We start from the raw sequence: 56449 nt of genomic DNA, 5'->3' as shown, positions 1-56449 counted from the left end.
GAGAAGACGCTGCTGGCCGCGCGCGGTGACGGCAAGAAGATCATCCTCGCGCTGGACACCGTGAAGTCCCTGGCGGACGAGGAGATGAAGGTCGTCGTGGACCCCGAGAAGGGCGTCCAGAAGATCACCAAGCTGATGGACCCCGCCGAGGCCACGGGCGAGTACATCGGCGTCACCCTCATCGAGGGCGACGCGGCCGAGGAGCTGGCCGACGCCCTGCGCGCCACCTTCGAGCGCGACCCGCAGCTCTACTACGAGGACGGTTACCAGGAGCTGGTCAACCGCGGCTTCCGCATCGACGTCCAGCCCATCGGCGACGTCTCCTGGGTCGAGATCGACAACCACGACGACCTCGCCAAGGGACGGAAGATCGCGTGCCAGTACTGACGAGGCTCATCCCCTCGCCGGTCGTCGTGGACATCCGCCCGGGTGCCCTCGCCGACCTGGCCACCGTGCTCGCCGACGAACGCATCTCGCACTCCGGCCGCCTCGCCGTCGCCGTCAGCGGCGGCTCGGGCGCCCGGCTGCGCGAGCGGGTCGCCCCGCAGTTGCCGGGCGCGACCTGGTACGAGGTCGGCGGCGGCACGCTCGACGACGCCGTGCGCCTCGCCGACGACATCCGCGCCGGGCACTTCGACGCGCTCGTCGGCCTCGGCGGCGGCAAGATCATCGACTGCGCCAAGTACGCCGCCGCGCGGGTCGGCCTGCCCCTGGTCGCCGTGCCGACGAACCTCGCGCACGACGGCCTGTGCTCGCCGGTCGCCACCCTGGACAACGACGCGGGCCGGGGCTCCTACGGTGTACCCAACCCGATCGCCGTCCTGATCGACCTGGACGTCATCCGGGCCGCCCCGGCGCGCTTCGTGCGCGCGGGCATCGGCGACGCGGTGTCCAACGTGTCCGCCATCGCGGACTGGGAGCTGGCCAACCGGGTCAACGGCGAGAAGATCGACGGTCTCGCCGCCGCCATGGCCCGCCAGGCGGGCGAGGCGGTGCTCCGGCATCCCGGCGGGATCGAGGACAACGACTTCCTCCAGGTCCTCGCCGAGGCGCTGGTGCTGTCCGGCATCGCGATGTCGGTCTCCGGCGACTCGCGACCGTCCTCGGGCGCCTGCCACGAGATCAACCACGCCTTCGACCTGCTCTTCCCGCAGCGCGCCGCCAGCCACGGCGAGCAGTGCGGCCTCGGTGCCGCCTTCGCCATGTACCTGCGCGGGGCGCACGAGGCGTCGGCGCACATGGCCGGCGTACTGCGCCGCCACGGGCTGCCGGTACTGGCCGAGGACATCGGCTTCACCGCGGACGAGTTCGCCCGCGTCGTGGAGTTCGCCCCGGAGACCCGGCCCGGCCGCTACACGATCCTCGAACACCTCGACCTCAAGACTGACCAGATCAAGGACATCTACGCCGACTATGTCAAGGCCATCGGTAGCTGAACTCCGTCCGGTCGTCCACCCCGCGGGGGTGAAGGACCGGCGCAGCGGTGAGCACTGGGCGGGACGCCTCTACATGCGCGAGGTGTCCCTGCGCATCGACCGCTACCTGGTGAACACCAGGATCACGCCCAACCAGCTCACGTACCTGATGACCGTCTGCGGTGTGCTCGCGGCCCCGGCCCTGCTGGTGCCGGGGATCACGGGCGCCGTGCTCGGCATCGTCGCCACCCAGCTCTATCTGCTGCTGGACTGCGTCGACGGCGAGATCGCCCGCTGGCGCAAGCAGTACTCGCTGGGCGGGGTCTACCTCGACCGGGTCGGCGCCTACCTGACCGACGCCGCCGTGCTGGTGGGCCTCGGGCTGCGTGCCGCCGACCTGTTCGGCAGCGGCCGTATCGACTGGCTGTGGGCGTTCCTCGGCACGCTGGCCGCGCTCGGCGCGATCCTGATCAAGGCGGAGACCGACCTCGTGGGGGTCGCCCGGCACCAGACCGGGCTGCCGCCGGTGAAGGAATCGGCCGCCGAGCCGCGTTCCTCCGGGATGGCGCTGGCCCGGCGCGCCGCCGCGGCGCTCAAGTTCCACCGGCTGATCCTCGGTATCGAGGCGTCGCTGCTGATCCTGGTGCTGGCCATCGTGGACCAGATCCGTGGCGACCTGTTCTTCACCCGGCTCGGCACCGCCGTGCTGGCGGGCATCGCGCTGCTCCAGACGCTGCTGCACCTGGTGTCCATTCTCGCGTCGAGTAGGCTGAGGTGAACGGCATGAAGGTCGGCGCGGTCATCATCACCATGGGCAACCGCCCCGAGGAGCTGCGGGCGCTCATCGACTCCGTCGCCAAGCAGGACGGTGACAAGGTCTCCGTGGTCGTCGTCGGCAACGGCTCGCCCGTACCCGACGTGCCCGAGGGCGTGCGCACCGTCGAGCTGCCCGAGAACCTCGGCATCCCCGGCGGCCGCAACGTCGGCATCGAGGCGTTCGGCCCCGGTGGCAGCGACGTCGACATCCTGCTGTTCCTGGACGACGACGGTCTGCTCGCCCGGCAGGACACCGCCGAGCTGTGCCGGGCCGCGTTCGCCGCGGACCCGGAGCTGGGCATCATCAGCTTCCGCATCGCGGACCCCGAGACCGGCGAGACCCAGCGCCGGCACGTGCCCCGGCTGCGCGCCTCGGACCCGATGCGCTCCTCCCGCGTCACCACCTTCCTCGGCGGCGCCAACGCCGTCCGGACGAAGGTGCTCGGCGAGGTCGGCGGGCTGCCGGACGAATTCTTCTACGCCCACGAGGAGACCGACCTGGCCTGGCGTGCGCTGGACGCCGGCTGGATGATCGACTACCGGGCGGACATGGTGCTGTACCACCCGACGACCGCGCCCTCGCGGCACGCGGTGTACCACCGCATGGTGGCCCGGAACCGCGTCTGGCTGGCCCGGCGCAACCTTCCCGTGCCGCTCGTCCCGGTCTACCTTGGCGTCTGGCTGCTGCTCACGCTGGCCCGCCGCCCCTCCGGACCGGCGCTGAAGGCGTGGTTCGGCGGCTTCAAGGAGGGCTGGGCCACCCCCTGCGGTCCCCGCCGCCCGATGCGCTGGCGTACGGTGTGGCGGCTGACCCGGCTGGGCCGTCCCCCGGTGATCTGAGAAGCTCGACGGGGCGGGAAGCCGCCCCGCGCAGGTGCACCAGACGACGTACTCGAAGACGAAAGTTTCCCCTGTGAGTGAGAGAACCCATGACGGCGGTGTCGCGGTGACCGCGGCCCCGTCGCCCGACGAGAGCCTGCCGGCGGCAGACCTCGCCGCCAAGTACGGGCTCGCGGTGAGCGGTGCCCGCCCCTCGCTCGTCGAGTACGTCCGGCAGCTCTGGAGCCGTCGCCACTTCATCCTCGCCTTCTCCCAGGCGAAGCTGACGGCCCAGTACAGCCAGGCCAAGCTGGGCCAGCTCTGGCAGGTGGCCACCCCGCTGCTGAACGCGGCCGTGTACTACGCGATCTTCGGCCTGATCCTCAAGGCCAGCCGGGGCATGTCGCACGACATCTATGTGCCCTTCCTGGTCACCGGCGTGTTCGTGTTCACCTTCACGCAGAGCTCGCTGATGTCGGGCGTCCGCGCGATCTCCGGCAACCTCGGCCTGGTGCGCGCCCTGCACTTCCCGCGCGCCGCACTGCCGATCTCGTTCTCCCTCCAGCAGCTCCAGCAACTGCTGTTCTCGATGATCGTCGTGTTCCTGGTGGCGATCGGGTTCGGCAACTATCCGCGGCTGTCCTGGCTGCTGATCCTCCCGGCGCTGGTGCTGCAGTTCCTGTTCAACACCGGGCTGGCGATGATCGTGGCCCGCATGGGCGCCAAGACGCCGGACCTCGCCCAGTTGATGCCGTTCATGCTGCGGACCTGGATGTACGCGTCCGGCGTGATGTTCTCCATCAACCACATGCTGGCGGGCAAGCCCGAGTGGATCGTCCGGGTGCTCCAGGCGAACCCGGCGGCCGTCTACATGGACCTGATGCGCTACGCCCTGATCGACGGCTACGGCGCCTCGAACCTGCCCCCGCACGTGTGGGCCCTCGCCCTGGGCTGGGCCGTGGTCGTCTTCTGCGGCGGCTTCGTGTACTTCTGGAAGGCTGAGGAGCGGTACGGCCGTGGCTGAGCAGAACACCGGCGAGCGCCGGCCGACCGTCATCGCGGACGAGCTGCACATCGTCTACCGGGTCAACGGGGCCAAGACCGGCAAGGGCAGCGCCACCGCCGCCCTGAGCCGCATCATCAAGCGGGGCGAGCCGCGCGGTGTGCGCAAGGTGCACGCCGTGCGCGGGGTGTCCTTCACCGCCTACCGGGGCGAGGCCATCGGCCTGATCGGCTCCAACGGTTCCGGCAAGTCCACCCTGCTGCGGGCCATCGCCGGCCTGCTCCCGGCGGAGAAGGGCAAGGTCTACACCGACGGCCAGCCCTCGCTGCTGGGTGTCAACGCGGCGCTGATGAGCGACCTGACCGGTGAGCGCAACGTCATCCTGGGCGGTCTCGCCATGGGCATGTCCCGCGAGCAGATCAAGGAGCGCTACCAGCGGATCGTCGACTTCTCGGGCATCAACGACAAGGGCGACTTCATCACGCTGCCGATGCGCACGTACTCCTCCGGCATGGCGGCCCGGCTGCGGTTCTCCATCGCCGCCGCCAAGGACCACGACGTCCTCATGATCGACGAGGCGCTGGCCACCGGCGACCGTGCCTTCCAGAAGCGTTCCGAGGAACGCATCCGGGAACTGCGCAAGGAGGCCGGCACGGTCTTCCTGGTGAGCCACAACAACAAGTCCATCCGCGACACCTGCGACCGCGTCCTGTGGCTGGAACGCGGCGAACTCCGCATGGACGGGCCCACCGAAGAGGTCCTCAAGGAGTACGAGAAGTTCACGGGCAAGTAGCCCGTATGTCCGTCAGGGCCCTGCCGGACATTCCTCCGGCGGGGCCCGGCGTCTGCAAAGGATGCGTCAACTCCGGTGGCGCGTAGGAATCTTGGCATCCATCGGTGTGTTGTTGTGATGCGCCGGACACCCCGGGGGACCCTGTCGCGTTGTACAACGTAAGCTGTACCGGTGCCGGAAACCGGCAATCGGGGCGATATTGCGCGACACCCTCCGCCGGGAACGCCCCCCGGAGGGTCGGCGGCGTGTCCGAAATAGTGTGTATCGGGTCGGCAGTGTAGAACGGGAGATGTGACGGCAATGGCTACGGAAACTCCCCAGCTCACCGCGAGCCGCGCCGTCCTTGCACCGGGCAGCGCGCAGTGACGGGAACCGACACGGCGACGGCACTGGAACGCGCCACGCTGGACAAGGCCGCGCGCGAGAACTTCCCCGTGGCCCCCTTCTTCCTGCCCCGCGCCTGGCGCACCGACCTCATGGCCGTCTACGGCTTCGCCCGCCTGGTCGACGACATCGGCGACGGCGACCTGGCCCCCGGCGGCGCCGACGCCCGCGCCCTCGGCGTCCCCGTGGAACGGGCCGACGACCGCCTCGCCCTGCTCGACGCCTTCGAGACCGACCTCGGCCGCGTCTTCGACGGCACCCCGCACCACCCCCTGCTGCGCCGCCTCCAGCCCACCGTGCGCCGCCGCGGCCTCACCCCCGAGCCCTTCCTCGGCCTGATCGCCGCCAACCGCCAGGACCAGCTCGTCACCCGGTACGAGACCTACGACGACCTGCTGGCCTACTGCGAGCTCTCCGCCAACCCGGTCGGCCGCCTGGTGCTCGCCGTCACCGGGACCGCGACCCCCGAGCGCGTCCGCCGCTCCGACGCCGTGTGCACCGCCCTCCAGATCGTCGAGCACCTCCAGGACGTCGCCGAGGACCTCGGCCGCGACCGCATCTACCTGCCCGCCCAGGACATGAAGCGTTTCCATGTCCAGGAGAGCGACCTCGCCGCCCCGAGCGCCGGCGCGTCCGTACGCGCCCTGGTCGCGTTCGAAGCCCGACGCGCAGGCGATCTGCTGAATGAAGGCGCCCCCCTCGTGGGTAGCGTCCACGGCAGACTGAAGCTGCTGCTCGCGGGGTTCGTGGCGGGAGGAAAGGCGGCGGTCCGGGCGATCGCCGCCGCCGATCACGACGTACTTCCCGGCCCGCCCAAGCCCGGCAAGCTCCAGTTGCTGCGCGAGGCGGGCACGACCCTGCGAGGAGAGGGGTGATCCGGGCAGTGGAGGCTTCGCAAGCCGTGTCCGCACCGGTACTCGCCGCCTATCGCTACTGCGAGACGGTCACCGGCCAGCAGGCCCGCAACTTCGCCTACGGCATCCGGCTGCTGCCGACGCCCGAGCGCCGCGCCATGTCGGCGCTCTACGCCTTCTCACGGCGCGTCGACGACATCGGCGACGGCGAGCTGCCCGGCGCGGTGAAGGTGGAGCGCCTGGAGGACACCCGGGCGCTGCTCGGCCGGGTCCGGGCGGGCGCGGTCGAGGAGGACGACACCGACCCGGTGGCCGTCGCCCTCGCCCATGCCGCCGGGGTCTTCCCGATCCCGCTCGGCGGCCTGGACGAGCTGATCGACGGCGTCCAGATGGACGTGCGCGGCGCGACCTACGAGACCTGGGACGACCTCAAGGTCTACTGCCGCTGCGTGGCCGGTGCCATCGGACGCCTCTCGCTGGGCATCTTCGGCACCGAACCCGGCGCACGCGGCGTCGAGCGCGCCGCCGAGTACGCCGACACGCTGGGCCTCGCCCTCCAGCTCACCAACATCCTGCGCGACGTGCGCGAGGACGCCGAGGGCGGGCGCACCTACCTGCCCGCCGACGACCTGGCCAAGTTCGGCTGCTCGGCCGGGTTCGCCGGACCCACCCCGCCCGAGGGCTCCGACTTCGCGGGCCTCGTCCACTTCGAGGTCCGCCGCGCCCGCGCCCTGTTCGCCGAGGGTTACCGGCTGCTGCCCATGCTGGACCGCCGCAGCGGCGCCTGCGTCGCCGCCATGGCCGGCATCTACCGCCGTCTGCTCGACCGCATCGAGCGCGACCCGGAGGCCGTGCTGCGCGGCCGCGTCTCGCTGCCCGGCCGCGAGAAGGCGTACGTCGCCGTGCGCGGCCTGTCCGGCTTCGACACCCGGCACGTCTCGCGGCACACGCTCAGGGGACGCGCCTGATGACGGCCGAGGCTCAGGAGGCGGCTCCGGTGGCCCGGCCGCCGCGGGCAACCCTCGCCCGCGGCGTGGCGTCCCTGACTGCGACGGCCGGACGTGCACGGTTCAACCAGCACGCGCGGCACGCACGGAAGGACGCGTAGATGAGCGAGGCCCCACGCCCGGCACGGGCGCACACCGGCGGCACCGGCCGGGACGCCGTCGTGGTCGGCGGCGGACTCGCCGGGGTCACCGCGGCCCTCGCGCTCGCCGACGCGGGCGTGCGCGTCACCCTGCTCGAAGGCAGGCCCCGGCTCGGCGGCCTCGCCTTCTCCTTCCAGCGCGGCGACCTGACCGTGGACAACGGCCAGCACGTCTACCTGCGCTGCTGCACCGCCTACCGCTGGTTCCTCGACCGGATCGAGGGCACCGCGCTGGCCCCGCTGCAGAACCGGCTCGACGTACCCGTGGTCGACGTCGACAAGCCCGAGGGGCGGCGGCTCGGCCGGCTGCGGCGCGACCCGCTGCCCGTACCCCTGCACCTGGGGCGGAGCCTGGCCGCGTACCCGCACCTCTCGCTCGCCGAGCGCGCGTCCGTGGGGCGGGCCGCGCTCGCGCTCAAGGGGCTCGACCCCACCGACCCGGCGCTGGACGACCAGGACTTCGGTACCTGGCTGGCCCGGCACGGCCAGTCCGCGCGTGCCATCGAGGCGCTCTGGGACCTGGTCGGGGTCGCCACGCTCAACGCGGTCGCGGGCGACGCCTCGCTCGGACTCGCCGCCATGGTGTTCAAGACCGGTCTGCTGTCCGAGCCGGGCGCGGCCGACATCGGCTGGGCACACGTCCCGCTGGGCGAACTGCACGACCGTCTTGCCCGCAAGGCGCTCGAGTCCGCGGGCGTCCGCACCGAGGTCCGGGCACGCGTCACCTCCCTCGCCCAGAACGCGGACGGGCGCTGGAGCGTGCAGATTCCCGGCGAGACGATCGACACCGACGCCGTCGTCCTCGCCGTACCCCAGCGCGAGACCCACGACCTGCTGCCGCCCGGCGCGCTCGACGACCCCGGGCGGCTGCTGCGCATCGGCACCGCGCCGATCCTCAACGTGCATGTCGTGTACGACCGTCCGGTGCTCGCCCGGCCCTTCCTCACCGCGCTCGGCACGCCTGTGCAGTGGGTCTTCGACCGTACCGCCGCCTCCGGTCTGCGCGAGGGGCAGTACCTGGCGCTGTCCCAGTCGGCCGCCCACGACGACATCGACGCCCCCGTCGCCGACCTCCGTGAGCGCTACCTGCCCGAGCTGGAACGGCTGATCCCCGGCGCCCGCACGGCGCGGGTGCGGGACTTCTTCGTCACCCGCGAGCGCACCGCGACGTTCGCCCCCACCCCCGGCGTCGGGCGGCTGCGCCCCGGCGCCCGTACCAAGGCTCCCGGCCTCTACCTGGCCGGCGCGTGGACCGCCACCGGCTGGCCCGCGACCATGGAGAGTGCGGTCCGCAGCGGCGTGAGCGCGGCCGACGCCGCGCTGGGCGCCCTGGGCCGGCCCCGCCCCCGCCACCTCTTCCAGTTCGAGGAGGCGGCCTGATGCTCGATCAGCACAGCCCGGAGGGGCCCCGCACCCCCGGTACCGCAACAAGAGGAGAGACTGTGCCCACTGTGCCGCCCCCGGCCTCGACAGCCGCCGACGCGGTGGACGTGACCGCACTGCTGGAGCGCGGCCGGACCCTGGCCACCCCGGTCCTGCGCGCCGCCGTCGACCGGCTGGCGCCCCCCATGGACACCGTCGCCGCCTACCACTTCGGCTGGATCGACGCCGCCGGGAACCCGGCCGCCGGTGACGGCGGCAAGGCCGTACGCCCCGCCCTCGCCGTGCTCTCCGCCGAGGTCACCGGCGCCGCCCCCGAGGTGGGCGTGCCCGGCGCGGTCGCCGTCGAGCTGGTGCACAACTTCTCGCTGCTGCACGACGACCTGATGGACGGCGACGAGCAGCGCCGCCACCGCGACACCGTCTGGAAGGTGCACGGCCCCGCCCAGGCCATCCTGGTCGGCGACGCCCTGTTCGCCCTCGGCAACGAGGTCCTGCTGGAGCTGGGCACCGTCGAGGCCGGCCGCGCCACCCGCCGGCTGACCGCCGCCACCCGCGCCCTGATCGACGGCCAGGCCCAGGACATCTCCTACGAGCACCGCGACCGCGTCAGCGTCGAGGAGTGCCTGGAGATGGAGGGCAACAAGACCGGCGCCCTGCTGGCCTGCGCCTCCTCCATCGGCGCGGTCCTCGGCGGCGCCGACGACCGCACGGCCGACGCGCTGGAACGCTACGGCTACCACCTCGGCCTGGCCTTCCAGGCCGTCGACGACCTCCTCGGCATCTGGGGCGACCCGGTGTCCACCGGCAAGCAGACCTGGAGCGACCTGCGCCAGCGCAAGAAGTCCCTGCCCGTGGTGGCGGCCCTGGCCGCCGGGGGCCCCGCCTCCGAGCGGCTCGGCGAGATCCTCGCCGCCGACGCCAAGAGCAGCGACTTCGCCGCCTTCTCCGAGGAGGAGTTCGCGGCCCGCGCCGCCCTCATCGAGGAGGCCGGCGGCCGCGAGTGGACGGCGGACGAGGCGCGGCGCCAGCACACCGTCGCCATCGAGGCCCTGCACGCCGTCGACATGCCCGACCGGGTGCGGGACGCCTTCACGGCGCTCGCCGACTTCGTCGTCGTCAGGAAGAGATGATCACTATCGGCCGAATAACCCTCGCGTAGTCGCCGGCCGGTGCGACGCGATCTGCGGCACACCGGCCGACGGCGGACCCACAGCAGCACGACTCGAACGACTGCACAAAGGGGAAGCCATGACAGCGACGACCGACGGAAGCACCGGGGCCACCATCCCGCCCCGCGCTGCCGCGGCCAGCGACACCGACAGCACCGACCCCCTGGCGGCCGGGGTACCCGAGGCCGCCGAACGCGCCGCCGCGCGCGCCACCGAGTTCCTGCTGGCCCGGCAGGACCCCGAGGGCTGGTGGAAGGGCGACCTGGAGACCAACGTCACCATGGACGCCGAGGACCTTCTGCTGCGCCAGTTCCTCGGCATCCGCGACGAGGCGACCACCCGCGCCGCCGCCCTGTTCATCCGGGGCGAGCAGCGCGAGGACGGCGCCTGGGCCACCTTCTACGGCGGCCCCGGCGACCTGTCCGCCACCGTCGAGGCTTACGTCGCGCTGCGGCTGGCCGGTGACGCCCCGGACGCCCCGCACATGGCGCGTGCCTCGGCCTGGGTGCGCGAACGGGGCGGCATCGCCTCCGCCCGCGTCTTCACCCGGATCTGGCTCGCCCTGTTCGGCTGGTGGAAGTGGGAGGACCTGCCCGAACTCCCCCCGGAACTCGTCTGGTTCCCCACCTGGATGCCGCTCAACATCTATGACTTCGGCTGCTGGGCCCGGCAGACCATCGTGCCGCTGACCATCGTCTCGGCCAAGCGTCCGGTCCGCCCGGCGCCCTTCCCGCTCGACGAGCTGCACACCGACCCGGCGAACCCCAACCCGCCCAAGCCGCTTGCCCCGCTGGCCAGTTGGGACGGCGCCTTCGAGCGGCTCGACCGGGTGGTGCACCGGCTGCGCGGGGCCGTACCGCGCCGGTTGCGCCGGGCCGCGATGAACGCCGCCGCCCGCTGGATCGTCGAACGCCAGGAGAACGACGGCTGCTGGGGCGGCATCCAGCCCCCGGCCGTGTACTCGGTCATCGCGCTGCACCTGATGGGCTACGACCTTCAGCACCCGGTGATGCGGGCGGGGTTGGAGTCGCTGGACCGGTTCGCCGTCTGGCGCGAGGACGGGTCCCGGATGATCGAGGCGTGTCAGTCCCCGGTGTGGGACACCTGCCTCGCCGTCATCGCGCTGGCCGATGCCGGACTCCCCGCCGATCACCCCCAGTTGCTCAAGGCGGCCGACTGGATGCTGGCCGAGGAGATCCGCCGTCCCGGCGACTGGTCCGTCAAGCGTCCCCAACTTCCGCCGGGTGGCTGGGCGTTCGAGTTCCACAACGACAACTACCCCGACATCGACGACACCGCCGAGGTCGCCCTCGCACTGCGCCGGGTCAGCCACCCCCAGCCCGACCGGGTGGACGGGGCGATCGCGCGGGCGGTGCGCTGGAACTTCGGGATGCAGTCGAAGAACGGCGCCTGGGGCGCCTTCGACGTGGACAACACCAGCCCGTTCCCCAACCGGCTGCCGTTCTGCGACTTCGGCGAGGTCATCGACCCGCCGTCCGCCGACGTCACCGCGCACGTCGTGGAGATGATGGCGGCCGAGGGGCTCGCCCACGATCCGCGCACCCGGCGCGGCGTCACCTGGCTGCTCGCCGAACAGGAGGCGGACGGCTCCTGGTTCGGCCGCTGGGGGGTCAACTACGTCTACGGCACCGGCTCGGTGGTGCCCGCGCTGACCGCGGCCGGACTGCCCGCCTCCCACCCCGCGATCCGCCGCGCGGTGCACTGGCTGGAGCGGGTGCAGAACGACGACGGCGGCTGGGGCGAGGACCTGCGCTCCTACAAGTACGTCAAGGAGTGGAGCGGCCGCGGTGCCTCCACCGCCTCCCAGACCGCCTGGGCGCTGATGGCGTTGCTCGCGGCGGGAGAGCGGGACTCCGAGGCCGTCGAGCGCGGCGTGCGCTGGCTGGCCGACACCCAGCGGGACGACGGCTCCTGGGACGAGCCGTACTTCACCGGCACCGGCTTCCCCTGGGACTTCTCCATCAACTACCACCTCTACCGGCAGGTGTTCCCGCTCACCGCGCTCGGCCGGTACCTGCACGGGGACCCCTTCGACAAGGCGCCCCTGGCCGCCCGCAGCGGCGTCCGCGCCACGGCCGGAGGGAGCTGAATGAGATCCCGGCCCGCCTCGGCACCGCTGCTGATCGTCTGCGCGCTCGGCATCGAGCACCTCGCCCTGCGCACCGGCGACCGCGGCGGGGCCGGGGGGCGGTTCGGCGTCCTGCGTACCGGCATGGGCCCTCGGGCGGCGGAGCGGTCCGTCGCCGAGCGGCTCGCCGGTCCGGGGATGGCGGATGCCGCCGTGCTGGCCACCGGCTTCTGCGCCGGGCTGGCACCGGGCATGCACCCCGGCGACCTGGTGGTCGCCGAGGAGACCCACGATGCGCGGGGGACCGTCCCCTGCGTGGGCACCGAACTGCTGGTGAAGGAGCTGAGGCGCGCCGTCCCCGGCCGCACCGTCCACACTGGCCCCCTGACCGGCTCCGACCACGTGGTCCGGGGCCCGGAACGTTCCGATCTGCTGGCGACCGGCGCGATCGCGGTCGACATGGAGTCGGCGGCCACCCTGCGCACCGCCGTCGGCACGGGCGACCGCCCGGTTGCGGCCGTACGGGTGGTCGTGGACGCTCCTGAACATGAACTTGTCCGGATCGGAACGGTACGCGGTGGAATATCGGCCTTCCGCGTTCTTCGTTCCGTCCTTCCCGCATTCTTCGAATGGCACCGTTCCTTGCCGCTCCCCCGGAGGTGAGCCAGATGGCCATGCCGTTGCGTCAGTCCATCAAGGTCGCTACATACCTGGCCGAACAGAAGCTCCGCAAGCGGGACAAGTTCCCGCTGATCGTCGAGCTGGAACCGCTGTTCGCCTGCAACCTCAAGTGCGAGGGCTGCGGGAAGATCCAGCACCCGGCCGGCGTGCTCAAGCAGCGGATGCCGGTCGCCCAGGCGGTGGGCGCGGTGCTGGAGTCCGGCGCGCCGATGGTGTCCATCGCCGGCGGTGAGCCGCTGATGCACCCGCAGATCGACGAGATCGTGCGCCAGCTCGTCGCCAAGCGCAAATACGTCTTCCTGTGCACCAACGCCATGCTGCTGCGCAAGAAGATGGACAAGTTCACCCCGTCCCCGTACTTCGCGTTCGCGGTGCACATCGACGGGCTGCGTGAGCGGCACGACGAGTCCGTGGCCAAGGAAGGCGTGTTCGACGAGGCGGTGGCGGCGATCAAGGAGGCCAAGCAGCGCGGCTTCCGGGTCACCACCAACTCGACCTTCTTCAACACCGACACCCCGCAGACCATCGTCGAGGTGCTGAACTTCCTCAACGACGACCTGAAGGTGGACGAGATGATGATCTCGCCCGCCTACGCCTACGAGAAGGCGCCCGACCAGGAGCACTTCCTCGGCGTGGAGCAGACCCGCGAGCTGTTCAAGAAGGCGTTCTCCGGCGGCAACCGCAGGCGGTGGCGGCTCAACCACTCCCCACTGTTCCTGGACTTCCTCGAGGGCAAGGTCGACTTCCCCTGCACCGCCTGGGCCATCCCGAACTACTCCCTGTTCGGCTGGCAGCGCCCCTGCTACCTGATGAGCGACGGCTATGTGCCGACCTACCGCGAGCTGGTCGAGGACACCGACTGGGACAAGTACGGCCGGGGCAAGGACCCGCGCTGCGCCAACTGCATGGCGCACTGCGGCTACGAGCCGACCGCCGTCCTCGCCACCATGGGCTCCCTGAAGGAGTCGCTGCGGGCCATGCGCGAGACCGTCTCCGGAAACCGGGAGTGAGGCCGTGAGCGCCGTCTCCCTGGGCGTCCCCGAGGTACCGGCCCGCCCTGTCGCCACCCGCAGGGTGTCGCGGCAGATCCAGGTGGGGCCGGTGGCGGTCGGGGGCGGGGCGCCCGTGTCGGTGCAGTCGATGACCACGACCCGTACCTCGGACATCGGGTCGACGCTGCAGCAGATCGCGGAGCTGACGGCGTCGGGTTGCCAGATCGTGCGGGTGGCGTGTCCGACGCAGGACGACGCGGACGCGCTGGCGACGATCGCGCGGAAGTCGCAGATTCCGGTGATCGCGGACATCCACTTCCAGCCGAAGTACGTGTTCGCCGCGATCGAGGCGGGCTGTGCGGCGGTGCGGGTGAATCCGGGCAACATCAAGCAGTTCGACGACAAGGTCCGTGAGATCGCCAAGGCGGCCAAGGATCACGGCACGCCGATCCGGATCGGTGTGAACGCCGGGTCGCTGGACCGTCGTCTGCTGCAGAAGTACGGCAAGGCCACCCCGGAGGCGCTGGTGGAGTCGGCGCTGTGGGAGGCGTCGCTGTTCGAGGAGCACGACTTCCGGGACATCAAGATCTCGGTGAAGCACAACGACCCGGTCGTGATGATCGAGGCGTACCGCCAGCTCGCCGCCCAGTGCGACTACCCGCTCCACCTCGGTGTGACGGAGGCGGGTCCGGCGTTCCAGGGCACGATCAAGTCGGCGGTGGCCTTCGGTGCGCTGCTTTCGGAGGGTATCGGCGACACCATCCGCGTCTCCCTGTCGGCTCCGCCGGCGGAGGAGGTCAAGGTGGGTCTGCAGATCCTGGAGTCGTTGAACCTCAAGCAGCGTGGCCTGGAGATCGTGTCGTGTCCGTCCTGTGGGCGGGCGCAGGTGGATGTCTACAAGCTGGCCGAGGAGGTCACGGCGGGGCTGACCGGCATGGAGGTTCCGCTGCGGGTGGCGGTCATGGGGTGCGTGGTGAACGGCCCCGGTGAGGCCCGCGAGGCAGATCTCGGCGTCGCCTCGGGCAACGGCAAGGGTCAGATCTTCGTCAAGGGCGAGGTCATCAAGACCGTCCCGGAGTCGAAGATCGTGGAGACCCTCATCGAGGAGGCCATGCGGCTGGCCGAGGAGACCGGTGCCGCGGATCAGGTGAGTTGAGGCAGAGCACGGCACGGACCGAGAGGGGGCCGGCGTGACGATTCTGGAGAGCATCCGGGGACCGCGCGACCTGAAGGCGCTGTCGCAGGACGACTTGAGCGAACTGTCCGGTGAGGTGCGCGAGTTCCTGGTGGAGGCGGTGGCGAGGACCGGGGGGCACCTCGGCCCCAACCTGGGCGTGGTGGAGCTGACCATCGCCCTGCACCGGGTCTTCGAGTCACCGGTCGACCGGATCGTGTGGGACACCGGGCACCAGAGCTATGTGCACAAGCTGCTGACGGGCCGTCAGGACTTCTCCAAGCTGCGTGGCAAGGGTGGCCTGTCCGGCTATCCCTCGCGCGAGGAGTCCGAGCACGACATCGTGGAGAACAGTCACGCCTCCACCTCCCTCGGCTGGGCCGACGGCCTCGCCAAGGCGCACCAGGTGCTGGGGGAGCGCGGGCACGTCGTCGCGGTCATCGGGGACGGCGCGCTGACCGGCGGCATGGCGTGGGAGGCGCTGAACAACATCGCGGCCGCCAAGGACCGCCCGCTGATCATCGTCGTCAACGACAACGAGCGCTCCTACGCGCCCACGATCGGCGGCCTCGCCAACCACCTCGCCACGCTGCGCACCACCGACGGCTACGAGCAGGTCCTCGCCTGGGGCAAGGAGGCGCTCCAGCGCACCCCGGTCGTCGGCGGCCTGCTGTACGAGGCCGCGCACGGCGCCAAGAAGGGGTTCAAGGACGCCTTCGCCCCGCAGGGCATGTTCGAGGACCTGGGGCTTAAATACGTGGGCCCCATCGACGGGCACGACATCGGAGCCGTCGAGTCCGCGCTGCGCCGGGCCAAGCGGTTCCACGGGCCGGTGCTGGTGCACTGCCTCACCGAGAAGGGGCGCGGGTATCCGCCGGCCCTGGCGCACGAGGAGGACCACTTCCACACCGTGGGCATGATGGACCCGCTGACCTGCGCCCCGCTCATTCCCTCCGGCGGCCCCTCGTGGACCTCGGTGTTCGGCGAGGAGATCGTCCGGATCGGGGAGGAGCGCGAGGACGTCGTCGCCATAACGGCGGCCATGCTGCACCCGGTGGGGCTCGGCCCGTTCGCCGCGCGGTTCCCCGACCGGGTCTGGGACGTCGGGATCGCCGAGCAGCACGCGGCCGTCTCCGCGGCGGGTCTGGCCACGGGGGGTGTCCACCCGGTCGTCGCCGTCTACGCCACCTTCCTCAACCGCGCCTTCGACCAACTGCTGATGGACGTGGCCCTGCACCGCTGCGGGGTGACATTCGTGCTGGACCGCGCCGGGGTCACCGGCGTCGACGGCGCCTCGCACAACGGCATGTGGGACATGTCGATCCTCCAGGTCGTGCCCGGTCTGAGGATCGCCGCCCCGCGCGACGCGGCCCAGCTCCGTGCCCAGTTGCGCGAGGCGGTCGCCGTGGACGACGCGCCCACCCTGGTCCGCTTCCCCAAGGAGTCCGTCGGCCCCGAGATCCCGGCCCTGGGTCACGTCGGCGGCATGGACGTCCTCCATCGGGACGACGAGCCCGACGTACTCCTCGTCGCCGTCGGCGTGATGGCACCGGTCTGCCTCCAGGTCGCCTCGCTGCTCGGGGCGCGGGGGGTCAACTGCACGGTGGTGGACCCACGTTGGGTCAAGCCTGTCGACCCCGCCCTGCCCGACCTCGCCGCCGCGCACCGGCTGGTGGCCGTGGTCGAGGACAACAGCCGGGCGGCGGGCGTGGGTTCGGCCGTGGCGCTGGCCTTGGGGGACGCCGATGTGGACGTGCCCGTACGGCGGTTCGGCATCCCGGACCAGTTCCTCGCGCACGCCAAACGGAGCGAGGTGCTGGCCGACATCGGTCTCACGCCGGTGGAGATCGCCGGGCGGATCAGCGCGAGTTTCGCCGTCAAGGACATCGGCGGCCGGCAGAACCAGGAGAGTTGAATGAGCACGGAGTTCGACCTCGAAGCCCTCCTCGCCGCGCGCGGAGCCGAGCGCTACGACCTGCACACGCGCCATCTCAACCCGCAACTCCCGCGCATGCTGCACACCATCGGCTTCGACAAGGTCTACGAACGCGCCGAGGGCGCCCACTTCTTCGACGCCGAGGGCAACGACTACCTCGACATGCTCGCCGGGTTCGGCGTGATGGGGCTCGGCCGCCACCACCCGGTCGTCCGCAAGGCCCTGCACGACGTGCTCGACCTGAACCTCGCCGACCTCACCCGCTTCGACTGCCAGCCGCTGCCCGGCCTGCTCGCCGAGCGCCTGCTCGCCCACAGCCCGCACCTGGACCGGGTGTTCTTCGGCAACAGCGGCACCGAGGCCGTCGAGACCGCGCTGAAGTTCGCCCGCTTCGCCACCGGCCGCCCCCGCGTCCTCTACTGCGACCACGCCTTCCACGGCCTCACCACCGGCTCGCTGTCGGTCAACGGGGAGAACGGCTTCCGCGACGGCTTCGCCCCACTGCTCCCCGACACCGCCGTACCCCTCGGTGATCTCGACGCCCTCGCCCGGGAGTTGAAGAAGGGCGATGTCGCCGCCCTCATCGTCGAACCGATCCAGGGCAAGGGCGTGCACGAGAGCCCGCCCGGCTACCTCCGGGCCGCGCAGGAGCTGTTGCACCGGCACAAGGCGCTGCTCATCGCCGACGAGGTGCAGACCGGCCTCGGCCGCACCGGCGACTTCTACGCCTACCAGCACGAGGACGGCGTAGAGCCCGACCTGGTGTGCGTCGCCAAGGCGCTCTCCGGCGGCTATGTCCCGGTCAGCGCCACGCTCGGCAAGGACTGGATCTTCAAGAAGGTCTACTCGTCCATGGACCGGGTCCTGGTGCACTCCGCGAGCTTCGGTTCCAACGCCCAGGCCATGGCCGCCGGGCTCGCGGTGCTCTCCGTCATGGAGGACGAGCAGATCGTCGCCCGCGCCCGGACCATGGGCGAGCTGCTGAAGTCCCGGCTTGCCGCGCTCATCGGGAAGTACGAGCTGCTGGCCGACGTGCGCGGCCGGGGACTGATGACCGGCATCGAGTTCGGCCGCCCCGACTCGCTGAAGCTGCGCGGTCGCTGGACCATGCTCCAGGCCGCCCGCAAGGGACTGTTCGCGCAGATGGTCGTCGTCCCGCTGCTCCAGCGGCACCGGATTCTCACCCAGGTCTCCGGCGACCACCTGGAGGTGATCAAGCTGATCCCGCCGCTGGTGATCGACGAGGCGGACGTGGACCGGTTCGTGGACGCCTTCACCGCCGTCATGGACGACGCGCACAGCGGCGGCGGGCTGATGTGGGACTTCGGCCGGACCCTGATCAAGCAGGCGGTCGCCGGCCGCTGAGGCTTCCCGCCCTTTTTGCCTCTGAGGCAAGAAAATTGCCCGACAGGCAAAAATCGGGCTCAATGGAGATATGAACGCCTCCGAAGCGGCCTCCCCGGCGGGCCAGGGCGACGACCTGCCCGCCGTGGCGCCGCAACTGCGCGCCCTGCGCCGCCGGGCCGGCCTCACCCTGGAGGCCGCGGCCGGGGCCGCCGGGCTCTCCCCGGCACACCTCTCCCGGCTGGAGACCGGACACCGTCAGCCCTCGCTGCCGATGCTCCTGGCCCTCGCCCGTATCTACGGTACGACGGTCTCCGACCTTCTCGGCGAGACGGCCGCCGACCGGGACGCCATCGTGCGCGCCGCCGACATGGAACCCACCCGCGCCGCCGGCTGGACCTACTACCAGGCCGGCGCCCCCGGCCGCGGCATGCAGGCCCTGCGCGTCAGGGTGCCGTACCGCGCCGAGGGCGACATCGTGCGCGTCCACCCCGGCGAGGAGTGGCTGTACGTCCTCACGGGCCGGCTGCGGCTGCGCCTCGGGGACAGCGCGCATCTGCTCGCGCCCGGCGACAGCGCCCACTTCGACTCACTGACCCCGCACCGCCTCAACGCCGACGACCACGACGGCGTGGAGCTGCTGTTCGTCCACACCCTGCTCCAGAGCCCCACGGCCACCCTGTGCCTGGGCCATCCGACCGGAGACCTGTCATGAGTGACATGGAAGACAAGCTGCCGCGCTCCCTGTGGGTCCGGCTCGTCGTGTACGTCGCCCTCGGCCATGTCCTGGCCGCCTTCCTCTACCTGCTGTTCTCGCTGGGCGCCAAGGGCTGAGGGAGCCCCGGAGAGCGGCTCAGTCGACCAGGCGCTCGCGCAGCCGCTCCCGCGCGGAGTCCGAGAGCCTCAGCCCCCGCTCCAGGTACGCGTCCACGCCGCCCCAGGTGTCCTCGATGCTGTCGAAGGCCGCCGCGAGGTACTCCGCGCGGGCGTCGAAGAGCGGGCTGAGCAGCTCCATCACCTCGGGCGTGTACGCGCTGGCCTGGTCACCGCTGCGGCGGACCTTGTAGCGGCGGTGCTTGGCGTTGGACTCCAGGTAGTCGGCCGTGATCGCGTCCCGCTCCACGCCCACCGCGAGCAGCGTCACCGCCACCGAGATGCCCGCGCGGTCCTTGCCGGCCGCGCAGTGCATCAGCGCGGGCACGCTGTCCTCGGCCAGCGCGTGCAGCACGCGGGAGTGCTCGGCGGTGCGCTCGGTGACGATCCTCCGGTACGAGTCGATCATGCGGCCCGCGCCCTTGCCGTCGGCCAGGATGGCCCGCAACTGGTCGAGGTCGCCGTCGCGGACCATCCGCCAGAACTCGGCGCCGTCGGCCGGGTCGCTCAGCGGCACGTTCACGTTCCGCACGCCGGGCAGCTCGACGTCCGGGCCCTCGAGGTGCTGGTCGGCCGCGTTGCGGAAGTCGAAGACCGTGTGCAGGCCGAGGGAGGCGAGGTAGGCCGCGTCCTCCTCGGTCGCGTGCGCGAGGTGCCCGCTGCGGAACAGCACCCCGTGCCGCACCCGGCGTCCGTCCACCGTCGGCAGGCCGCCCACGTCACGGAAGTTGCGGACGGCGGACAGCTCGGGTTCGGTCGACGGGACCTGCTGCGTCACGGGTGCTCCTGTAAGGCTCCGCCCCGCCACGCGGCTCGTCGACGGGCGCACCGCCGACGATACGACATCGGAATTCCCCCGCTCCGACCCCGTGATCGCCCGTTCAACAGGGCGGCCGACAACGCTATTCCGGGATTGGCAAATTCTTTAAGCGTGGCTTATCTCACCGTGCGTCAACCCCCGCTTACGGTCGCGTAGGTCACATCCCAAGGTGAATCATGGTCCGACGTGGCAGACGAATCGGAGAATGACAACAGGACAGTGATCGGGTCGTACGTCGCGGTGGGGGACAGCTTCACCGAGGGCGTCGGCGACCCCGGCCCCGACGGGGCGTTCGTCGGCTGGGCCGACCGGCTCGCGGTACTCCTCGCCGACCGGCGGCCCGAAGGCGACTTCGGGTACACCAACCTCGCCGTGCGGGGGAAGCTGCTCGACCAGATCGCGGCGGACCAGGTGCCCAGAGCGGCAGCGCTCGCCCCGGACCTCGTCTCCATCTGCGCGGGGGGCAACGACATCATCCGCCCCGGCACCGACCCGGACGAGACGGCCGAGCGCTTCGAGCGCGCCGTGGCCCAGCTCGCGGCGGGCGCCGGCACCGTGCTGGTGGCGACCGGCTTCGACACCCGCGGCGTCCCGCTGCTCAAGCATCTGCGCGGCAAGATCGCCACGTACAACGGTCATGTACGGGCCATCGCCGACCGGTACAACTGCCCCGTGCTGGACCTGTGGTCCCTGAAGTCCGTGCAGGACCGCAGGGCGTGGGACGGCGACCGGCTGCATCTCTCGCCCGAGGGCCACACCCGGGTCGCGCTGCGCGCGGGCCAGGCGCTGGGCCTGGAGATCCCGGCCGACCCCGAGCAGGAGTGGCCGGTGCTGCCGCCGCGCGGCACGCTGGAGATCCGCCGTGACGACGTGCACTGGGCGCGTACGCATCTGGTGCCGTGGATCGGGCGCCGGCTGCGCGGCGAGTCCTCCGGGGACCATGTGGTGGCCAAGGGCGCTCTGTCGCCGAGCGACATCAGGATGCGGATCGCCTCGGTGGCGTGAGGTGTGCCGCCGCCCCCGCGCCGTGGGGGCGGCGGGCCCCGTCGCGCTTTCGCCGTGTGGACGTCGTCCGGGCGCCACGGGGGCGACCCCTCGCGGTAGGACGGGTCCGGAACACTGTTCGGGAACAGTGAGGGGCGCGTGAGCGTTGGGACTTGTGGCCGGGCCGACCGGCCCTCGACGGCTCCGGGCCGTCACAGCCGCCGTCGACCATGGAGCCCCTGAGCGACTCCACCTGGAGGTACCGTGTCCGGTCTGCGTTCCCTGAGCTCCGGGCTCCGCGCACTACAGCCCGAAGCCTTCGGCGCGGAACCGAGCGGTGAGCGCCTCGCGCGCATCCAGCGCTCCCCGCACTTCAAGGACGGCGTCTTCCAGAACCCCGGCGGCACGGCCCGTACCCGGCCCTCCGGCTCCACGCTGGACCTCGCCAAGGCGTTCTTCGACAAGGACACGCGTCCCGTCCGTGCGCCCCACGGCACGATCCCGGTGCACCCGACCACGGTGGCCGACCTGGCCAAGCCGCCGGTGAGCGGCCTGCGGGTGACATGGCTCGGACATTCGAGTGTGCTGGTGGAGATCGACGGGCACCGGGTGCTGTTCGACCCGGTCTGGGGTGAGCGCTGTTCGCCGTTCCCCTTCGCCGGGCCCAAGCGGCTGCACCCCGTCCCGCTGCCGCTGGCCGCGCTCGGTCCGGTCGACGTGGTGGTCATCTCCCACGACCACTACGACCACCTGGACCTGCCCACCATCAAAGCGCTGGCCGGCACCGACACCCTGTTCGCCGTCCCGCTGGGCGTGGGGGCGCACCTCGAACACTGGGGGGTGTCCCCGGACCGGCTGCGGGAGCTGGACTGGCACGAGTCCACCGAGGTCGGCGGGGTGAGGCTGACCGCGACCCCGGCCCGCCACTTCTGCGGACGGGGCCTGCGCAACACCCAGCACACCCTCTGGGCCTCCTGGGTCGTCGCGGGTGAGCGGCACCGGGTGTACCACAGCGGCGACACCGGCTACTTCGACGGCTTCAAGGACATCGGCGCGGCCCACGGCCCGTTCGACGTCACGATGATCCAGATCGGCGCGTACAGCCCCTACTGGCCCGACATCCACATGACCCCCGAGGAGGGCGTCCGCGCCCACCTCGACCTCCAGTCCGGCGCCCCCGACGGCGTCCTCCTCCCCATCCACTGGGGCACGTTCAACCTGGCGATGCACGCGTGGGCGGAGCCGGGGGAGTGGACGAAGGAGGCGGGCGAGGCGGTGGGCCAGGTCGTGGCCTCCCCTCGGACGGGCGAGCCCTTCGAGCCGGGCGGGCGGGTGCCGTCCGACGCCTGGTGGCGGTCCGTGTCCGGGCCGATCGCCCACACCTGGGAGCAGGCGGTGCCGGCGACGGCGGCGGCTGCGGAGGGCCGTAGCGACGACCTCAACTACAGCGGGTCGTAACAGGCTTCAAGCGGGCCCCCTCTGATCGGTCGTCAGAATCCGGTCGGAGGGGGCCCTCTGGCGTTGCCCTCAACTCAGCGGCACCGCCGACTCGATGGCCTTCGGCATGGTGTGCGTGATCTCGTCGCCGAGGCGTTCGAACTCGCCTCGGAGGAAGGGGTCCGCGAGGCGGGCGAGGCCGTGGAACTGGATGTCGGCGTCGTAGGTGATCTCGGTGCCGTCGGCAGTGGGGCGGAAGGTGATGTCGTCGGTGGAGGTGGCGGTCTTGTTGGTGCCGATGAAGGTGAGGCGGTCTTCGGAGCGGTGGTCCAGGTGGTATTCGAGTTCGGTGCTGCGGCCCCGGACTTCGGAGACGTTGTGCCAGGTGGCGCCTACGGTGGGGGTGCCCGGGCCGTCCGTCCGGTCGCATTCCTGGGTGCCGGGGTCCCAGTCGACGGCGTTCGCGAAGTCGGCCAGGTAGTCGATCACGGCGGGCAGGGGGCGGGGGACGGTGAAGGAACGTCGGACGTGGACCATGGTCGTTCTCCAGTGCTCGGACAGCGGGTCGTCGCTAGGGCCGGGTACCCCCGGATGACCCGGAACCGACCTCCGGCAGCTTCTCGCCCGAGGCCAGCCGGGCCTGGACCTTCGTGGACGCGTCCTCGGGCGCTCGGACCGCCAGGGTGTGCCCGCTCCGGGTGGCCGACACGTCGCCGGTGAGGGTGAGGGAGGTGACGGCGCGGCTGCCCGCCGCCAGGACGTACCAGTGCCCGCGCGGGGACTTCCAGTGCGTCCGGGCCACCACGTGCCGACCGAACCTGCTGCACGCGGCCGTCGACCGTACCCGCGTCACCACCTGCGCGTTCTCGCCCGGCCTGCGCAGGGAGACGGTGATGTTCCCCGGACCCCGCCAGGTGTCCGCCCGCGCGCAGGTCCACACGGCGTGGCCCCCGCCGTCCGGGAGGTCCTGCTCGGCGAAGTCCCAGGCGTTGACCGCCCGCACCCCCGAGCCGCCCGCCGAGTCCAGGTCGCAGCCCGTCTGCCCCCAGGCCCCCAGCGCGGCCCGTCCGGTCGCCTCGCGCGGCTGCCGGGCGGGCGGCGAGCCGTGGTCCGGCAGCGGGGTGTACGTCAGATGGGCGGGCGTGAGTCCGCCGAGGTCCGCCAGCAGGAACGCGTGGTGCTCGGCGATCTCCGGGGACGACCGCAACTGGAGCGCCGGACGGCGCCCGCAGCCGCCGCCCGTCCACCGGGGCACCGGCGCCGTGACCCCGTCCCGCGCCACGGAGAGCGGCCGCGCGGGCGCGTCCGGCCGGGTCAGATCACGCACCGAGGACTCCGCCACCCACGGCGCCAGCAGATACCGCACCGCGCCGCCCCGCTCCTCCAGCACCACAGCCGCGGCCGTCGTCACGTCGGCGTCGTCCGTGCGGGCCAGCGCGAGCCGCTCACCGGTGCCCGACTCGCCGTACCGCACCAGGCGTTGGCCGTCATGGAACACCACCACCGCGTGCCCGCCCACCGACCCGGCGTACAGCAGTCGCGGTGCGCGCGGCGCGGGATCGGCCGGGGTGCCGGGGGCGCGGTCGACCCGCGTACCGGACGGCGGGTCGGCCCAGACGGCCAGCGCCCGGTCCAGCAGCGCGCGGTCGCGCACCCGGTTCCCGCGCGCGGGCCAGGCGGTGAAGTCCACCCGCGAGGTGTCCGCCCACGCACCGGGGTCGACCCGGATGAGATCGGCGGACCGGGGCTCACGCGCGTACGACCCCGGCGTGTCCGGCGCCGAGCGTGTGACGACGGCCAGTCCGCCCACCGTGAGGGCGCTCGTCAGTACGGCGAGCGCGGCCAGGAGCACCCGGCGCCGGCGGCGGACCAGGTCGGTGGGGCGGGCGCGCAGGGCGCAGGCGTCGAACTCGTCCGAGGTCAGCACCGCCGCGGCGGCCGCACCCAGCGAGGTGTCGAGGCCGGCAGCCTCCCGTACCGCCACCCGCGCCTCGCCCACCCCGGCCGCCTCCAGCACCCCGCGTGCGTGGTCGGCGGTGAGGCCCTCCACCCGGAGCAGGACGAAGGCGGCGCGGGCCGGGGCGGAGAGGTCGGAGAGAGCCTGGCCGAGGGCCATCTCCTCGGCCCCGCCCGAGCGCGGCGCCAGCCGCAGCCCGAGCACCACCGGCAGCCGGGGCACCAGCAGCCTGGGCGGCCGGGCCCCCTCCGGCCACAGCCGGGGCCACCGGCACTGGGCGAGCGCCCCGCGCACCACCGCCACCCGGAGCGACCGGTCCGGGTCGACCCCCGGGGAGCGGGGCGCCGGTACGGCGGGCGTGGCGTCGGGCAGGCTGCGCTGCACCAGCGAGTGCGCGGCGAGCACCCGGCGGTGCCGGCCGAGGGAGGACGGGAGGACGAGGTAGGCCAGGCGGACCAGTTCGGCGTACCGCTCGGCGAGTCTGCGCTCGGCGTGCAGCAGCCGCCCGCGCGAACCGTGCGGGGAACGACTGAGCGAGGACAGGACCATCGAGCGACTGCCTTCCACGACCGGGAGCGTTCGGAGCTGGTGCCACGGCAAACGAGTGAACGCCGCTCGGGTCACCGCGCCTTCGGCGGCCTGGACAGGCAGAACGTTTCTCTCACCCGCCTCTCCCGTGGCCCTTTCTCACCCACTGGTCCACTTCGTGGACACCTCTTGGTGGCGAGCCCCGGCTGAGGTAGAAAAGGGCCCCATGAATCCCATGCCGCTGGTGCGACGCCTGGTCATCGACCTGTGCCGATGCCCGGCCGCGTGTTGTCGCTGACCGCCGCTGTCCGCGCGTCCCTGACGGTCCGCTCCGCCCGGTGAGGTAACCCGGCGCGGCCTGAAGCGAGTTGTGTCTCGCAGGACCGGTCTCTCCGCTGTGCAGGCGGCACTTCGCTGTCCCCGCCTTCTCACAACGCCGCTGTTACGAGGCCCTCATGGAGGCCGCCCGTGTCCCTTTCCCTGCGCCCGGAGAAGGCCGACCCGCTCCCGGCCGCCGCCGCGCCCCGTCCCAACCGTTCCTCAAGTGCCCTGCGACGCACCGCACTTCCGCTCGGCTCGCTCGTCCTGTTCCTCCTGCTGTGGCAACTCCTCGCGGTGAGCGGCACCTGGAGCGAGACGCTGGTGCCGCCGCCGGCCAAGGTGTGGCGGGCCTTCATCGACGTGTCGACCACGCACGACGGGGTCCGGGGCTACAACGGCACCTACCTGGTCGAGCACTTGGGCATCAGCCTGCGCCGCATCGCGTTCGGCGCCGGTATCGGCATCGCCGCCGGAGTGGTGTTCGGGCTGCTGATGGGCACCGTCGGCTGGGTGCGCTCGCTGTTCGAGCCGTGGATCACCTTCCTGCGCACGCTGCCCCCGCTGGCGTACTTCTCCCTGCTGATCATCTGGCTCGGCATCAACGAGGAGCCGAAGATCACCCTGCTGGCCGTGGCCGCGTTCCCGCCGGTCGCCGTCTCCACCACCACGGCCGTCGCCGCCGTACCCAGAGCGCTCACCGAGGCGGCCCGCGCGCTCGGCGCCTCGCGCTGGGACGTCGTACGGGACGTGGTGATCCCCTCCGCCCTGCCGGAGACGCTGACCGGCGTCCGGCTGGCCGTCGGGGTGGCCTACTCCTCCCTGGTGGCCGCCGAGTTGGTCAACGGACTGCCCGGCATCGGCGGCATGGTCAAGGACGCCGCCAACTACAACAACACCCCGGTCGTGCTCGTCGGCATCATCGCCATCGGTATCTCCGGTCTGATCATCGACGGCCTGCTGCTGCGCCTGGAGCGGGCCGTCGTGCCCTGGCGCGGCCGCACCTGACGCCCATCCGCCCCCGAACCCCCCGTACAGAAACGGCACTTCCATGACGCTCGCCTCGCACCGCCCGTCCCGCCGCCAGATGCTCGCGGGTGCGCTCGCCGTCGCCGCCACCGCGGCGGTCGCCGGCTGCTCCACGGACAGCTCCGCCTCGGCCTCCGGCTCCGGGAAACGGCTGCGCATCGGCTACTTCGCCTTTCCCAGCGGCGACTTGATCGTCAAGAACAGAAAGCTGCTGGAGAAGGCGCTGCCGGACCACACCATCAGCTGGATCAAGTTCGACTCCGGAGCCAGCGTCAACCAGGCTTTCCTCGGCAAGTCCCTCGACATCGCCGCGCTCGGGTCGAGCCCGTTCGCGCGCGGGATATCCGGGCCGTCGCCGATCCCGTACAAGGTCGCCTGGATTCTCGACGTGGCGGGGGAGAACGAGGCGCTGGTGGCGCGGAAGAGCACCGGGGTCTCCGACGTGGCCGGGCTGAAGGGGCGCACCGTCGCCACGCCGTTCGCGTCGACCTCGCACTACAGCCTGCTGGCCGCGCTGGACAAGGCCGGGCTGAAGCCGTCCGACGTCAAGCTGATCGACCTCCAGCCGCAGGCGATCCTCGCCGCCTGGCAGCGGGGCGACATCGACGCCGCGTACGTCTGGCTGCCCACGCTGGACGAGCTGCGCAAGACGGGCAGGCAGCTCACCAGCAGCAAGCAGGTGGCCGGTTCGGGCAAGCCGACCCTGGACCTCGCCGTGGTCTCGGACGAGCTGATCGCCCGCGACCCGAAGGCGATCGACGCCTGGCGCAAGGCCGAGGCGGAGGCGCTGCGGCTGCTGAAGTCCGACCACGAGGGTTCGGTGAAGGCGGTCGCGGCCGAGCTGAACATCAGCGCCGCCGACGCCCGGGCCCAGCTCGCGCAGGGTGTGTTCCTCACCCCGGAGCAGGTGACCTCCGCCGAGTGGCTGGGCACCGAAGACAAGCCCGGCAAGCTGCTGACCTACGTCGGCGACACCGGCCGCTTCCTGGCCGGCCAGAAGCAGATCGACGCGGCGCCCTCCGCCGCCTCCGTCGAGAAGGCGTTCTACCTCAAGGGGCTGCCCGATGTCCTCAAGTGAGCTGGTGGAAGCGAAAGTCGAGTCGGGCGATGCCGAGGACGGTGCCGTCCGGCTCGACCACGTCACCCATCGGTACGGTGCCGTGACCGCCGTCGGCCCGGTCGATCTCACCGTGCCCACCGGGGAGTTCCTGGTCCTGGTCGGCGCCTCCGGATGCGGCAAGAGCACTCTGCTGCGGCTGATCGCCGGGTTCGAGCGGCCCAGCGAGGGCGCGGTGAAGGTCTCCGGCACCGATCCCCGCCCCGGCGACACGGCGGGCGTGGTGTTCCAGACGCCGAGGCTCTTCCCATGGCGCACCGTGCGCGGGAACCTCGACCTGGCCCTCAGGTACGCGGGCGTCGACCGCGCCCGATGGCCCGAGCGACGGGCCGAGTTGCTGGCGAGGGTCGGGCTGGAGGGGACCGAGGCGCGCCGGGTCTGGGAGATCTCCGGCGGCCAGCAGCAGCGTGTCGCCATCGCCCGCGCGCTCGCCGCCGAGAACCCGCTGCTGCTGCTCGACGAGCCGTTCGCGGCGCTGGACGCGCTCACCCGTGAACGGCTCCAGGAGGACGTGCGCCGGATGGCCGCCCAGGCAGGGCGTACCACGGTGTTCGTGACGCACTCGGCCGAGGAGGCCGTCTTCCTCGGCTCCCGCATCGTGGTGCTGACCAAGAGCCCGGGGACCGTCGCGCTCGACCTGCCGATCACCCTGCCGCGCGGGGACGTGGACGCCGAAGAGCTGCGCGGCTCACCGGAGTTCGGGGAACTGCGTGCCGAGGTCGCGCACGCCGTCAAGAGCGCCGCCGCGGCCTGACCGCCGTACGCCGAGAGAACCCAGGTCCCGGACGGGGCCGTACCGGAAAGGACATCCGTATGAGCATCCTCAGCGACCGGCCCGTGGCGACGCGGCTGCCGCTCACCGAGCTGGGCCCGAACATCGGCGCCGAGATCGACGGCATCGAGCTGGCCCACCTGGACGACGACGGCGTGCTCGCGCTCCGCGAGGCCCTGGTGCGCCACAAGGTCCTCTTCGTGCGGGGACAGCACCTGCTCGACGACGCCGGGCAGATCGAGCTGGGCCGCCGGCTCGGCGAGGTCACGGTCGGGCACCCGGTGCACGACTCCGGTGACGTGGCGCCCGAGGTGTACTCGCTGGACAGCCAGGACAACGGCTTCGCCGACGTGTGGCACACCGACGTCACCTTCGTGCCGCGCCCGCCCGCCATCTCCGTGCTGCGCGCGGTGGTGCTGCCGCCCACCGGGGGCGACACCAACTGGGCCGACACCCAGGCCGCGTACGAGTCGCTGTCGCCGGGGCTGCGGGCGCACATCGACACCCTCACCGCCGTGCACGACGGCTCCCGCGAGTTCGGCTACTACCTCGCCCAGCGCCGGCAGGGGAAGGGCAACCTGTGGGAGGGCGAGGTGTTCACGCAGCTCACGCCGGTGGAACATCCGGTGGTGCGGGTGCACCCGGAGAGCGGGCGCAAGGGGCTGTTCGTGAACCCCGGCTTCACCTCGCACATCGTCGGCGTCTCCGAGCACGAGAGCCGGGGGCTGCTCGACATTCTCTACGCACACCTCACCAAGCCGGAACATGTGGTCCGGCACCGCTGGCAGCCGGGTGACGTGGCCCTGTGGGACAACCGCAGCACCTCGCACTACGCCAACCGCGACTACGGCGACCAGCACCGGGTGATGCACCGGATCACCCTGCGCGGCGACATCCCGGTGGGGCCGCGGGCGTAGGGACTGCAGGGGCTGCCCGCTCAAGGGCAGCCCCTCTCACGTCAGCCCCCGACCGGCGCGCAGCTCACCGGCCCCGAGACGTACGGCTCCGACGGCTCGGCGTCCAGCGCCCGCAGCACCGCCCTGGCCACCGTGTCGTTCTGCCGGAAGGCGGGGGCGTTGGTGCGGGGGCGGGCGAAGGCGGCGATGGCCCGGCTGTCGGTCGGGGCGCCCAGGGCGATCCGGCGCGGGTGCGGCCGGCCCAGGCCGGGGTCGATCAGATGGCCGTCGGCGGGGGAGACGGTGATCCGGCCGGACCGGTGCCGGTGCGTGCCGTCGGCCACCACCTCCTCCGCCAGCGCGCCGGTGCGGTGCAGGTGCCGCAGCAGCGGGTCCTCGGTGCGGTCCAGGTTCGGACCCGGCAGATAGGCCTCGATCAGGGCGGTCGCGTGCACGATGTGCCCCGGCACCGTGGGACTGGTCGCCGTGAAGGTGCCGGTGGCCTCGTCCGTACCGACCCTGAGGTCGGCGCCGAGGAAGCGCACCACACCGGCGCGGGACAGTGCGTCCAGCTCGCGCAGCCGGAAGCCGGGCGGACCGGAGGCGAGGAAGTTGAAGAAGCCGTGCCACCAGCCGTCCAGCCCGTCCGCCAGTGAGCGTGCCGTCAGCCGTCCGGAGGCGACCAGGCCGGGCAGTTGGCCGTATATCGAGAGCAGGGCGAGGAACGCGCCGAGGTCGGCGCTGTGCCGCGGGTCCTCGCGGCGGGCCAGGTCCTCGCGGGCGTAGGTGCGCAGGTGCTCCTGGAAGGCGTCCGGGGTGTCGAACGCGAGCCCGTCCAGCGGCCGGTCCAGCGCCTCGAAGTCCAGCCGGTCGGCCGGGTCGGGCACGGCGGTGGCGACCAGCCCGGCCAACTGGGCGGAGTACCAGCCGAACTGGTCGTAGGCGGCCAGGAACTCCGGCCAGGGCATCGCCGTGCGCTCGGGGTGGGCGTGGAACAGCTCGTGGTAGTGGCCGAACCCGATCTCCTTGGCCATCAGAGGCCACACATCGCGCCGCAGGTCCAGGGGACCGCCCCCGGCGGCCAGTGCCTCGACCGCCTCCGGGCCGAAGTACCGGGGGAGCGGCGGCCGGGGTCCCTGGAGCCGGTAGCCGGTCTTGGCGTGGTACGGCACCCCGCGCCGCGAGCCGACGTGCAGCACCGGTTCGCGGCCCGAGGGCAGGTAGGTCAGCGTGCCGTCCGGTTCGGTCCGGTAGGCGCCGCCCCGGCCCTCGGTGAGCATTACCACCAGGTCGACGAACGCCAGCCCGAAGCCGCGCAGCACGACCTCCTCACCGGGCCGCAGCCCCGACAGGTCGGCGTCGGCGGAGAAGGCGGGCGGCAGGTGGAAGCGCCCGTGCCGGCGGGCGAAGTCCGCGTGAACCCGGTGCGCCGGAGCGGGAGTCGAGCCCAGATGGCCCTGGGTCAGGATCACGAGGTCGGCCCGGAGCGGGTCGGTGCGGCCGGCCAGGCGGACCTCCTGGGGGCCGTCGGGCGGACCGCTGACCGAGGTCGCGGTGGTGCGGTGCCACTCGACGGTCACCGAGGGCGGCAGATCGGCCAGTGCCCGGCGGAACACCCAGTCCAGGTAGGCGCTTTGGGCGCGCCGGGTCGGGAAGCCGGCCGGGTCCAGAGTGCTGAGTTCGGCGAGCACCTCCGGGTCGGCCGGTTCAGCGTACGGGGTGAATCGCGGGGCGTCCGGCGCGGCGAACTGGGCCGCCCACTCGGCCAGCGAGGGGCCGGGGCGTACCGGGCCGTCCATGGTGGAGGTCTCGTCGGTGAACATGGTGACGTCCTCGGCCATGGAGTTCATCCGCAGCAGCGGCGACTGCTCGTGCCGCCAGACCCGGCCCGGCCCGGGCGGATGCGGGTCCACCAGGTGGACTCGCAACTCATGGGCGCCGGACCAGAGTTCGGGCGCGTTGGCGCCGATGCGCTCCAGCAGCCCGGTGGTGCGGGGTCCCGCGCCGACGATCACCAGGGTGCGCGTGCTCACCGGTCACCGCCGAGGGAGGCGCGGCGGGTCCGGGCGCGCAGCACGGTCAGCCAGGGGCCGAGCCGGGCGAGCGGAGTGGGTGCCAGGGCGCGGGCGGCGCCCCGGCCGTAGTACCGCTCGACGTGGTACTGGCCCACGCTGAGCACCGAGGTCACCGCGATGTACCAGACGGTGGCGACCAGCAGCAGCGGGATGACCTGATAGGTCCGGTTGTAGATCAACTGGACGGAGAACAGCAGGTCGTGCACGGCCAGCACACTGACGATGCTGGTGCCCTTCAGGGTGCCGATCAGCATGTTCCCGGCCGTCGGCACGATGGAGCGCATGGCCTGCGGGACGACGATCCGGCGCAGGGTGCGCCATCTGCCCAGGCCCAGTGCCTGCGCCGCCTCGGTCTGCCCGGCGTCCACGGAGAGGATGCCGCCCCGGATCACCTCGGCCGCGTACGCCGTCTCGTGCAGGGTGAGGCCGATCAGCGCGGTGAGGGTGGGCCCGAGCAGGTTCACCGTCTTGACCGTGACGAACTCGGGGCCGAACGGGATGCCGACACCGAGCGTCGGGTACAGCGCGCCGATGTTGAACCAGAACAGCAACTGCACCAGCAGCGGGGTGGAGCGGAAGATCCACACATAGCCCCAGCTCAGGGTGCGCAGCACGGGGTTGGCGGAGAGGCGGAGCACCGCGATCCCGGTGCCGAGCAGGAACGCCAGCACCATGACGGCGGCCGTCAGCCAGAGGGTGAGCAGCAGCCCGTCGAGCACGGCGGCGGTGGTGAAGTACTGCCCCACCACCTGCCACTGGAAGGCGTCGTTGCGCACGACGGAGTTCAGCACCATGGCCAGGACCAGCAGCGCGACGGCCGCGGCGATCCAGCGGCCGAGATGCCGGCGCGGCACGATCCGGGGCAGCTCGGTGCCGTCGGAGGGCGGCGCGGCCGCCGGGGACTTCAGCAGGGGAGTGGAGGTGACATCGGAAGGCGTGGCCATCGGTAGACGCTCCGGGAGGGAGGTGCGGACGTGGGCGACCGTCCGGTGGCACGCGTACTCGCGTACGGTGCGGCCGGTGGCCTGCGTCGTCACGTGCCGCGTCCCTCAACGCGACCGGAGGAGCCCACCGCTTGGCAGGCCCGTCCGCCGTCGATCGTATGGGTGTAGTGCACATGTCTGTCAACCACACCTCTGGCAACCACACCGGACACCCCGTCGGTTGTGGTCCGGCATGCGGTCATGGGTTGACGAAAAGCGAGATGCGCTGCTCAATTGACCGCATGGATGCCCAGCAGCGCTTGGTCACGCGCGATCACATCGACTTCGGTCGAGTGTGGTCGTCCTCGTGTTGCGTCTGACTCGGCAGCGGGCCGTCTGACCGGCCCTTTCCCTCCGCCGGCGCAACCCCGGCGCGGGCCGATGCCCACCCTTCAGCGCGCTGCCGCCGCACCGTTTCACCCGACGCCCGTCGTCGTCACGCCGCATTTCTGACGTCACTGTTCTGACGTTCCATCAACTTGCTTATCACGCACGGCAGTTCAGTCCTGCACGCCTGCGTTTCCTCGCCGGAAAGGCTCACTCATGCCAGTGGAGTTCCTCGGCATAGCCGCGACCAACGACGGCTCCGAAACCACCCCGCGCTCGGGCGCGGCCTTCGACAAGGACTACACCCTCCGCCTCGCCCGGGCCCACGAGGACCACGGCTGGGACCGGGTGCTGTTCGCCTACGGCTCCGGCTCCCCGGACCCCGCGCCCGCCGCCGCGTACATCGCCGCCCGCACCGACCGGCTCCAGCTCCTGCTCGCCCACCGGCCCAACGTCTCGTACCCCACCTTCGCCGCCAAGACCTTCGCCACGCTCGACCAGATCAGCGAGGGCAGGCTCACCGTCCACTTCATCACCGGCGGCAACGACCACGAACAGGGCCGCGAGGGCGACACCCTCACCAAGGACGAGCGCTACGCCCGCACCCGCGAGTACATCGGGATCGTCAAGAAGATCTGGACCACCCACGAGGCTTTCGACCACGAGGGCGAGCACTACCGGTTCCATGACTTCGTCAGCGACGTCTTCCCCGTCCAACAGCCGCGCCCCGGCGTCTCGTTCGGCGGCTCCTCGGCCGCCGCGTACGCCGCCGGAGGCGCCGAGGCCGACATCTACTGCCTGTGGGGCGAGCCGCTGGCCGAGACCGCCGCGCAGATCGAGAAGGTCAAGGCCGCCGCCCGCGAGGCCGGCCGCACCGACGTCCCCCGCATCCAGGTCGCCTTCCGTCCGATCATCGCCCCCACCGAGGAGCTGGCCTGGGAGAAGGCGCACCGCACGGTCGGCGCGATCAAACAGCGCCGCGAGGCGGGCCTCGTCCGCCACCACCGCAGCGGCGCCCCCGAGAACGCCGGCTCGCAGCGCCTGATCGCCATCGCCGAGGCGGGGGAGCGCTACGACCGCGCCCTGTGGACCCCGACCGCCGCCGCGACGGGCGGCGCGGGCAACTCCAACGCCCTGGTCGGCACCCCGGAGACGGTCGCCCAGGCCCTGCTCGACTACTACGACCTCGGCGTCGACATCCTCTCCGCGCGCGGCTACGACCTGCTCGGTGACGCCATCGACTTCGGCCGCCATGTCATCCCGATCGTCCGTGAGGAGGTCGCCAAGCGGGACGCCGCCCGTGCGGCCGGCATCGGCCCCCTCACGGCGGTGGGCGAGTGAGCCTGCCCGCCCTCTCCGCACGGTCGGTCGTCCAGGTGGCCGTCTCCGACCCGCGGGTACGCCCCCTGCTGCGCGAACTCGGCGAGGAGTACTCCGCCCGCTACGGCAAGGACGCGCACGCCGAACTCGCCCGCTACCCCGACGAGGAGTTCACCGCGCCGCACGGCGGTGTCCTCCTGCTGATCCTGGAGGGCGGCGAACCCGTCGCGGGCGGTGCCTTCCGCCGGTACGACGCGGCCACCGCCGAGCTGAAGCGGATCTGGACCCACTCCGGCCACCGCCGCCGGGGCCTGGCCCGCGAGGTCGTCGCCGAGCTGGAACGCGAGGCGCGTGCCCGCGGCTACCGGCGGATCTACCTGACCACCGGACCCCGCCAGCCCGAGGCCCGCGCGCTGTACCTGAACACCGGTTACCGCCCGCTCTTCGACACCGAGGCCGACCCGGAGTCCATCGGCCCGCTGCCCTTCGAGAAACACCTGTCAAGACATCCCGAGAGCGACCTCGGGGAAGACCTCCGCACCGGAAAGGCCACCGCCCAGTGAAGCTCCCCGGCATCCCCGGCCGCACGCGCCCGTTCGCGGCCGCCGCCGCGCTCCTGCCCCTGCTGGCCCTGACCGGGTGCGGCTCCGGCGACCCCGCCGAGGCGACCGCCGCGGGCGGCTCGCCCGCGCCGACCGCCGACCCCGTGGCCGCCGTCCACAAGGTCGACTCCGCCGCCGCCCTGCTGCCCGCCGACGTACGCTCCGCGGGCACCCTGCGCATCGGCAGCTCGGTCGGCGCGCCGCCCTCCGCGTACTACCCGAACGGCTCCCGCACGCCCCAGGGCCAGGACATCGACATCGCGTCGGCGGTCGCCAAGGTGCTCGGGATCAAGCTGGAGCGGCAGGACGCCTCCTTCGAGACCATCCTCCCCGCCCTCGGCAGCGGCAAGTACGACGTGGGCACCGGCAACTTCGGCGTCACCACCGAGCGGCTGAAGACCATCGACTTCGTCACCTACATCGACGACGGCCAGGGCTTCGCCGTGAAGCAGGGCGACACCTCCTTCGGCAAGAAGATCACCGAGCTGACCCAGTTGTGCGGCCGCACCGTCGGCATCAACGCCGGCACCACCTTCGAGGCCACCCTCGCCGCGCAGAAGGGGGTGTGCGCCAAGGCCGGCAAGAAGCCGTACGAGGTGAAGGTGTACTCGGAGAACGGGGCGACCGTCACCGCGCTCCAGCAGGGCCGTATCGACGTGATCATGTCGACCATCAACGGACTGCGCTACCAGGCCGCCCAGCCCGCCGCCCACACCGCCTTCCTCGGCGAGTACCACCGCCTCGACGTCGGCTTCGCCTTCAAGAAGGGCTCGAAGCTGACCAAGGCGTTCCAGGCGGCCGTCAACGAGCTGATCAAGAACGGTACTTACGACCGCATCCTCAAGAAGTGGGGCACCACCGGCTCCGCCATCGACAGCTCGCGGATCAGCCCGCCCGAGCACGCCTGAGAAGCGACGGAACCCACCATGACCACCGCCGCCCCCGACACCGCCCCGGCCGCGCCCCGCGTGCCGCCCGCCGCCCAAGACCCGGCCGCCTTCAAGGTCGTCCCCGCCCGGCATCCCGCACGCTGGGCCGGCGCCGCCGCCGTCCTCGTGCTGGTCGCCCAGTTCACGCACGGGCTCGCCACCAACCCGGTCTGGGAGTGGCGGGTCTTCGGCGACTACGTGCTGTCCGAGACGATCGTCCAGGCCGTCTGGGTCACCCTTCAACTCACCGCCTACGCCACCGTGCTGGGCTTCCTCCTGGGCACCGTGCTCGCCTTCATGCGGCTCTCGCACAGCCCGGTGCTCCAGACCGTCGCCTGGACCTACATCTGGGTGTTCCGGTCCATCCCGATGATCGTGCAACTCGTCTTCTGGTTCAATCTGAGCGCCCTGTACGAACGCCTCGGCATCGGAGTCCCGTTCGGGCCCGTCTTCTGGTCCGTCGACAGCGACAGCCTGATCGGCACCATCGGCGCCGCCGTCATCGGCCTCACCCTCCACCAGGCCGCCTACGCCGCCGAGATCGTCCGGGGCGGAGTCCTCTCCGTCGACTCCGGACAGCGCGAGGCCGCCGCCGCGCTGGGCATACCCCGGCTGCGGCAGATCCGCCGGATCGTGCTGCCCCAGGCCATGCGCGCCATCCTGCCCACCGCCGGCAACGAGATCATCGGCCTGCTCAAGGGCACCTCGGTGGTCTACGTGATGGCCATCGGCGAGCTGTTCTACCAGGTCCAGGTCGTCTACGGCCGCAACGGCCGGGTCATCCCGCTGCTGCTCGTCGCCACCGCCTGGTACGTCCTGCTGACCTCGCTGCTGTCGGTCGCGCAGTACTACGTGGAGCGCCGCTACGCCCGCGGTGCCGACCGCACCCCGCCGCCCACGCCGCTCCAGCGCGCCCGCCGCTTCCTGCGCGACCTGCGCGCGGCCGCGGCCCGGCCCGAGGCACCCGTCACCGCACCGAACCTCCGGGGAGAGAGCCGATGAACGACGTCATGGTGGACGTACGGAGCGTGCACAAGAGCTTCGGCCCGCTGGAAGTCCTGCGCGGCGTCGACCTCACGGTGCGGGCCGGCGAGGTCACCGTGATCCTCGGTCCCTCCGGCTCCGGCAAGTCCACCCTGCTGCGGACCATCAACCATCTGGAGAAGGTCGACAGCGGCTGGATCAGCATCGACGGCGAACTCATCGGCTACCGCCGCGCCGGGAACAAGCTGCACGAACTGAAGGAACGGGACGTCCTCAAGCAGCGCACCCACATCGGGTTCGTGTTCCAGAACTTCAACCTGTTCCCGCACCTCACCGTGCTGGACAACCTCCTCGAAGCCCCCGTCTCCGCGCTGCGCCGCCCCAAGAAGGAGGCCGAGGCGACCGCGCGCCGCCTGCTGGACCGGGTCGGCCTCGCCGACAAGGCCGACGCCTACCCGCGCCAGCTCTCCGGCGGCCAGCAGCAGCGCGTCGCCATCGCCCGCGCGCTCGCCCTGGAGCCGAAGGTGCTGCTCTTCGACGAACCCACCTCCGCGCTCGACCCCGAGCTGGTCGGCGAGGTTCTCGACGTCATCAAGGACCTGGCCCGCACCGGCACCACCATGATCGTCGTCACCCACGAGATCGGCTTCGCCCGCGAGGTCGCCGACACCGTGGTCTTCATGGACGACGGCACCGTGGTCGAACAGGGCCCGCCTTCAGCCGTGTTGGACGCCCCGCAGCGCGAACGCACCCGCGCCTTCCTCGCCAAGGTCCTCTGACCTCTTCAACTCAGCCTTCCACAAGGAGACTTACGCGTGTCCATCACCGCCCGCCGTATCGCCGTCCCCGCACTCGGCCTCGCCTCCGCCCTCGTCCTGGCCGCCTGCGCCAACCCCACCGACGGCGGCACGGCCGAGGTCGCGGCCGGCAAGGGCACCACCACGAAGATCAACCTCAGCCCGGACCAGCACCGGATCACCACGCCCCAGGTCGCCTCCATCGCCGCCGAGGTCCCGGAGAAGATCCGGAAGAGAGGCACCCTGGAGATCGTCGACTCCTCCAACTCGGCCGCGCCGCTCGGCTTCCACGCCACCGACAACAGGACCGTCATCGGCGTCGAACCCGATCTCGCCTACCTGGTCGCCGGGGTGCTCGGGCTCAAGCCGCACCTCAACACCGTCTCCTGGGAGAACATCTTCGTCGGCCTGGACAGCGCCAAGTACGACGTGGGCTTCAGCAACATCACGGTCACCGAGGAGCGCAAGGAGAAGTACGACTTCGCCACCTACCGCGAGGACAACCTCGGGTTCGCGGCGAAGAAGGGCAGCGGCCTGAAGGTCACCGGCCCCGCCGACCTCGCCGGGCGGAACGTCGCGGTCTCCAGCGGCACCAACCAGGAGAAGCTCCTGGTCGAGTGGAGCAAGGAGAACGAGAAGGCGGGCCGCAAGCCGATCCACATCAAGTACTACCAGGACGAGAGCGACACCTACCTCGCGCTCCGCTCCGGCCGCATCGACGTCTACGTCGGCCCCAACCCGACGGCCGCCTACCACGCGGCGACCACCGGCCAGACCGAGGTCGTCGGCACCTACTCCGGCGCCGGGGCCACCCTCCAGGGCCTCATCGCCGCCACCACCAAGAAGGACAGCGGCCTCGCCAAGCCGCTCGCCGACGCCCTCGACCACGTGATCGAGAACGGCACTTACGCGAAGGTGCTGAAGCGCTGGGGGCTGTCCGACGAGGCCGTGACCAAGTCCGAGATCAACCCGCCCGGCCTGCCCAAGGCCGGGAAGTAGGCGAGGAGGACAGCATGACCCGCGAACTCCATCTCTCCGTCGCCCTCGGCAGCGCCGGGCCCCGGTCCGCCGCCCACTGGACGGGCCTGGTCCAGCTCGCCGAACTCGGCGCCCTCGACTTCGTCACCCTCGACGACTCCCTGGACCCGGCCGACGGCGACGGCCGCCTCGACGCCGTCGCCGTACTGGCCCATGCCGCCCCCCGCACCAGCCGCATCGGCCTGATCCCCACGGTCACCACCACCCACACCGAGCCCTTCCACACCTCCAGCGCCCTCGCCACCCTGGACTTCGTCAGCGAGGGCCGGGCGGGCTGGCTGGCCGACGTGTCCACCACCGGGGAAGCGGCCCGTGCCGTCGGCCGCCGCGACCCGGCGCCCGACGCCGAGCTGTGGGCGGAGGCGGCCGACGCCGCCGAGGTCGCCGCCCGGCTCTGGGACAGTTGGGAGGACGACGCGGAGATACGGGACGCCGGGACCGGCCGCTTCATCGACCGCGACAAGCTGCACTACGCCGACTTCGAGGGGTCGCACTTCTCGGTCCGGGGACCGTCCATCGTGCCCCGGCCACCGCAGGGGCGGCCACCGATCGCGGTCGCCCTCGACGCTCAACGGCTTGACGCTCGCTGGGAGTTGGCCGCCCGCCACGCCGAGATCGTCCTGCTGGACGCGGACAGTCCGGCCGCCGCCCGCGAGGCCCGCGCCGAGCTGCTGAGCCGCGCCGGCCGGGACGACCTGCGCGTGCTGATACGCGTCGGCGTCACCGGAACCCTGGACACGCTGCCGGAGTCGCTCGCCACCTGGCACGCCGAGGCCGGCACGGACGGCTTCCATCTCGTCACCACCACTCCCACGGAGGAACTGCCCGCCGTGATCCACGACGTCGTACCCGCGCTGCGCGCCCGCGGCCTGTTCCGCGCCACCCACACCGGCCGCACTCTGCGCGACCATCTCGGCCTGGCCCGCCCCGGCAGCCGCTACGCCGTACGGACGGAGGTCGCGCTGTGAGTGCCTCAACCCCCGTCTCTCGCAAGCAGATCCACCTCGCCGCGCACTTCCCCGGCGTCAACAGCACCACCGTGTGGCGGGACCCCGACTCCCGCAGCCAGATCGACTTCTCCTCCTTCCAGCACCTGGCCCGCACCGCCGAGCGCGGCCGGTTCGACTTCTTCTTCCTCGCCGAGGGGCTGCGGCTGCGCGAACGCAAGGGGCGCATCCACGACCTGGACGTGGTGGGCCGCCCCGAGTCGCTGACGGTGCTGAACGCGCTCGCCGCCGTCACCGAGCACCTCGGACTGGCCGCCACCGTCAACGCCACCTTCAACGAGCCGTACGAACTCGCCCGCAGATTCGCCTCGTTGGACCACCTCTCCGGGGGCCGGGCCGCCTGGAACATCGTCACCTCCTCCGACGCGTTCACCGGCGAGAACTTCCGGCGTGGCGGCTACCTCGACCGTGCCGACCGCTACACGCGCGCCGCCGAGTTCGTGGAGGTGGCCCGCGCCCTGTGGGACTCCTGGCCCAGCGGCGGCACCCCGGGCGCCGTCCGGCACAGCGGGCCCCAGTTCGACATCACCGCCCGCGCCACGCTGCCCCACTCGCCCCAGGTGCACCCCGTCCTCATCCAGGCCGGTGACTCCGACGAGGGCCGGGAGTTCGCCGCGCGCACCGCCGACATCGTCTTCAGCCGGCACGGCACCCTGGAGGCGGGCCGCGCCTTCCACGCCGACGTCAAGGGCCGACTGGCCCGGTACGGGCGCACCCCGGACCAGCTCAAGATCATGCCCGCCGCGACCGTCGTCCTCGGCGACAGCGAGGCCGACGCCCAGGAACGCGCCGCGCACATCCGGCGGCAGCAGGTCAGCCCGCAGACCGCCATCGCCACGCTGGAGAACGTCTGGGGCCGCGACCTCACCGGCTACGACCCCGACGGACCGCTCCCGGACGTCGAACCGGTGCCGGACGGCGAACTCGCCCAGGGCTGGGCGCACATGGCCGACCGCTTCGGCATCGCGGCCCGCTGGCGGGCCCTCGCCGAGGAGAAGCACCTCTCCATCCGCGAGCTGGCCATCGAACTCACCGCCCGGCAGTCCTTCATCGGTACCCCCGGCTCGGTCGCCGCCGCCATGGACGAACACGTCCGGACCGACGCGGCCGACGGCTTCATCCTCGTACCCCACCTCACCCCCGGCGGCCTGGACGAGTTCGTGGACCGGGTCGTGCCGCTGCTCCAGGAACGCGGCGTCCTGCGCACCGAGTACCAGGGGCGCACCCTGCGCGACCACCTCGGCCTCGGCCGCCCCGCACCGCGTCAGGAGGTATCCGCATGAGGTTCCAGGTCCTCACCATCGGCGGCCACGCCCCGCACCCCCTGACCGGCGAACAGGCCTCGGCGGCACACCGGTTGACCGAGATCGTGGAGACCGGGGTCGCCGCCGAGGAGCTGGGCTTCGACGCGTACGCGATCGGCGAGCGGCACGCCGGGCCCTTCCTCTCCTCCAGCCCCACCGTGCTGCTCGGCGCGCTCGCCGCCCGCACCTCCCGCATCCGGCTGCTCACCGGCGTCACGGTCCTCGCCATCCTCGACCCCGTACGGGTCGCCGAGGACTACGCCACCCTCCACCAGCTCTCCCACGGCCGCCTCGAACTCGTCATCGGCAAGGGCGCCGAGGCCGGCCACTTCGACCTCTTCGGCCTGGACGAGGGCCTCCAGTGGGACTACCAGGCCGAGAAGTACGAGCTGCTGCGCAGGCTCTGGCGCGAGGAGGACGTCACCTGGCAGGGCAAGTTCCGCCCGCCCCTGACCGGCGTCACCACCCTCCCGCGCCCCTACGAGGGCCGGCCGCCCCGCGTGTGGCACGGCTCCGCCACCAGCCTCAACTCCCCGGAACTGGCCGCCCGGTACGGCGACCCACTGTTCAGCGCCAACGCCATCCAGCCCCGCGAGGCGTACACCCGGCTCATCGACCACTACCGGGAACGCTTCGCCGCCCACGGCCACGACCCGGCCCGAGCCTATGTCGGCGCGGGCTCCGGCGGCCTCTTCATCGCCCGCACCAGCCAGCAGGCCGTCGCCGAGTTCAAGGACTTCTACGAGGCCCGCGTCCGCCAGTCGTACAAGCCGCACCTGGCCGGCAAGCCGGGCTACAACACGCCGTTCCGCACCGTCGAGGAGGCCATCGCGGACGGGCCCCACCTCATCGGCAGCCCCCAGCAGGTCATCGACAAGATCCTCGGCTTCCACGCGGCCTATGGCCACGACCTCCAGTCCGTCACCGTCGACAGCTCCGGCCTCTCCCTGTCCCGGCAGATCGACCAACTCCGTTGGTTCGCCGAGGAGATCGCACCCGTGGTGCGGACGGAAGCGCCCACCACCCTGTGGCAGCAGGCGTAGCCCCGCCCACCGACTCCCGCTGAAAGGTCCCCCCATGGCAACCGTCCTGTCCATCTCCGGCAGCCCCTCCGCCACCTCCCGCACCGGCCGTCTGCTGCGCCACCTGGACGAGCGGCTGAGCCGCCAGGGGCACCAAGTGGTCCCGCTGGACGTGCGCGGACTGCCCGCCGAGGCACTGCTCGGCGCCGACGTCAGGCACCCGGCCATCGCGGCCGCCGCAGAACTGGTCGACCGGGCCGACGGCGTCGTGATCGGCACCCCCGTGTACAAGGCCGCATACTCCGGGCTGCTGAAGTCCTTCCTCGACCTGCTCCCGCAGTACGCGCTCACCGGGAAGACGGTGCTGCCGCTCGCCACCGGCGGCACCACGGCCCATGTCCTCGCCATCGACTACGCCCTGCGGCCGGTGCTCAGCTCCATGGGCGCGGCCCACATAGTCCAGGGCTGGTTCACCCTCGACAAGGACATAGTGGTGCGCGAGGACGGCACCCTGACCGTCGCCCCCGGCACCGCCGAGGCGCTGGCCCAGATCACCGACCAGTTCTCCGTCGCGCTCGGCGGCCGCACCCTGCTGGCCGCGACCGGATGAGGGCTCCGCGTCCGCTCAGCCCTTGCCCGCCAGCTCACCGGTCAGCGTGCGGTGCAGACGGGCGCTGCGCTCGTCCAGGCCGGTGATCTCGACCGTCCCGCCGTGCTCGGCATACCGCGCCTCCACGGCGTCCAGCGCGGCGACGGACGAGGCGTCCCACACATGGGCGGCGGACAGGTCGATCACCACCCGGCCGGGGTCGGTGGCGTAGGCGAATTGGTGCGCCAGATCGTCGGCCGAGGCGAAGAACAGGTTGCCGGTCACCCGGTACACCACCGTCGAGCCGTCCGGGTCCAGGACCGAGGTCACCTCGGCGGACCGGGCGACCCGGCGGGCGAACACCGTCAGGGCGACCAGCGAGCCGACCACCACACCGATCGCCAGGTTCTGGGTGGCCACCACGACCACCACCGTGAGCACCATGACCGCGATCTCCCCGGCCGGCATCCGCCGCAGCGTGCGCGGGGCGATCGAGTGCCAGTCGAAGGTCGCCACCGACACCATCACCATCACGGCGACCAGCGCGGCCATGGGGATCTTGGACACCGCCGGACCGAAGACGATGCACAGCACCATCAGGAACACCCCGGCCAGGAAGGTCGACAGACGGGTACGGGCACCCGACACCCGTACGTTGATCATCGTCTGGCCGATCATCGCGCAGCCGCCCATGCCGCCGAAGAAGCCGGTCACGATGTTGGCGACACCCTGCCCGACCGACTCACGCGTCTTGGAGGAACGGGTGTCGGTGATGTCGTCCACCAGCCGCGCCGTCATCAGCGACTCCATCAGCCCGACCAGCGCCATGGCCAGCGCGTACGGCGCGATCGTGGCCAGCGTGTCCAGGGTGAACGGCACGTCCGGCAGCCCCGGCACCGGCAGCGCCGAGGGCAGCGCGCCCCGGTCGCCGACCGTCGGCACCGCGATGCCCGCCGCCACGGTCACCGCGGTGAGCGCCACGATCGACACCAGGGGTGCCGGAACGGCCCGTGTGATCCTCGGGAAGAGCGCCAGCAGCGCCACCCCGGCCGCGAACAGCGGGTAGACCGGCCACGGCACCCCGGTCAGCTCCCGGAGCTGCGTCAGGAAGATCAGTACCGCCAGCGCGTTGACGAAGCCGACCATCACACTGCGTGGCACGAACCGCAGCAGCCGCGCCACCCCCAACGCGCCCAGCACGATCTGGAAGACGCCCGCCAGGATCACCGTGGCGATCAGATACCCGAAGCCGTGCTCCCGGTTCATCGGGGCGATGACCAGGGCCACCGCGCCGGTCGCGGCGGAGATCATCGCCGGGCGCCCGCCCACGAACGCGATGGTCACCGCCATGGTGAACGACGCGAACAGACCGATGGCCGGGTCCACACCGGCGATCACCGAGAACGAGATCGCCTCGGGGATCAGCGCCAGGGCGACCACCAGCCCGCCCAGCACCTCGGTGCGCAGCACCCTCGGATCGGACAGCCAGGAGGGGCGGCGGAAGCGGCGTGAGGGCGCGGAGATGGTCAAGACGCGGGGTACCTGTCGGGCTCGGGTGCGCCCGGAACGGCTCCGGGACACAAAGGGGACAGCCTACCGTGACGGCCGTCCGAGCCCGGCCGGGCAGACCTGCGGACCCGCTCTGACCGGGGCATGATGGATGGACCGACGCAGTCCCCGGATCCCGAAGGCGGTGCCGACATGCCCGCAGCCACCCTCGCCGAGGTCGTCCACCAGGCCGGCTGGAAGGTCATCCCGCTCGACCTCGCCGGCGTCACGGACCAGGCCGGATTCATGGACCGCGCCACCAAGGCCCTCGACCTGCCCGAGTTCGCCGGACGCAACTGGCAGGCGTTCCAGGACGCCTGCGGCGACATCGGCTGGGGCCCCGAGGTGCCGGGCCGTCTCCTCGTCGTCATCGGCTGGCGCGACTACGCCAAGGCCCAGCCCGAGCAGTGGGAGAGCGCCCAGCAGGTCCTCGAATCGGTCGCGGGACGTCAGCAGAAGTACGACTCGACGCTCGCGGTGGTCCTGACCCTGGTCTGAGTCCTCAGTCCTCGACGGGCGCGGGGCCGGTCGTCAGCCGCAGCGTCACGGCGGCCACCGCTCCCGCGATCAGCCCCCAGAGCAGGGCGGCCGGGAGGCCGACGCCCAGGTTGCCGACGATGTACCGCAGCCCCCACTTCAGGCCGCCCCCGACTGTCGCCACCCGCAGCAGTTGCCCGGCCCCCAGCCCGACGACGGTCGCGCAGACCGCGCAGACCGCCATCGCCGGGACCGTGGCCCTGGTGAGCAGGCCGGGCAGCAGGCGAAGCGCCCACCACACCACCGCGAGCACCAGTACCTCGGACAGCCGGGCGAGCAGCCAGTCCCCGGCCGGTGTGCCCGAGGGGCCCGACCAGGCGCCGAGCAGCAGCCACTCGCGCAGCAGGTCACCCGGCTCGGAGAAGAACCCGCCGCCATAGGGCGCCGTCTGGATCGCGGCGGCGACCTCCTGGTACGACAGCACCAGCAGTGACAGCGCGATCATCGCCGTGCCGGCCGTGGCTGCCAGTCGCGCGGCCCGAGCCGGAACCTCCTGCCGGGGCAGCGGGCCCGCGCCCTTGGTGGTGGCCCGCCCCACGAGCACCGTCGCGGCCGCCACGACCAGTCCGATCACCACCGGGAGTTGGCGTCCCCCGGTCATCACGCCCGCCAGATTGGGCAGGAAGCGATAGCTGCCGTGCCCGTACGCGGCGACCTGCCACGGTGCCGACACCGTCACAGCGAGCATGGCGGACACCTGTCCCCAGGCCCACAACGTGAGCAGCGTGGCGGGCACCCGCCCCGCGACCGGCGGCAGCCACCGCATCAGCAACAGCGCCCCGGCGGTGAAGAACACGAAGAGCGCCCCGTACCGGATCTGCATCGCGGTGTGGAACAGGTCGAGGTGGGGCGTGCCGTCGCCGTCCGGCACGTACTGCTGGGGCCGCGGCGGGTCGTACGCCCACGGGGTGAGCCCCCGTTCCAGGTCGGCCACCGCCTCGCCACCCAGCAGATCGGCGCTCCCCGGCAGGTGCAGCGCCTCCGTACTCGCCCCCGCCCACCACAGCAACGCCGTCAGAAGCAGCCCGCCGGCCAGCGCCGGTATCGCCGCACGTCCCCAAGTCATGCTTGGTCCCCCGTAGTTGTCACGCGCTCGTGCACACCGATCAGGCGGGAGCGTACGGGGTGCCGATCACGTGCGGATCACGGGCGGCGCGCTGCGTGGGTCTTGCGGTGACGCTTTACGTGCGCCCCGGGAATGATTTCTTCTGATCGAGAAGGACCGTTTTCTTTTCCCTCTGACGCGGAAATTCATCGGCTTTATCGATCGGACGTACGACGCCTCATACCAGAGCGGGACGCAGGCCGGGAGACTTTGTCAACTGCCCGCCGCACCTACCGCACAGGCAACTACCGTGAATGCCCGTCGGATAACTCAGGGCCCCTTTCCTTTCCCGTTCTTTCTTTCCGACGCCAGGCCCGACGGACCAGTACGAGGACGCAGATGTCTCACCTCCGCGCCCCGGCCGCCCGTGCCGACCGCCGAGAGGGCGGCCGACACGGGAGACCGGTCGCCCGACCCGCTCCCGCACTGCCCGAGACGCTCATTCGGCCCCAGCTCATGCGGCTCGCCGTACTCCCGCCCGCCGCGGTCGCCCTCGCCGCCACCGCGGCCGTCGTGTTCACCGTCCGTTCCAGCGGCGCCCGCACCGGTCTGGTCCTCTGGGCGGTGCTCGCCCTCACCGTCGTGGTCGCCGGGGCCGCCATCGCCATCGCCGCCGTGGCCGCCGACCGCGCAGCCCGCTCCGTCGGCGACCGCGTCGGCGCCCTGCGCCGCAACGCCGCCCGCGGCGAGGCCGACCTGCGCGCCCTGGTCGACGCCCTGCGCCGGGGCGAGCCGCCGCCCCGCGGCAAACCGCGCCGCCGGCCGCCCGAGGACGCCGACGACTTCGAACTCCTCGCCGCCGACCTGGCCCGCGCGCACGACGGCGCCGTCACCGCCGTCGTCCGCGCGGCCCAGCTCTCCAGCCAGGCCGCCAACGAGCAGAAACTGGAGGTCTTCGTCAACCTCGCCCGGCGCCTCCAGTCGCTGGTGCACCGGGAGATCTCCATCCTCGACGAGCTGGAGAACGAGATCGAGGACCCCGACCTGCTGAAGGGGCTCTTCCACGTAGACCACCTCGCCACCCGTATCCGCCGCCACGCGGAGAACCTCGCCGTGCTCGGCGGCGCCGTCTCCCGGCGCCAGTGGAGCAACCCCGTCGACATGACCGAGGTACTGCGCTCCGCCATCGCCGAGGTCGAACAGTACTCACGGGTCAAGCTCGTTCCGCCGATCGAGGGCGAACTGCGCGGGCACGCCGTCGCCGACGTCATCCATCTCCTCGCCGAACTCGTCGAGAACGCCACGGTGTTCTCCGCCCCGCAGACCCAAGTCCTGCTCCGGGCCAACCTGGTGACCTCCGGGCTCGCCATCGAGGTCGAGGACCGGGGGCTCGGCATGCCGGTCGAGGAACAGCACCGGATGAACGCCCTCCTCGCCGACCCCGACCAGGTCAACGTCGCCAGCCTGCTGGCCGACGGCCGCATCGGTCTCTACGTCGTCTCCCAACTCGCCCGACGGCACGGCATCTCGGTACGCCTACAGACCAACATCTATGGGGGCGTGCAGGCGGTACTGGTCGTGCCGCAGGGGTTGTTGGGAGCCTCGGCGGGGGTCGTGCCGGGGGTCGAGGGGGCGGCTCCTGTCCCGGGGGGCGGGCTGAACGGGCCGACCGAGGCTGGTGCGCCGAGTACTCCGGCCACTGGGCGGCATCGGCAGGTGGTGCCGCGGGCGAGTGGGGATGAGGGTGAGGCCGCAGCCAGGAGCGGCGCCGTGCCGCCTCCGTTGCCGACGCGCGGGGCCCAGGAGGAGCGGGCCAACCCCGCCGAGGCGGTGCCCGGCATCAGCGTCGGGGACCGGACGGTGGTGGAGGCCAACGTGGGCGTACTGCCGACCCCTCGAGTCGGTGCGGCGCCCTCGGGTAGGGAGAGGCCCTCGCTGCCTCGCCGTCGCGCCCAGGAGCACATCGCTCCGCAGCTCCGGGGCGGGCCCGTACCGCGTCAGGACAACGACGTCGTCGTCGGCCACGACCCCGGTCTCATGGCCGCCTTCCAGCGCGGGATCGGCCTCGCGGAGTCCCAGCAGAGTCTGGAAGCCGCGGGGGAGGGATTCGCGGAGCCGGCGCCCGGGGGCGAGGGGGCGCCTGCGGAGACGGCGTACGGGGAGGGCACGCACACGGATACCCCACACATGGGCGCCGACGACATGGCTTCCGCGCACATGGAGGCCGCGCCCATGGGGCCCGGCCACCTGGCGCCGAACCCCACGGTGTCACCCCACATGGAGCCGAACCACATGGCGGCGGACCACATGGACCCCGGCCCCCTGGACAGGAGCGCGCCCCCCGCATGACGCACACCCCCACCGCCCCCACGACCCCCACCGCTCCCGCAGCACCCCGTACCCCAAGGAGTCGATCCACCATGGCGAGCGATGCGCCGACCGCCCACGCATCCGACCTCGACTGGCTGCTGAGCGGCCTCGTGCAGCGCGTGCCGCACACCAGCAGCGCGGTGCTGCTGTCCTGCGACGGGCTGGTGAAGTCCGTGCACGGGCTGGACCCGGACAGCGCCGACCACATGGCCGCGCTCGCCTCCGGCCTGTACTCGCTCGGCCGCAGCGCGGGTGTCCGGTTCGGGGACGGCGGGGAGGTGCGGCAGGTCGTGGTCGAGCTGGACTCCACGCTGCTGTTCGTCACCACCGCCGGTTCCGGCACCTGTCTCGCCGTGCTCGCCGGGCGCGAGGCCGACGCCGCCGTGCTCGGCTACGAGATGGCGATGCTGGTCAAGAGCGTCCGCCCGTACCTCGTCACCGCGCCCCGGCAGCCCACCGCCGACCCCACGGCGATGAGGCCGTGAGCGTGGCCGCCGTGGGCGAGGGGCCCTGGCTCGACGACGCGGCCGGGCGGCTGGTGCGGCCGTTCACGGTCAGCAACGGCCGTACCGAACCCAGCGTCGCGCTGGACCTGATCTCCCAGGTGATGGCCACCGGAGTCTCCCCGCTCGGCTATCTCGGCCCCGAGCACGCGCAGGCCCTCGACCTGTCCCGCGCGCCCGTCTCGGTGGCCGAGGTGGCCGCGCACCTGAGGCTGCCCGCCGTGGTCACCAAAGTGCTGCTCTCGGACCTCGTCGACTGCGGGGCGCTGACCACCAAGCCCCCCGCCTTCGACCACAACCCCACTGACCGGTCTCTGCTGGAGGCAGTGCTCGATGGACTACGACGACAGCTCTGACCCGTACAGCTCCGACCCGTTCCCCACCGCGCTCAAGATCCTGGTGGCGGGCGGGTTCGGGGTGGGCAAGACGACCTTCGTGGGCGCGGTCAGTGAGATCGCGCCGCTCAGCACGGAGGAGCTGCTCACCACGGTCGGCGCGGCCACCGACAACCTGGACGGCATCGAGAACAAGGTCGAGACGACCGTCGCCATGGACTTCGGCCGGATCACCCTGGACCCCCGGCACGTCCTCTACCTGTTCGGCACGCCCGGTCAGGAACGGTTCTGGTTCATGTGGGACGAGCTGTCCGAGGGCGCCCTCGGCGCGGTCATCCTGGCCGACACCCGCCGCCTGGAGGAGTGCTTCGCCGCCGTCGACTTCTTCGAGGAACGCGGCGTCGCCTTCATCGTGGCCGTCAACGAGTTCGACGGCGCCTTCCGCTACGACCCCGACGAGGTGCGTGCCGCCCTCGACCTGAGCCCCGCCGTCCCGGTCGTCCCCTGCGACGCCCGTATCTCCAGCTCCGGCGTGCAGACCCTGCTCACCCTGGTACGCCACCTCCTCGCCCACGTCCCGGCGCCCGCCCCCGTGCGGGGAGCCCCCGCCCAGGGAGCACGGTCATGATGTACGAGCCGGTCCGCCGTGTCCGGGGTCTGCTGCTCACCCCGGAGGACAAGGAGGCCCCGGCCCGCGCCTCCCGGCTGCACCGCCTCGGGCTCGGGGAGCGCGCCGAACCCGCGCTCGACGCGTTCGCCGACCACCTCGCCCAGGTCACCGGCGCGCCGTACGCGATGGTCAATTTCATCGGCGAGCAGCGCCAGTTCTTCGCGGGCCTGAGCGCCCCGCCCACCGGCCCCCTCACACGCGAGGAAGGGGCCGGCCGGGTGCTGCCCCGCGAGCATGGCTTCTGCCCACATGTGGTCGTCCGCCACAAAGCCCTGGTGCTGGAGGACGTCCGCGACTACCCCCGCTTCGCGGGCAACCCGATCGTCGACGACCTCGGCATCCGCTCCTATATGGGCGCCCCACTCATCGACAGCTCCGGCATGGTGCTCGGCACCGTGTGCGCCGCCGACACGGAGCCGCGCGCTTGGGGCAGGTCCGGGCTTGAGGCCATCAAGGGGATGGCCGCCGAACTCGCCGTACGCATCGAACGGGCCGCCGACGACGGGCTGCCCATCTGAACGAACGTAAATACGACCGGAGTTGAACCCAAGCCTCCGAGGTGTGAAGGAAACCTGTGGCGCCGGTTAAGAAAAGCTCGATGGATTCCGGTCGGCGCATACGGCAGATTGCGGGGTGATTCCACCCCTCGGACCCGGTGCGGACGCCTCGGCGAGCCCGTACGGCCGGGCCTCACCCACAGGAGCCGTAGCGTTGAAGGCGCTGGTCAAGGAGAAGGCGGAGCCCGGTCTCCGGCTCATGGACGTGCCCGAGCCCGAAGTGGGTCCCGGTGACGTGCTCATCAAGGTCATGCGGACCGGTATCTGCGGCACCGACCTGCACATCCGGGCCTGGGACGGCTGGGCGCAGCAGGCCATCCGCACCCCGCTGATCGTCGGCCACGAGTTCGTCGGGCAGGTCGTGTCCACGGGCCGCGACGTCACCGACATCCGGGTGGGCGACCGGGTCAGTGGCGAGGGCCACCTGGTGTGCGGCAAGTGCCGCAACTGCCTGGCCGGCCGCCGCCACCTGTGCCGCTCCACCATCGGCCTGGGGGTGGGCCGTGACGGCGCGTTCGCCGAGTACGTGGCGCTGCCCGCGTCCAACGTGTGGGTGCACCGGGTCCCCGTGGACCTCGACATCGCCGCCGTGTTCGACCCGTTCGGCAACGCCGTGCACACCGCGCTGTCCTTCCCGCTGGTCGGCGAGGACGTGCTGATCACCGGCGCGGGCCCGATCGGCCTGATGGCCGCGGCCGTCGCCCGGCACGCGGGCGCCCGCAACGTCGTCGTCACCGACGTCAGCGAGGAGCGCCTGGAGCTGGCCCGCAAGATAGGAGTGAGCCTGGCACTGAACGTCTCGCGCTCCACCATCGCGGACGGTCAGCGGGAGCTGGGCCTGCGTGAGGGCTTCGACATCGGCCTGGAGATGTCCGGCCGCCCCGAGGCCATGCGCGACATGATCGCCAACATGACGCACGGCGGCCGCATCGCCATGCTGGGCCTGCCGTCGCAGGAGTTCCCGGTGGACTGGTCCCGCATCGTCACCTCGATGATCACGATCAAGGGCATCTACGGCCGGGAGATGTTCGAGACCTGGTACGCCATGTCGGTCCTCCTGGAGGGCGGCCTCGACCTCGCCCCCGTGATCACCGGCCGGTACGGCTACCGCGACTACGAGGCGGCCTTCGAGGACGCGGCCAGCGGCAAGGGCGGCAAGGTCATCCTCGACTGGACGGCCTGATTCCCGGCTCGGTTCGCCTCCGGGGCGCCCGAGCCGGTGTCGGGAGACCGACCGTGCTCAGCCCTTCGGGCCTCCGCGCGCTCGCTCTCCCGACACCGCCGCGCCCCTTCGGCTCACTCGCCCCCTCACTTCCGTAGGAGCCCCCATGTTCGACACCGTCCGCGACGACCTCCGCGCCACCCTCGACGAGATCCGCGCCGCCGGGCTGCACAAGCCCGAGCGCGTCATCGGCACCCCGCAGTCCGCGACCGTCGAGGTCACCCAGGGCGGGCGCCCCGGTGAGGTCCTCAACTTCTGCGCCAACAACTACCTGGGCCTGGCCGACCACCCCGAGGTGATCGCCGCCGCCCACGAGGCGCTCGACCGCTGGGGCTACGGCATGGCCTCCGTGCGCTTCATCTGCGGCACCCAGGAGGTCCACAAGGAGCTGGAGGCCCGCCTCTCGGCGTTCCTCGGCCAGGAGGACACGATCCTCTACTCCTCCTGCTTCGACGCCAACGGCGGCGTCTTCGAGACCCTGCTCGGCCCCGAGGACGCGGTCATCTCCGACGCCCTCAACCACGCCTCCATCATCGACGGCATCCGCCTGTCCAAGGCCCGCCGCTTCCGCTACGCCAACCGCGACCTCGCCGACCTGGAGACCCAGCTCAAGGAGGCGAACGTGGGCGGCGCCCGGCGCAAGCTGATCGTCACCGACGGCGTCTTCTCCATGGACGGCTACGTCGCCCCGCTCGCCGAGATCTGCGACCTGGCCGACCGCTACGACGCGATGGTCATGGTCGACGACTCGCACGCCGTCGGCTTCGTCGGCGCGGGCGGCCGCGGCACGCCCGAGCTGCACGGCGTCATGGACCGCGTCGACATCATCACCGGCACCCTCGGCAAGGCCCTCGGCGGCGCCTCCGGCGGCTACGTCGCGGCCCGCGCCGAGATCGTCGCCCTGCTGCGCCAGCGCTCGCGCCCGTACCTGTTCTCCAACACCCTCGCCCCGGTGATCGCCGCCGCCTCCCTGAAGGTCCTCGACCTGCTGGAGTCCGCCGACGACCTGCGGGTGCGGCTCGCCGAGAACACCGCGCTGTTCCGCTCCCGCATGACCGAGGCCGGCTTCGACATCCTCCCCGGCGACCACGCGATCGCCCCGGTGATGATCGGTGACGCCACCGAGGCGGGCCGGATGGCGGAACTGCTGCTGGAGCGCGGCGTGTACGTGATCGGCTTCTCGTACCCGGTGGTCCCCCAGGGCAAGGCGCGCATCCGCGTCCAGCTCTCCGCCGCGCACTCCACCGAGGACGTGAACCGCGCCGTGGACGCCTTCATCGCGGCCCGCGCCGAACTGGCGGGCTGACCTGCGCGGCCGCCTTGCGATAATGGCGGCATGATCGAGGCGCGGCGGCTCCACATCCTCCGTGCGGTGGCCGACCACCGCACGGTCACGGCGGCGGCCGCCGCGCTCTACCTCACCCCCTCCGCCGTCTCCCAGCAGCTCACGTCGCTGGAGCAGGAGACCGGCCACCGCCTGGTCGAGCGCGGCGCGAAGGGCGTACGGCTCACCCCGGCCGGTGAGATCCTGCTCAGCCACACCAACGCCGTCCTCGCCCAGTTGGAGCGGGCCGAGGCGGAGCTGGCGGCGTACGGCAAGGGTGAGGCCGGGACGGTCACCGTCGCCGCCTTCGCCACGGGAATCGCCCAGGTCGTGGCGCCCGCGCTGGCCCGGCTCGGCCGGTCGGCGCCCGGCATAGGAATCCGGGTCCAGGACGCCGAGGGCGACGCGAGCCTGCGGATGCTGCTGGACCGGCAGGTCGACGTGGCGGTGGCCGTCGAGTACCGGGGCGCGCCGCCCGCCGACGACCCCCGGCTGACCCATCTCCCGCTGTACGCCGAGCCGTTCGACGCCGTGGTCCCGCTCGGGCACCGGCTCGCCGGCGACGCCGAGGTGCCGCTGGCGGAGCTGTCCAAGGACCCGTGGATCGGCCCGTACCCCGGCAACCCCTGTCACGACGTGGTCGTGCTGGCCTGCGAGAGCGCCGGGTTCCAGCCGCGCCTGGAGCACTCCTCCGACGACTTCCGCGCGGTGGTCGCGCTGGCCTCGGCCGACGCGGGCGTGGCCCTCGTACCCCGCTCCGCGCTGCGCGGCATGGACCTGACGGGGGTGGTCGTACGGCCCGTGGACGGGGTGGCGCCGACCCGGCGCGTGTTCGCGGCCGTGCGCCGGGGCGCGGAGGGGCATCCGCTGATCCGGCCGGTGCTGGAGGCGCTGGGGCAGGCCGCGGCCGAGGGCTGAGCCGGGGCCGTTGTCAGTGCCGGGCGTTACGGTGCGTTGCATGCCGGACGCAGAAGACGTACGCCGTATCGCCCTGTCCCTGCCGGACACGACCGAGAAGACGGCCTGGAGCATGCCCACCTTCCGGGTGGCGGGGAAGATGTTCGCCACGCTCCCGGAGGAGGAGACCTCCCTCGCGGTGCGCTGCCCGAAGGAGGAGCGGGACGAACTGGTGCTGGCCGAGCCGGAGAAGTTCTGGATCGCGGACCACGAGGCCCAGTTCGCCTGGGTGCGGGCGCGGCTCGCGGCGCTGGACGGCGAGGACGAACTCCGGGACATCCTCGCCGACTCCTGGCGTCAGGCGGCTCCCATACGGCTGCTGGAGGAGCATCCGGGGCTGGGGGTGCCGCAGGAGCGCTAGGCGCTGACCGCTCCCGCCCCGACGAACGCGCCGATCCGTTCCCGCAGGCCACGGGCGTCCAGGCCGTGCGCGGCGAGGTGCTCGTCGAGCGTGCCGTACCGGCGCAGCTCCCGGCGGCCGACGCCCAGCCCGAGCACCCGGTGCGGCACGTCGGACAGGGCCTCCGCGGCGGCGCGGGTCGAGGTCCCGGCGAGGTAGGGCTCGACGAGGACCACGTCCGTGCCGGCCGCCTCGGTGGCCCGGCGCAGGGCCGCCGCGTCGAAGGGGCGGACGGTGCTCGCGTAGAGCACGGTCACGTCCAGACCCTCGGTGGCGGCGAGGACGGCGTCCAGCATCGGGCCGACCGCGACGACGACCCCGGCGCGACCCTCGCGCACGGTGTGGAAACGGGCGCCGTCGACGGGTCGCGCAAGCCGGTTGCGCTGGAGGGAGAGGCGCACGTACACCTTGTCGTCGCCCGCCGCGACGGCGTGCCGCAGCAGGGTCTCGGCCTCGTCCGGGTGGCCGGGTACGTGCACGGTCCAGCCGTCCAGGGTGTCGAGCAGGGCTACGTCGCCGGGTGACATGTGGGTCTGGCCGCCGGCCGGCCAGTCGAAGGAGGCGCCCGCGCTGACCAGCACCGCGCCGGTGTCCTGGTGGCCGAGGTCCAGCTTGACCTGCTCGAAGGGGCGCTCCACGAGGAACGCGGCGAAGGTGTGCACGATGGGCCGCATCCCGGTGAGCGACAGCCCGGCGGCGGCGCCGACGAGGAGCTGCTCGCGGATGCCGACGTTGATCAGCCGGTCGGGGTGGCGGCGGGCGGCGTCCGTGAACGCGTCCTTGCCGATCTCGGCGAGGACGACCGCGACCCGCGGGTCCTCGTCCAGCAGCCGGGAGGCGACGGCGCCGAACCGGTCACGCATGGTTTCCATGGCCGCGATGTTCTCGATGGTCTCCACGAGGATGAGCCTTTCCTGTTCCGGTCAGCGGGCGTTCTTCGGTTCCACCCGGGCGACGACCGCGTGCGGGCGGCCGGGGTGCGGGGCGGTGAAGGCTTCGTACAGCGCGGCGTGGTCGCGTCCGTCCACGGTGGTGGTGGACCAGTTCGCGGCCTCGAACCGGGCGGAGATGCCCCCGGGCAGGGCGTGGCTGGCGGAGGCGTTGTCCACGACCACGGTGTGCAGCCGGTCCAGACCCGCCGCCCCGGCGTAGGCGATGGCCTCGTGGTTGCTGCCCTCGTCCAGCTCGGCGTCCCCGATCAGCACCCATACGGCCGGGTCCGTGAGCCCTTGCGCCCGCAGCCCGAGCGCGCTGCCGACGGCGAGCGGCAGACCGTGCCCGAGCGACCCGCTGCCGATCTCCGCCCCCGGCACGAGCACCCGGTCCGGGTGATGCCCGAGCGGCGAGTCGTACGATCCGAAGCCGGGCAGCCACTCCTCGGGCACGAACCCCTTCGCCGCGAGCACCGCGTAGTACGCCATCGGCCCGTGCCCCTTGCTCAGCAGGAACCGGTCCCGGTCCGTCGCCTCCGCCCGCTCGGGGGTGACGTCGAGCACCCGGTCGTAGAGCACCCACAGCACGTCGAGCGTGGAGGTGGCGGCGAAGTCGTGCTTCTCGTCGCCGGTCATCAGGCTCATCAGCCGGGGCAGATCGTCGTAGTCGTGGTCCGCTGTGATCGTCATGCCGTCGATCCTGCAACCTCAATCCCACTTGAGGTCAACAACCGACCGGTGCGCGAGCACCGACCCGAGTGCGGTAGAGTTTCCCTGCGCGTTTCGACCAGGGAAACCCCAGGTCAAACAGCATCGGGACGTGGCGCAGCTTGGTAGCGCACTTGACTGGGGGTCAAGGGGTCGCAGGTTCAAATCCTGTCGTCCCGACTCGTGAGAGTCGCAGATCAGGGCCGGTACCGGAGAAATCCGGCACCGGCTCTCGGTCGTTCTCGGGGATCGGATTCCTGCGGTCGGCGCTGTCAGCCGGTCCGGGGTGCGCGCCGGTGTTTCCCGTGCTCGAGTTCCCCCTCGGTGACACTTCGTGGGTGGGCTCAGGCGTCGCGCCGCTCTTGCAGCCACTGCTCGTAGGACGTCCTGCCCAGGCGGGCGCCCGGGGGCGCGACGAGGGCGTCCTGGGGGGCCTGGCCGAAGAGGCCGGCGTTCTCGTCGACGATCACCTCGCGGCCGTCGGGGTCGGCACGGAGGGTGACGCGGCCGAGTTCGTCCAAGGGGAAGACGTCGGGGCCCGCGACGTTGACGATGCCGTTGCGGGGAGGGGTGGTGGCGGCCTCGGCGAGGGTGTCGACCACGTCGTCGATGGCGACCGGCTGGAGCATGGTGGTGGGGAGCCGTACCGTGTTGCCCGACGTCGTCCAGGACATGATCGGTTCGACGAAGTCCATGAACTGGGTCGCCCGCACGATCGTGTAGGGGACGGGGCCGGCCTCCACCAGGCGCTCCTGCTCCAGCTTCGCCCGGTAGTACTCCACGTCCGGCACCTGGTCGACCCCGACGATGGACAGGAGGACCACGTTCCCGACCCCGGCCCGGTCCGCCGCGTTCAGCAGCGTCTCCGTCGTGGTGCGGAAGAACGGGGCGGCGGCCGCGTCGAAGGTGGGGGCGTTGATGCTGTTGACGACGGTGTCGGTGCCGGCCAGCGCGTCCGGCACGCCCTCGCCCGTCAGCAGGTCGACCCCGCTGGAACGGTCGTGCGCGGTGACCTCGTGGCCCGCCGACCGCAGCTTCTTCACCAGGCGTGATCCGACGAATCCGCCCGCTCCGACGACGGCGATCTTCATACGAGGTCCTCTCCGGTCAGCGGCTCAGCGCGAGTGCGGCGGCCGCCGCCGAGGTGAGACCGGCCGCCGCGCCCAGCGTGTATCCCACACAGCGCAGCCGCAACACGCGATAGCGCTCCTCGTACTCGCCCCTCAGCGACCGGCAGCGGGCCGCGATGCGCTCCAGGTCCTGCCGGGCACGGCGCAGGCTGTCGGAGACGTAGAGCTGCTCGATCTCCTCGCGCTGCGCCGTGGTCAGCCAGTCCATGCGCTCGACGAACTCCCGCGCCCGCTGCTCGGCCACCGCGATGGTGGCCTGCCACAGCAGATATCCCTCGACCTCGTTGCCGAGGCCGGCGCCTTCGGCTTCCTGCCCCGGCAGTCTGGTCATGGTGATCTCCGGACTCACTGCCCGATGGCGTACGCCTCGCGCTCCGCCCGAGCGATGTCCGGGTGGTGCAGGTCGAACGCCGGGGACTCGCTGCGGATACGGGGCAGGGTGACGAAGTTGTGGCGAGGCGGCGGGCAGGAGGTCGCCCACTCCAGCGAACGGCCGTAGCCCCA

General features: G+C 72.0%; 57 protein-coding genes and 1 tRNA gene (2 of these 58 only partly in view). 46 read left to right on the top strand and 12 right to left on the bottom strand.

The window, feature by feature from the left end; genetic code table 11:
- The 19 genes from OG448_RS04805 to OG448_RS04715 form a co-directional block, all read left to right on the top strand.
- Positions 1-387 carry the 3' portion of a sugar phosphate nucleotidyltransferase gene (locus tag OG448_RS04805; protein ID WP_391293330.1) on the top strand. Its footprint begins 366 nt before the window's first position, so 387 of the gene's 753 nt are visible here — the last part of the coding sequence; the start codon falls outside the window, past its left edge; its stop codon occupies positions 385-387.
- A complete protein-coding gene (locus OG448_RS04800; RefSeq protein WP_405551675.1) occupies positions 375-1436 on the top strand; it encodes an iron-containing alcohol dehydrogenase family protein in 1062 nt (353 codons plus the stop codon). Before OG448_RS04805 ends, OG448_RS04800 begins: the two co-directional genes overlap by 13 nt.
- Positions 1414-2193, top strand: a complete 780-nt coding sequence (locus OG448_RS04795) for a CDP-alcohol phosphatidyltransferase family protein (protein ID WP_391293334.1) — start codon at positions 1414-1416, stop codon at positions 2191-2193. Before OG448_RS04800 ends, OG448_RS04795 begins: the two co-directional genes overlap by 23 nt.
- Before the next feature lie 5 nt (positions 2194-2198).
- A complete protein-coding gene (locus OG448_RS04790) occupies positions 2199-3071 on the top strand; it encodes a glycosyltransferase family 2 protein (protein WP_405551674.1) in 873 nt (290 codons plus the stop codon).
- A gap of 73 nt (positions 3072-3144) precedes the next feature.
- Positions 3145-4074, top strand: coding sequence for an ABC transporter permease (locus OG448_RS04785; RefSeq protein WP_399565210.1), 930 nt, complete (start codon positions 3145-3147; stop codon positions 4072-4074).
- On the top strand, positions 4067-4846 hold the full coding sequence (locus OG448_RS04780) for an ABC transporter ATP-binding protein (RefSeq protein WP_405551673.1): 780 nt from the start codon (positions 4067-4069) through the stop codon (positions 4844-4846). Before OG448_RS04785 ends, OG448_RS04780 begins: the two co-directional genes overlap by 8 nt.
- 362 nt (positions 4847-5208) lie before the next feature.
- Positions 5209-6105: a squalene synthase HpnC gene (gene hpnC / locus OG448_RS04775; RefSeq protein ID WP_405551672.1), complete on the top strand. Its 897-nt coding sequence runs from the start codon at positions 5209-5211 to the stop codon at positions 6103-6105.
- Positions 6102-7052, top strand: coding sequence for a presqualene diphosphate synthase HpnD (gene hpnD / locus OG448_RS04770; protein WP_405551671.1), 951 nt, complete (start codon positions 6102-6104; stop codon positions 7050-7052). Before hpnC ends, hpnD begins: the two co-directional genes overlap by 4 nt.
- Positions 7052-7192: a DUF6380 family protein gene (locus OG448_RS04765; protein ID WP_405551670.1), complete on the top strand. Its 141-nt coding sequence runs from the start codon at positions 7052-7054 to the stop codon at positions 7190-7192. Before hpnD ends, OG448_RS04765 begins: the two co-directional genes overlap by 1 nt.
- Positions 7193-8611 carry a hydroxysqualene dehydroxylase HpnE gene (hpnE, locus tag OG448_RS04760; RefSeq protein ID WP_405551669.1) on the top strand — a complete coding sequence of 473 codons (1419 nt, stop codon included), beginning with the start codon at positions 7193-7195 and terminating at the stop codon, positions 8609-8611.
- Positions 8611-9744 carry a polyprenyl synthetase family protein gene (locus OG448_RS04755; protein ID WP_405551668.1) on the top strand — a complete coding sequence of 378 codons (1134 nt, stop codon included), beginning with the start codon at positions 8611-8613 and terminating at the stop codon, positions 9742-9744. Before hpnE ends, OG448_RS04755 begins: the two co-directional genes overlap by 1 nt.
- Before the next feature lie 118 nt (positions 9745-9862).
- On the top strand, positions 9863-11893 hold the full coding sequence (gene shc / locus OG448_RS04750) for a squalene--hopene cyclase (protein WP_405551667.1): 2031 nt from the start codon (positions 9863-9865) through the stop codon (positions 11891-11893).
- Positions 11894-12535: a 1-hydroxy-2-methyl-2-butenyl 4-diphosphate reductase gene (locus tag OG448_RS04745; protein ID WP_405551666.1), complete on the top strand. Its 642-nt coding sequence runs from the start codon at positions 11894-11896 to the stop codon at positions 12533-12535. It abuts the gene before it with no gap.
- A gap of 5 nt (positions 12536-12540) precedes the next feature.
- Positions 12541-13563 carry an adenosyl-hopene transferase HpnH gene (gene hpnH / locus OG448_RS04740; protein ID WP_405551665.1) on the top strand — a complete coding sequence of 341 codons (1023 nt, stop codon included), beginning with the start codon at positions 12541-12543 and terminating at the stop codon, positions 13561-13563.
- A gap of 4 nt (positions 13564-13567) precedes the next feature.
- Positions 13568-14701 carry a flavodoxin-dependent (E)-4-hydroxy-3-methylbut-2-enyl-diphosphate synthase gene (gene ispG / locus OG448_RS04735; RefSeq protein ID WP_405551664.1) on the top strand — a complete coding sequence of 378 codons (1134 nt, stop codon included), beginning with the start codon at positions 13568-13570 and terminating at the stop codon, positions 14699-14701.
- A 34-nt stretch (positions 14702-14735) separates the two neighbouring features.
- A complete protein-coding gene (gene dxs, locus OG448_RS04730; protein ID WP_405551663.1) occupies positions 14736-16634 on the top strand; it encodes a 1-deoxy-D-xylulose-5-phosphate synthase in 1899 nt (632 codons plus the stop codon).
- Positions 16635-18020, top strand: a complete 1386-nt coding sequence (locus OG448_RS04725) for an aspartate aminotransferase family protein (protein WP_405551662.1) — start codon at positions 16635-16637, stop codon at positions 18018-18020.
- 70 nt (positions 18021-18090) lie between these two features.
- Positions 18091-18714: a helix-turn-helix domain-containing protein gene (locus OG448_RS04720; protein ID WP_405551661.1), complete on the top strand. Its 624-nt coding sequence runs from the start codon at positions 18091-18093 to the stop codon at positions 18712-18714.
- Positions 18711-18833 carry a DUF6126 family protein gene (locus tag OG448_RS04715; protein ID WP_037856459.1) on the top strand — a complete coding sequence of 41 codons (123 nt, stop codon included), beginning with the start codon at positions 18711-18713 and terminating at the stop codon, positions 18831-18833. Before OG448_RS04720 ends, OG448_RS04715 begins: the two co-directional genes overlap by 4 nt.
- A 19-nt stretch (positions 18834-18852) precedes the next feature.
- On the opposite strand, the gene OG448_RS04710 is transcribed toward OG448_RS04715, so the two are convergent.
- On the bottom strand, positions 18853-19650 hold the full coding sequence (locus tag OG448_RS04710) for a tyrosine-protein phosphatase (RefSeq protein WP_405551660.1): 798 nt from the start codon (positions 19648-19650) through the stop codon (positions 18853-18855).
- Positions 19651-19911: 261 nt separating this feature from the next.
- Here OG448_RS04710 and OG448_RS04705 point away from each other — a divergent pair, with 261 nt between their 5' ends.
- Positions 19912-20697 (top strand): SGNH/GDSL hydrolase family protein, encoded by a 786-nt coding sequence (locus tag OG448_RS04705; RefSeq protein WP_359710109.1) that lies wholly within the window; start codon positions 19912-19914, stop codon positions 20695-20697.
- A 243-nt stretch (positions 20698-20940) separates the two neighbouring features.
- Positions 20941-22134, top strand: a complete 1194-nt coding sequence (locus OG448_RS04700; protein WP_405551659.1) for an MBL fold metallo-hydrolase — start codon at positions 20941-20943, stop codon at positions 22132-22134.
- A 69-nt stretch (positions 22135-22203) separates the two neighbouring features.
- On the opposite strand, the gene OG448_RS04695 is transcribed toward OG448_RS04700, so the two are convergent.
- Positions 22204-22650, bottom strand: a complete 447-nt coding sequence (locus OG448_RS04695; protein ID WP_405551658.1) for an SRPBCC family protein — start codon at positions 22648-22650, stop codon at positions 22204-22206.
- A 34-nt stretch (positions 22651-22684) separates the two neighbouring features.
- Positions 22685-24637 carry a hypothetical protein gene (locus OG448_RS04690; RefSeq protein ID WP_405551657.1) on the bottom strand — a complete coding sequence of 651 codons (1953 nt, stop codon included), beginning with the start codon at positions 24635-24637 and terminating at the stop codon, positions 22685-22687.
- A gap of 510 nt (positions 24638-25147) precedes the next feature.
- Here OG448_RS04690 and OG448_RS04685 point away from each other — a divergent pair.
- From OG448_RS04685 to OG448_RS04670, 4 genes are all read left to right on the top strand, one after another.
- The gene (locus tag OG448_RS04685; RefSeq protein WP_405558688.1) at positions 25148-25924 is read left to right on the top strand and encodes an ABC transporter permease; all 777 of its coding nucleotides are present in this window, start codon (positions 25148-25150) and stop codon (positions 25922-25924) included.
- A 79-nt stretch (positions 25925-26003) separates the two neighbouring features.
- Positions 26004-27023 carry an ABC transporter substrate-binding protein gene (locus tag OG448_RS04680; protein ID WP_405558687.1) on the top strand — a complete coding sequence of 340 codons (1020 nt, stop codon included), beginning with the start codon at positions 26004-26006 and terminating at the stop codon, positions 27021-27023.
- Positions 27010-27816 (top strand): ABC transporter ATP-binding protein, encoded by an 807-nt coding sequence (locus OG448_RS04675; RefSeq protein ID WP_405551656.1) that lies wholly within the window; start codon positions 27010-27012, stop codon positions 27814-27816. The genes OG448_RS04680 and OG448_RS04675 overlap by 14 nt, the downstream gene beginning before the upstream one ends.
- Positions 27817-27875: 59 nt before the next feature.
- On the top strand, positions 27876-28751 hold the full coding sequence (locus tag OG448_RS04670) for a TauD/TfdA dioxygenase family protein (RefSeq protein ID WP_405551655.1): 876 nt from the start codon (positions 27876-27878) through the stop codon (positions 28749-28751).
- Between the two features lie 41 nt (positions 28752-28792).
- Here the strand turns inward: OG448_RS04670 and OG448_RS04665 are convergent, their stop codons facing one another.
- Positions 28793-30763, bottom strand: coding sequence for an FAD/NAD(P)-binding protein (locus tag OG448_RS04665; RefSeq protein ID WP_405551654.1), 1971 nt, complete (start codon positions 30761-30763; stop codon positions 28793-28795).
- Positions 30760-31749, bottom strand: a complete 990-nt coding sequence (locus OG448_RS04660; protein WP_405558685.1) for an amino acid ABC transporter permease — start codon at positions 31747-31749, stop codon at positions 30760-30762. The genes OG448_RS04665 and OG448_RS04660 overlap by 4 nt, the downstream gene beginning before the upstream one ends.
- Positions 31750-32331: 582 nt before the next feature.
- On the opposite strand from OG448_RS04660, the gene OG448_RS04655 reads away from it, so the two are divergent.
- Genes OG448_RS04655 through ssuE form a run of 10 tightly spaced genes read left to right on the top strand, consistent with a single transcriptional unit; the run spans position 32332 to position 41728 of the window.
- A complete protein-coding gene (locus tag OG448_RS04655; protein ID WP_405551653.1) occupies positions 32332-33456 on the top strand; it encodes an LLM class flavin-dependent oxidoreductase in 1125 nt (374 codons plus the stop codon).
- Positions 33453-33998, top strand: coding sequence for a GNAT family N-acetyltransferase (locus OG448_RS04650; RefSeq protein WP_405551652.1), 546 nt, complete (start codon positions 33453-33455; stop codon positions 33996-33998). The genes OG448_RS04655 and OG448_RS04650 overlap by 4 nt, the downstream gene beginning before the upstream one ends.
- Positions 33995-34945 carry an ABC transporter substrate-binding protein gene (locus tag OG448_RS04645; RefSeq protein WP_405551651.1) on the top strand — a complete coding sequence of 317 codons (951 nt, stop codon included), beginning with the start codon at positions 33995-33997 and terminating at the stop codon, positions 34943-34945. Before OG448_RS04650 ends, OG448_RS04645 begins: the two co-directional genes overlap by 4 nt.
- A gap of 18 nt (positions 34946-34963) precedes the next feature.
- Entirely contained in the window at positions 34964-35968 is a 1005-nt protein-coding gene (locus OG448_RS04640; RefSeq protein WP_405551650.1) for an amino acid ABC transporter permease, read from the top strand.
- Positions 35965-36729: an amino acid ABC transporter ATP-binding protein gene (locus OG448_RS04635; protein ID WP_401442462.1), complete on the top strand. Its 765-nt coding sequence runs from the start codon at positions 35965-35967 to the stop codon at positions 36727-36729. Before OG448_RS04640 ends, OG448_RS04635 begins: the two co-directional genes overlap by 4 nt.
- Positions 36730-36765: 36 nt before the next feature.
- A complete protein-coding gene (locus OG448_RS04630) occupies positions 36766-37746 on the top strand; it encodes an ABC transporter substrate-binding protein (RefSeq protein ID WP_405551649.1) in 981 nt (326 codons plus the stop codon).
- Between the two features lie 14 nt (positions 37747-37760).
- The gene (locus tag OG448_RS04625) at positions 37761-38753 is read left to right on the top strand and encodes an LLM class flavin-dependent oxidoreductase (protein ID WP_405551648.1); all 993 of its coding nucleotides are present in this window, start codon (positions 37761-37763) and stop codon (positions 38751-38753) included.
- Positions 38750-40075 carry an NtaA/DmoA family FMN-dependent monooxygenase gene (locus OG448_RS04620; protein WP_405551647.1) on the top strand — a complete coding sequence of 442 codons (1326 nt, stop codon included), beginning with the start codon at positions 38750-38752 and terminating at the stop codon, positions 40073-40075. Before OG448_RS04625 ends, OG448_RS04620 begins: the two co-directional genes overlap by 4 nt.
- Positions 40072-41139, top strand: a complete 1068-nt coding sequence (locus OG448_RS04615) for an LLM class flavin-dependent oxidoreductase (protein WP_405551646.1) — start codon at positions 40072-40074, stop codon at positions 41137-41139. The genes OG448_RS04620 and OG448_RS04615 overlap by 4 nt, the downstream gene beginning before the upstream one ends.
- A gap of 34 nt (positions 41140-41173) precedes the next feature.
- Entirely contained in the window at positions 41174-41728 is a 555-nt protein-coding gene (gene ssuE / locus OG448_RS04610) for an NADPH-dependent FMN reductase (RefSeq protein WP_161146584.1), read from the top strand.
- A gap of 15 nt (positions 41729-41743) precedes the next feature.
- Here the strand turns inward: ssuE and OG448_RS04605 are convergent, their stop codons facing one another.
- The gene (locus OG448_RS04605; protein WP_405551645.1) at positions 41744-43237 is read right to left on the bottom strand and encodes a SulP family inorganic anion transporter; all 1494 of its coding nucleotides are present in this window, start codon (positions 43235-43237) and stop codon (positions 41744-41746) included.
- Between the two features lie 171 nt (positions 43238-43408).
- Between OG448_RS04605 and OG448_RS04600 the strand changes: the two genes are divergently transcribed.
- Positions 43409-43753 (top strand): barstar family protein, encoded by a 345-nt coding sequence (locus tag OG448_RS04600; RefSeq protein WP_405551644.1) that lies wholly within the window; start codon positions 43409-43411, stop codon positions 43751-43753.
- A 4-nt stretch (positions 43754-43757) separates the two neighbouring features.
- On the opposite strand, the gene OG448_RS04595 is transcribed toward OG448_RS04600, so the two are convergent.
- Positions 43758-44858 (bottom strand): hypothetical protein, encoded by a 1101-nt coding sequence (locus OG448_RS04595; RefSeq protein ID WP_405551643.1) that lies wholly within the window; start codon positions 44856-44858, stop codon positions 43758-43760.
- A gap of 378 nt (positions 44859-45236) precedes the next feature.
- On the opposite strand from OG448_RS04595, the gene OG448_RS04590 reads away from it, so the two are divergent.
- The 9 genes from OG448_RS04590 to OG448_RS04550 all read left to right on the top strand — a co-directional run bounded on the left by OG448_RS04590 (position 45237) and on the right by OG448_RS04550 (position 53136).
- Positions 45237-47186: an ATP-binding protein gene (locus tag OG448_RS04590; RefSeq protein WP_405551642.1), complete on the top strand. Its 1950-nt coding sequence runs from the start codon at positions 45237-45239 to the stop codon at positions 47184-47186.
- A gap of 71 nt (positions 47187-47257) precedes the next feature.
- Positions 47258-47692 carry a roadblock/LC7 domain-containing protein gene (locus OG448_RS04585; protein ID WP_405551641.1) on the top strand — a complete coding sequence of 145 codons (435 nt, stop codon included), beginning with the start codon at positions 47258-47260 and terminating at the stop codon, positions 47690-47692.
- A 2-nt stretch (positions 47693-47694) separates the two neighbouring features.
- Positions 47695-48066 (top strand): DUF742 domain-containing protein, encoded by a 372-nt coding sequence (locus OG448_RS04580; protein ID WP_405558684.1) that lies wholly within the window; start codon positions 47695-47697, stop codon positions 48064-48066.
- Positions 48044-48673: a GTP-binding protein gene (locus OG448_RS04575; RefSeq protein WP_405551640.1), complete on the top strand. Its 630-nt coding sequence runs from the start codon at positions 48044-48046 to the stop codon at positions 48671-48673. The genes OG448_RS04580 and OG448_RS04575 overlap by 23 nt, the downstream gene beginning before the upstream one ends.
- Positions 48670-49233: a GAF domain-containing protein gene (locus OG448_RS04570; RefSeq protein WP_405551639.1), complete on the top strand. Its 564-nt coding sequence runs from the start codon at positions 48670-48672 to the stop codon at positions 49231-49233. Before OG448_RS04575 ends, OG448_RS04570 begins: the two co-directional genes overlap by 4 nt.
- Positions 49234-49426: 193 nt before the next feature.
- Positions 49427-50455: an L-threonine 3-dehydrogenase gene (gene tdh / locus OG448_RS04565; RefSeq protein WP_405551638.1), complete on the top strand. Its 1029-nt coding sequence runs from the start codon at positions 49427-49429 to the stop codon at positions 50453-50455.
- 145 nt (positions 50456-50600) lie between these two features.
- The gene (locus tag OG448_RS04560) at positions 50601-51800 is read left to right on the top strand and encodes a glycine C-acetyltransferase (RefSeq protein ID WP_405551637.1); all 1200 of its coding nucleotides are present in this window, start codon (positions 50601-50603) and stop codon (positions 51798-51800) included.
- A 30-nt stretch (positions 51801-51830) separates the two neighbouring features.
- Entirely contained in the window at positions 51831-52736 is a 906-nt protein-coding gene (locus tag OG448_RS04555; RefSeq protein WP_405551636.1) for a LysR substrate-binding domain-containing protein, read from the top strand.
- Between the two features lie 40 nt (positions 52737-52776).
- Positions 52777-53136, top strand: coding sequence for an MmcQ/YjbR family DNA-binding protein (locus OG448_RS04550; protein ID WP_391293422.1), 360 nt, complete (start codon positions 52777-52779; stop codon positions 53134-53136).
- Here OG448_RS04550 and OG448_RS04545 read toward each other — a convergent pair.
- Both OG448_RS04545 and OG448_RS04540 read right to left on the bottom strand, forming a co-directional pair.
- Positions 53133-54047, bottom strand: coding sequence for a transketolase family protein (locus OG448_RS04545; RefSeq protein ID WP_405558682.1), 915 nt, complete (start codon positions 54045-54047; stop codon positions 53133-53135). The genes OG448_RS04550 and OG448_RS04545 overlap by 4 nt on opposite strands.
- Positions 54048-54098: 51 nt before the next feature.
- Complete coding sequence (locus OG448_RS04540) at positions 54099-54797, bottom strand: transketolase (protein WP_405551635.1); 699 nt, start codon at positions 54795-54797, stop codon at positions 54099-54101.
- Between the two features lie 124 nt (positions 54798-54921).
- Between OG448_RS04540 and OG448_RS04535 the strand changes: the two genes are divergently transcribed.
- Positions 54922-54995 (top strand) — tRNA-Pro (locus tag OG448_RS04535).
- Positions 54996-55159: 164 nt separating this feature from the next.
- On the opposite strand, the gene OG448_RS04530 is transcribed toward OG448_RS04535, so the two are convergent.
- The 3 genes in view from OG448_RS04530 to ctaD are tightly spaced (at most 16 nt apart) and all read right to left on the bottom strand, a layout consistent with a single transcriptional unit that may run on beyond the window.
- Positions 55160-55906 (bottom strand): SDR family oxidoreductase, encoded by a 747-nt coding sequence (locus OG448_RS04530; RefSeq protein WP_405551634.1) that lies wholly within the window; start codon positions 55904-55906, stop codon positions 55160-55162.
- 16 nt (positions 55907-55922) lie between these two features.
- The gene (locus tag OG448_RS04525; protein ID WP_399565250.1) at positions 55923-56276 is read right to left on the bottom strand and encodes a cytochrome C oxidase subunit I; all 354 of its coding nucleotides are present in this window, start codon (positions 56274-56276) and stop codon (positions 55923-55925) included.
- 14 nt (positions 56277-56290) lie between these two features.
- A protein-coding gene (gene ctaD / locus OG448_RS04520; protein ID WP_405551633.1) for a cytochrome c oxidase subunit I crosses the window boundary here: on the bottom strand, positions 56291-56449 show its 3' portion. Its footprint extends 1536 nt past the window's final position; 159 of the gene's 1695 nt are visible here — the last part of the coding sequence; its start codon lies off the right edge, out of view; the stop codon is at positions 56291-56293.

Origin of the sequence: Streptomyces sp. NBC_01171, from assembly GCF_045039805.1 — a bacterium.
In the GTDB taxonomy this organism is placed as follows: domain Bacteria; phylum Actinomycetota; class Actinomycetes; order Streptomycetales; family Streptomycetaceae; genus Streptomyces.
Note: the sequence above shows the minus strand (reverse complement) of the source record. Positions and strands in the feature narration are given on the sequence as shown.

Excerpts from the sequence above, each read along its gene's own strand:
- OG448_RS04795 (WP_391293334.1), top strand. The coding sequence starts at position 1,414 with ATGTCAAGGCCATCGGTAGCTGAACTCCGTCCGGTCGTCCACCCCGCG.
- OG448_RS04790 (WP_405551674.1), top strand. The coding sequence starts at position 2,199 with ATGAAGGTCGGCGCGGTCATCATCACCATGGGCAACCGCCCCGAGGAG.
- OG448_RS04765 (WP_405551670.1), top strand. The coding sequence starts at position 7,052 with ATGACGGCCGAGGCTCAGGAGGCGGCTCCGGTGGCCCGGCCGCCGCGG.
- hpnE (WP_405551669.1), top strand. The coding sequence starts at position 7,193 with ATGAGCGAGGCCCCACGCCCGGCACGGGCGCACACCGGCGGCACCGGC.
- OG448_RS04755 (WP_405551668.1), top strand. The coding sequence starts at position 8,611 with ATGCTCGATCAGCACAGCCCGGAGGGGCCCCGCACCCCCGGTACCGCA.
- shc (WP_405551667.1), top strand. The coding sequence starts at position 9,863 with ATGACAGCGACGACCGACGGAAGCACCGGGGCCACCATCCCGCCCCGC.
- OG448_RS04745 (WP_405551666.1), top strand. The coding sequence starts at position 11,894 with ATGAGATCCCGGCCCGCCTCGGCACCGCTGCTGATCGTCTGCGCGCTC.
- hpnH (WP_405551665.1), top strand. The coding sequence starts at position 12,541 with ATGGCCATGCCGTTGCGTCAGTCCATCAAGGTCGCTACATACCTGGCC.
- OG448_RS04725 (WP_405551662.1), top strand. The coding sequence starts at position 16,635 with ATGAGCACGGAGTTCGACCTCGAAGCCCTCCTCGCCGCGCGCGGAGCC.
- OG448_RS04720 (WP_405551661.1), top strand. The coding sequence starts at position 18,091 with ATGAACGCCTCCGAAGCGGCCTCCCCGGCGGGCCAGGGCGACGACCTG.
- OG448_RS04715 (WP_037856459.1), top strand. The coding sequence starts at position 18,711 with ATGAGTGACATGGAAGACAAGCTGCCGCGCTCCCTGTGGGTCCGGCTC.
- OG448_RS04695 (WP_405551658.1), bottom strand. The coding sequence starts at position 22,650 with ATGGTCCACGTCCGACGTTCCTTCACCGTCCCCCGCCCCCTGCCCGCC.
- OG448_RS04680 (WP_405558687.1), top strand. The coding sequence starts at position 26,004 with ATGCTCGCGGGTGCGCTCGCCGTCGCCGCCACCGCGGCGGTCGCCGGC.
- OG448_RS04675 (WP_405551656.1), top strand. The coding sequence starts at position 27,010 with ATGTCCTCAAGTGAGCTGGTGGAAGCGAAAGTCGAGTCGGGCGATGCC.
- OG448_RS04670 (WP_405551655.1), top strand. The coding sequence starts at position 27,876 with ATGAGCATCCTCAGCGACCGGCCCGTGGCGACGCGGCTGCCGCTCACC.
- OG448_RS04660 (WP_405558685.1), bottom strand. The coding sequence starts at position 31,749 with ATGGCCACGCCTTCCGATGTCACCTCCACTCCCCTGCTGAAGTCCCCG.
- OG448_RS04655 (WP_405551653.1), top strand. The coding sequence starts at position 32,332 with ATGCCAGTGGAGTTCCTCGGCATAGCCGCGACCAACGACGGCTCCGAA.
- OG448_RS04640 (WP_405551650.1), top strand. The coding sequence starts at position 34,964 with ATGACCACCGCCGCCCCCGACACCGCCCCGGCCGCGCCCCGCGTGCCG.
- OG448_RS04635 (WP_401442462.1), top strand. The coding sequence starts at position 35,965 with ATGAACGACGTCATGGTGGACGTACGGAGCGTGCACAAGAGCTTCGGC.
- OG448_RS04625 (WP_405551648.1), top strand. The coding sequence starts at position 37,761 with ATGACCCGCGAACTCCATCTCTCCGTCGCCCTCGGCAGCGCCGGGCCC.
- OG448_RS04615 (WP_405551646.1), top strand. The coding sequence starts at position 40,072 with ATGAGGTTCCAGGTCCTCACCATCGGCGGCCACGCCCCGCACCCCCTG.
- ssuE (WP_161146584.1), top strand. The coding sequence starts at position 41,174 with ATGGCAACCGTCCTGTCCATCTCCGGCAGCCCCTCCGCCACCTCCCGC.
- OG448_RS04600 (WP_405551644.1), top strand. The coding sequence starts at position 43,409 with ATGCCCGCAGCCACCCTCGCCGAGGTCGTCCACCAGGCCGGCTGGAAG.
- OG448_RS04595 (WP_405551643.1), bottom strand. The coding sequence starts at position 44,858 with ATGACTTGGGGACGTGCGGCGATACCGGCGCTGGCCGGCGGGCTGCTT.
- OG448_RS04590 (WP_405551642.1), top strand. The coding sequence starts at position 45,237 with ATGTCTCACCTCCGCGCCCCGGCCGCCCGTGCCGACCGCCGAGAGGGC.
- OG448_RS04585 (WP_405551641.1), top strand. The coding sequence starts at position 47,258 with ATGGCGAGCGATGCGCCGACCGCCCACGCATCCGACCTCGACTGGCTG.
- OG448_RS04575 (WP_405551640.1), top strand. The coding sequence starts at position 48,044 with ATGGACTACGACGACAGCTCTGACCCGTACAGCTCCGACCCGTTCCCC.
- OG448_RS04570 (WP_405551639.1), top strand. The coding sequence starts at position 48,670 with ATGATGTACGAGCCGGTCCGCCGTGTCCGGGGTCTGCTGCTCACCCCG.
- OG448_RS04560 (WP_405551637.1), top strand. The coding sequence starts at position 50,601 with ATGTTCGACACCGTCCGCGACGACCTCCGCGCCACCCTCGACGAGATC.
- OG448_RS04555 (WP_405551636.1), top strand. The coding sequence starts at position 51,831 with ATGATCGAGGCGCGGCGGCTCCACATCCTCCGTGCGGTGGCCGACCAC.
- OG448_RS04550 (WP_391293422.1), top strand. The coding sequence starts at position 52,777 with ATGCCGGACGCAGAAGACGTACGCCGTATCGCCCTGTCCCTGCCGGAC.
- OG448_RS04545 (WP_405558682.1), bottom strand. The coding sequence starts at position 54,047 with ATGGAAACCATGCGTGACCGGTTCGGCGCCGTCGCCTCCCGGCTGCTG.
- OG448_RS04540 (WP_405551635.1), bottom strand. The coding sequence starts at position 54,797 with ATGACGATCACAGCGGACCACGACTACGACGATCTGCCCCGGCTGATG.
- OG448_RS04530 (WP_405551634.1), bottom strand. The coding sequence starts at position 55,906 with ATGAAGATCGCCGTCGTCGGAGCGGGCGGATTCGTCGGATCACGCCTG.
- OG448_RS04525 (WP_399565250.1), bottom strand. The coding sequence starts at position 56,276 with ATGACCAGACTGCCGGGGCAGGAAGCCGAAGGCGCCGGCCTCGGCAAC.